The organism is Grimontia hollisae CIP 101886 (assembly GCF_000176515.1).
Taxonomy (GTDB): Bacteria; Pseudomonadota; Gammaproteobacteria; order Enterobacterales; family Vibrionaceae; genus Enterovibrio; species Enterovibrio hollisae.
Map to the genome: position 1 here is coordinate 173015 of NZ_ADAQ01000010.1, position 56606 is coordinate 229620.

The 56606-nt window shown below is 49.0% G+C and carries 61 protein-coding genes (2 of these 61 running past the window's edge); 23 read left to right on the forward strand and 38 right to left on the reverse strand.

All coding sequences use genetic code 11. The features are described from left to right. The 4 genes from folX to VHA_RS05560 form a co-directional block, all read left to right on the forward strand. A protein-coding gene (folX, locus tag VHA_RS05545) for a dihydroneopterin triphosphate 2'-epimerase (protein WP_005502611.1) crosses the window boundary here: on the forward strand, positions 1–79 show its final stretch. It extends 284 nt beyond the left edge of the window; the window shows 79 of its 363 coding nt (coding positions 285–363); the start codon falls outside the window, past its left edge; its stop codon occupies positions 77–79. Between the two features lie 128 nt (positions 80–207). Continuing rightward, a complete protein-coding gene (locus tag VHA_RS05550; protein ID WP_005502613.1) occupies positions 208–747 on the forward strand; it encodes a cytochrome b in 540 nt (179 codons plus the stop codon). Next, positions 744–1313, forward strand: coding sequence for a YceI family protein (locus tag VHA_RS05555; protein WP_005502614.1), 570 nt, complete (start codon positions 744–746; stop codon positions 1311–1313). Before VHA_RS05550 ends, VHA_RS05555 begins: the two co-directional genes overlap by 4 nt. A gap of 183 nt (positions 1314–1496) precedes the next feature. After that, entirely contained in the window at positions 1497–2630 is a 1134-nt protein-coding gene (locus tag VHA_RS05560; protein WP_005502618.1) for an amidohydrolase, read from the forward strand. Positions 2631–2689: 59 nt separating this feature from the next. On the opposite strand, the gene aroG is transcribed toward VHA_RS05560, so the two are convergent. Then, a complete protein-coding gene (gene aroG / locus VHA_RS05565) occupies positions 2690–3754 on the reverse strand; it encodes a 3-deoxy-7-phosphoheptulonate synthase AroG (protein ID WP_005502620.1) in 1065 nt (354 codons plus the stop codon). 152 nt (positions 3755–3906) lie between these two features. After that, positions 3907–5400 (reverse strand): cobyric acid synthase, encoded by a 1494-nt coding sequence (locus tag VHA_RS05570; RefSeq protein ID WP_005502623.1) that lies wholly within the window; start codon positions 5398–5400, stop codon positions 3907–3909. Between the two features lie 251 nt (positions 5401–5651). Here VHA_RS05570 and VHA_RS05575 point away from each other — a divergent pair, with 251 nt between their 5' ends. Beyond that, on the forward strand, positions 5652–6203 hold the full coding sequence (locus VHA_RS05575; protein WP_005502625.1) for a hypothetical protein: 552 nt from the start codon (positions 5652–5654) through the stop codon (positions 6201–6203). 61 nt (positions 6204–6264) lie between these two features. On the opposite strand, the gene VHA_RS05580 is transcribed toward VHA_RS05575, so the two are convergent. Continuing rightward, positions 6265–7146, reverse strand: coding sequence for an AraC family transcriptional regulator (locus VHA_RS05580; protein WP_005502626.1), 882 nt, complete (start codon positions 7144–7146; stop codon positions 6265–6267). Positions 7147–7412: 266 nt separating this feature from the next. Here VHA_RS05580 and VHA_RS05585 point away from each other — a divergent pair, with 266 nt between their 5' ends. Genes VHA_RS05585 through VHA_RS05600 form a run of 4 tightly spaced genes read left to right on the forward strand, consistent with a single transcriptional unit; the run spans position 7413 to position 11753 of the window. Next, a complete protein-coding gene (locus VHA_RS05585; RefSeq protein WP_005502627.1) occupies positions 7413–7877 on the forward strand; it encodes a (2Fe-2S)-binding protein in 465 nt (154 codons plus the stop codon). A gap of 4 nt (positions 7878–7881) precedes the next feature. Continuing rightward, positions 7882–10086, forward strand: a complete 2205-nt coding sequence (locus VHA_RS05590; protein WP_005502628.1) for a xanthine dehydrogenase family protein molybdopterin-binding subunit — start codon at positions 7882–7884, stop codon at positions 10084–10086. Positions 10087–10119: 33 nt separating this feature from the next. Beyond that, the gene (locus VHA_RS05595) at positions 10120–11142 is read left to right on the forward strand and encodes an XdhC family protein (protein WP_040528280.1); all 1023 of its coding nucleotides are present in this window, start codon (positions 10120–10122) and stop codon (positions 11140–11142) included. A 2-nt stretch (positions 11143–11144) separates the two neighbouring features. Then, positions 11145–11753 (forward strand): nucleotidyltransferase family protein, encoded by a 609-nt coding sequence (locus tag VHA_RS05600; RefSeq protein ID WP_005502632.1) that lies wholly within the window; start codon positions 11145–11147, stop codon positions 11751–11753. 27 nt (positions 11754–11780) lie between these two features. Here VHA_RS05600 and VHA_RS05605 read toward each other — a convergent pair whose 3' ends face one another. From VHA_RS05605 to VHA_RS05630, 6 genes are all read right to left on the reverse strand, one after another. Continuing rightward, positions 11781–13328 (reverse strand): BCCT family transporter, encoded by a 1548-nt coding sequence (locus VHA_RS05605; RefSeq protein ID WP_005502634.1) that lies wholly within the window; start codon positions 13326–13328, stop codon positions 11781–11783. A gap of 318 nt (positions 13329–13646) precedes the next feature. Beyond that, positions 13647–14078: a hypothetical protein gene (locus VHA_RS05610; protein ID WP_005502636.1), complete on the reverse strand. Its 432-nt coding sequence runs from the start codon at positions 14076–14078 to the stop codon at positions 13647–13649. A gap of 134 nt (positions 14079–14212) precedes the next feature. After that, entirely contained in the window at positions 14213–15319 is a 1107-nt protein-coding gene (gene modC / locus VHA_RS05615; protein WP_005502638.1) for a molybdenum ABC transporter ATP-binding protein ModC, read from the reverse strand. Next, a complete protein-coding gene (gene modB, locus VHA_RS05620; protein WP_005502640.1) occupies positions 15316–16008 on the reverse strand; it encodes a molybdate ABC transporter permease subunit in 693 nt (230 codons plus the stop codon). Before modB ends, modC begins: the two co-directional genes overlap by 4 nt. Before the next feature lie 6 nt (positions 16009–16014). After that, a complete protein-coding gene (gene modA / locus VHA_RS05625; RefSeq protein ID WP_005502642.1) occupies positions 16015–16785 on the reverse strand; it encodes a molybdate ABC transporter substrate-binding protein in 771 nt (256 codons plus the stop codon). A gap of 125 nt (positions 16786–16910) precedes the next feature. Beyond that, the gene (locus tag VHA_RS05630) at positions 16911–17210 is read right to left on the reverse strand and encodes a DUF6916 family protein (protein WP_005502643.1); all 300 of its coding nucleotides are present in this window, start codon (positions 17208–17210) and stop codon (positions 16911–16913) included. 188 nt (positions 17211–17398) lie between these two features. Between VHA_RS05630 and VHA_RS05635 the strand changes: the two genes are divergently transcribed. The 3 genes from VHA_RS05635 to VHA_RS05645 all read left to right on the forward strand — a co-directional run bounded on the left by VHA_RS05635 (position 17399) and on the right by VHA_RS05645 (position 19926). Further along, positions 17399–17608, forward strand: coding sequence for a hypothetical protein (locus VHA_RS05635; RefSeq protein ID WP_040528282.1), 210 nt, complete (start codon positions 17399–17401; stop codon positions 17606–17608). A gap of 369 nt (positions 17609–17977) precedes the next feature. Next, entirely contained in the window at positions 17978–18406 is a 429-nt protein-coding gene (locus VHA_RS05640; RefSeq protein WP_005502646.1) for an RNA-binding S4 domain-containing protein, read from the forward strand. 569 nt (positions 18407–18975) lie between these two features. Further along, the gene (locus VHA_RS05645; protein ID WP_040528284.1) at positions 18976–19926 is read left to right on the forward strand and encodes a TDT family transporter; all 951 of its coding nucleotides are present in this window, start codon (positions 18976–18978) and stop codon (positions 19924–19926) included. 28 nt (positions 19927–19954) lie between these two features. Here the strand turns inward: VHA_RS05645 and ureG are convergent, their stop codons facing one another. The 13 genes from ureG to urtA all read right to left on the reverse strand — a co-directional run bounded on the left by ureG (position 19955) and on the right by urtA (position 31050). After that, on the reverse strand, positions 19955–20575 hold the full coding sequence (gene ureG, locus VHA_RS05650; protein ID WP_005502648.1) for an urease accessory protein UreG: 621 nt from the start codon (positions 20573–20575) through the stop codon (positions 19955–19957). An 11-nt stretch (positions 20576–20586) separates the two neighbouring features. Next, on the reverse strand, positions 20587–21291 hold the full coding sequence (locus VHA_RS05655; RefSeq protein WP_005502649.1) for an urease accessory protein UreF: 705 nt from the start codon (positions 21289–21291) through the stop codon (positions 20587–20589). After that, positions 21291–21488 carry a hypothetical protein gene (locus VHA_RS05660; protein WP_005502650.1) on the reverse strand — a complete coding sequence of 66 codons (198 nt, stop codon included), beginning with the start codon at positions 21486–21488 and terminating at the stop codon, positions 21291–21293. Before VHA_RS05660 ends, VHA_RS05655 begins: the two co-directional genes overlap by 1 nt. A gap of 31 nt (positions 21489–21519) precedes the next feature. Next, entirely contained in the window at positions 21520–21987 is a 468-nt protein-coding gene (gene ureE / locus VHA_RS05665) for an urease accessory protein UreE (RefSeq protein ID WP_005502652.1), read from the reverse strand. Positions 21988–21995: 8 nt separating this feature from the next. Then, positions 21996–23702 (reverse strand): urease subunit alpha, encoded by a 1707-nt coding sequence (gene ureC / locus VHA_RS05670; RefSeq protein ID WP_005502653.1) that lies wholly within the window; start codon positions 23700–23702, stop codon positions 21996–21998. A gap of 1 nt (position 23703) precedes the next feature. After that, positions 23704–24060: an urease subunit beta gene (locus VHA_RS05675; RefSeq protein WP_005502654.1), complete on the reverse strand. Its 357-nt coding sequence runs from the start codon at positions 24058–24060 to the stop codon at positions 23704–23706. 10 nt (positions 24061–24070) lie between these two features. Continuing rightward, on the reverse strand, positions 24071–24373 hold the full coding sequence (gene ureA, locus VHA_RS05680) for an urease subunit gamma (protein ID WP_005502655.1): 303 nt from the start codon (positions 24371–24373) through the stop codon (positions 24071–24073). A gap of 65 nt (positions 24374–24438) precedes the next feature. After that, positions 24439–25314 carry an urease accessory protein UreD gene (locus VHA_RS05685; RefSeq protein WP_005502656.1) on the reverse strand — a complete coding sequence of 292 codons (876 nt, stop codon included), beginning with the start codon at positions 25312–25314 and terminating at the stop codon, positions 24439–24441. Positions 25315–25324: 10 nt separating this feature from the next. Continuing rightward, positions 25325–26020: an urea ABC transporter ATP-binding subunit UrtE gene (gene urtE / locus VHA_RS05690; RefSeq protein ID WP_005502657.1), complete on the reverse strand. Its 696-nt coding sequence runs from the start codon at positions 26018–26020 to the stop codon at positions 25325–25327. Between the two features lie 15 nt (positions 26021–26035). Continuing rightward, a complete protein-coding gene (gene urtD / locus VHA_RS05695; protein WP_005502658.1) occupies positions 26036–26929 on the reverse strand; it encodes an urea ABC transporter ATP-binding protein UrtD in 894 nt (297 codons plus the stop codon). Further along, complete coding sequence (gene urtC / locus VHA_RS05700) at positions 26926–28008, reverse strand: urea ABC transporter permease subunit UrtC (RefSeq protein WP_005502659.1); 1083 nt, start codon at positions 28006–28008, stop codon at positions 26926–26928. Before urtC ends, urtD begins: the two co-directional genes overlap by 4 nt. Beyond that, positions 28009–29658, reverse strand: coding sequence for an urea ABC transporter permease subunit UrtB (gene urtB / locus VHA_RS05705; RefSeq protein ID WP_005502661.1), 1650 nt, complete (start codon positions 29656–29658; stop codon positions 28009–28011). A 153-nt stretch (positions 29659–29811) separates the two neighbouring features. Continuing rightward, complete coding sequence (gene urtA / locus VHA_RS05710) at positions 29812–31050, reverse strand: urea ABC transporter substrate-binding protein (protein WP_394368186.1); 1239 nt, start codon at positions 31048–31050, stop codon at positions 29812–29814. A gap of 424 nt (positions 31051–31474) precedes the next feature. Here urtA and VHA_RS05715 point away from each other — a divergent pair, with 424 nt between their 5' ends. Together VHA_RS05715 and VHA_RS05720 are read left to right on the forward strand one after the other, a co-directional pair. Then, complete coding sequence (locus VHA_RS05715; protein WP_040528287.1) at positions 31475–31723, forward strand: type II toxin-antitoxin system Phd/YefM family antitoxin; 249 nt, start codon at positions 31475–31477, stop codon at positions 31721–31723. Then, positions 31713–32003: a type II toxin-antitoxin system RelE family toxin gene (locus VHA_RS05720; RefSeq protein WP_005502664.1), complete on the forward strand. Its 291-nt coding sequence runs from the start codon at positions 31713–31715 to the stop codon at positions 32001–32003. Before VHA_RS05715 ends, VHA_RS05720 begins: the two co-directional genes overlap by 11 nt. Before the next feature lie 184 nt (positions 32004–32187). On the opposite strand, the gene VHA_RS05725 is transcribed toward VHA_RS05720, so the two are convergent. Both VHA_RS05725 and phhA read right to left on the reverse strand, forming a co-directional pair. After that, positions 32188–32529: a 4a-hydroxytetrahydrobiopterin dehydratase gene (locus VHA_RS05725; RefSeq protein ID WP_005502665.1), complete on the reverse strand. Its 342-nt coding sequence runs from the start codon at positions 32527–32529 to the stop codon at positions 32188–32190. A gap of 10 nt (positions 32530–32539) precedes the next feature. Continuing rightward, entirely contained in the window at positions 32540–33331 is a 792-nt protein-coding gene (phhA, locus tag VHA_RS05730) for a phenylalanine 4-monooxygenase (protein ID WP_005502667.1), read from the reverse strand. A 459-nt stretch (positions 33332–33790) separates the two neighbouring features. Between phhA and VHA_RS05735 the strand changes: the two genes are divergently transcribed. Together VHA_RS05735 and ylqF are read left to right on the forward strand one after the other, a co-directional pair. Continuing rightward, on the forward strand, positions 33791–34624 hold the full coding sequence (locus tag VHA_RS05735; RefSeq protein WP_005502668.1) for an EAL domain-containing protein: 834 nt from the start codon (positions 33791–33793) through the stop codon (positions 34622–34624). Positions 34625–34793: 169 nt separating this feature from the next. Beyond that, positions 34794–35738, forward strand: a complete 945-nt coding sequence (gene ylqF / locus VHA_RS05740) for a ribosome biogenesis GTPase YlqF (protein ID WP_005502670.1) — start codon at positions 34794–34796, stop codon at positions 35736–35738. A 103-nt stretch (positions 35739–35841) separates the two neighbouring features. On the opposite strand, the gene VHA_RS05745 is transcribed toward ylqF, so the two are convergent. The 6 genes from VHA_RS05745 to xsc all read right to left on the reverse strand — a co-directional run bounded on the left by VHA_RS05745 (position 35842) and on the right by xsc (position 42906). Then, positions 35842–37182: a TRAP transporter large permease gene (locus tag VHA_RS05745; protein WP_005502672.1), complete on the reverse strand. Its 1341-nt coding sequence runs from the start codon at positions 37180–37182 to the stop codon at positions 35842–35844. A 58-nt stretch (positions 37183–37240) separates the two neighbouring features. Next, entirely contained in the window at positions 37241–37771 is a 531-nt protein-coding gene (locus tag VHA_RS05750; RefSeq protein ID WP_040528289.1) for a TRAP transporter small permease, read from the reverse strand. Positions 37772–37856: 85 nt separating this feature from the next. After that, positions 37857–38855, reverse strand: coding sequence for a TRAP transporter substrate-binding protein (locus VHA_RS05755; protein ID WP_040528292.1), 999 nt, complete (start codon positions 38853–38855; stop codon positions 37857–37859). Positions 38856–39067: 212 nt separating this feature from the next. Beyond that, positions 39068–40519, reverse strand: a complete 1452-nt coding sequence (locus VHA_RS05760; protein WP_005502677.1) for an NAD(P)/FAD-dependent oxidoreductase — start codon at positions 40517–40519, stop codon at positions 39068–39070. 65 nt (positions 40520–40584) lie between these two features. Beyond that, positions 40585–40986 (reverse strand): nuclear transport factor 2 family protein, encoded by a 402-nt coding sequence (locus VHA_RS05765; protein ID WP_172465042.1) that lies wholly within the window; start codon positions 40984–40986, stop codon positions 40585–40587. A 108-nt stretch (positions 40987–41094) separates the two neighbouring features. Continuing rightward, a complete protein-coding gene (xsc, locus tag VHA_RS05770) occupies positions 41095–42906 on the reverse strand; it encodes a sulfoacetaldehyde acetyltransferase (protein WP_005502681.1) in 1812 nt (603 codons plus the stop codon). A 177-nt stretch (positions 42907–43083) separates the two neighbouring features. Between xsc and VHA_RS05775 the strand changes: the two genes are divergently transcribed. The 3 genes from VHA_RS05775 to VHA_RS05785 all read left to right on the forward strand — a co-directional run bounded on the left by VHA_RS05775 (position 43084) and on the right by VHA_RS05785 (position 46760). Then, entirely contained in the window at positions 43084–44067 is a 984-nt protein-coding gene (locus tag VHA_RS05775; protein ID WP_005502683.1) for an AAA family ATPase, read from the forward strand. Further along, positions 44064–45812: a cobaltochelatase CobT-related protein gene (locus tag VHA_RS05780; protein ID WP_005502685.1), complete on the forward strand. Its 1749-nt coding sequence runs from the start codon at positions 44064–44066 to the stop codon at positions 45810–45812. The genes VHA_RS05775 and VHA_RS05780 overlap by 4 nt, the downstream gene beginning before the upstream one ends. 144 nt (positions 45813–45956) lie before the next feature. After that, entirely contained in the window at positions 45957–46760 is an 804-nt protein-coding gene (locus VHA_RS05785; protein ID WP_005502687.1) for an IclR family transcriptional regulator, read from the forward strand. 4 nt (positions 46761–46764) lie between these two features. On the opposite strand, the gene VHA_RS05790 is transcribed toward VHA_RS05785, so the two are convergent. Together VHA_RS05790 and VHA_RS05795 are read right to left on the reverse strand one after the other, a co-directional pair. Then, complete coding sequence (locus tag VHA_RS05790; RefSeq protein WP_005502689.1) at positions 46765–47205, reverse strand: hypothetical protein; 441 nt, start codon at positions 47203–47205, stop codon at positions 46765–46767. Positions 47206–47415: 210 nt separating this feature from the next. Further along, positions 47416–47778 (reverse strand): RidA family protein, encoded by a 363-nt coding sequence (locus VHA_RS05795; protein ID WP_005502690.1) that lies wholly within the window; start codon positions 47776–47778, stop codon positions 47416–47418. A 254-nt stretch (positions 47779–48032) separates the two neighbouring features. Here VHA_RS05795 and VHA_RS05800 point away from each other — a divergent pair, with 254 nt between their 5' ends. Continuing rightward, positions 48033–48614 (forward strand): YceI family protein, encoded by a 582-nt coding sequence (locus VHA_RS05800; RefSeq protein WP_040528294.1) that lies wholly within the window; start codon positions 48033–48035, stop codon positions 48612–48614. 158 nt (positions 48615–48772) lie between these two features. Here the strand turns inward: VHA_RS05800 and VHA_RS05805 are convergent, their stop codons facing one another. The 4 genes from VHA_RS05805 to nrdD form a co-directional block, all read right to left on the reverse strand. Then, positions 48773–49957: an amino acid aminotransferase gene (locus VHA_RS05805; protein WP_005502693.1), complete on the reverse strand. Its 1185-nt coding sequence runs from the start codon at positions 49955–49957 to the stop codon at positions 48773–48775. Between the two features lie 134 nt (positions 49958–50091). After that, on the reverse strand, positions 50092–50625 hold the full coding sequence (locus tag VHA_RS05810) for an ATP-dependent zinc protease family protein (protein ID WP_005502694.1): 534 nt from the start codon (positions 50623–50625) through the stop codon (positions 50092–50094). A 177-nt stretch (positions 50626–50802) separates the two neighbouring features. Further along, entirely contained in the window at positions 50803–51273 is a 471-nt protein-coding gene (gene nrdG, locus VHA_RS05815; RefSeq protein ID WP_005502695.1) for an anaerobic ribonucleoside-triphosphate reductase-activating protein, read from the reverse strand. 10 nt (positions 51274–51283) lie between these two features. Continuing rightward, the gene (nrdD, locus tag VHA_RS05820; protein WP_005502696.1) at positions 51284–53404 is read right to left on the reverse strand and encodes an anaerobic ribonucleoside-triphosphate reductase; all 2121 of its coding nucleotides are present in this window, start codon (positions 53402–53404) and stop codon (positions 51284–51286) included. 491 nt (positions 53405–53895) lie between these two features. On the opposite strand from nrdD, the gene VHA_RS05825 reads away from it, so the two are divergent. The 3 genes from VHA_RS05825 (at position 53896) to VHA_RS05835 (ending at position 56197) form a co-directional block, all read left to right on the forward strand. Beyond that, a complete protein-coding gene (locus VHA_RS05825) occupies positions 53896–54855 on the forward strand; it encodes an endonuclease/exonuclease/phosphatase family protein (RefSeq protein ID WP_226926504.1) in 960 nt (319 codons plus the stop codon). A gap of 138 nt (positions 54856–54993) precedes the next feature. Continuing rightward, entirely contained in the window at positions 54994–55299 is a 306-nt protein-coding gene (locus VHA_RS05830) for a hypothetical protein (RefSeq protein ID WP_005502699.1), read from the forward strand. 82 nt (positions 55300–55381) lie between these two features. Then, entirely contained in the window at positions 55382–56197 is an 816-nt protein-coding gene (locus VHA_RS05835) for a DUF2797 domain-containing protein (RefSeq protein ID WP_040528297.1), read from the forward strand. A gap of 174 nt (positions 56198–56371) precedes the next feature. On the opposite strand, the gene VHA_RS05840 is transcribed toward VHA_RS05835, so the two are convergent. Beyond that, entirely contained in the window at positions 56372–56602 is a 231-nt protein-coding gene (locus VHA_RS05840) for a DUF3389 family protein (RefSeq protein ID WP_005502701.1), read from the reverse strand. 2 nt (positions 56603–56604) lie between these two features. Further along, positions 56605–56606, reverse strand: partial view of a hotdog fold thioesterase gene (locus VHA_RS05845; protein WP_005502702.1) — a 2-nt sliver only. Its footprint extends 427 nt past the window's final position; just 2 of its 429 coding nucleotides fall inside the window; its start codon lies off the right edge, out of view; its stop codon straddles the right edge of the window (only 2 of its three bases are visible, at positions 56605–56606).

A 56606-nucleotide genomic window follows, 5' to 3' on the forward strand; every position in this document is an offset into this window, starting at 1 on the left:
TGTCACTATCGACAAGCCTCACGCCCTACGTTTCGCGGATTCCGTATCACTCAGCCTGAGCTGGAAACAGGAAGAGTGACGCTTATTATACAAAGAGTGGGGTTCCATCAATTTTTTAGAATAAGTTGTTCAGTTGCATCTGGTTCACCTACATTTAATGATGATTATAATTCTCATCAACAATTAATGACAGGATACGGCTGAAACATGGAACACCCGAGGCAATATAATGCTGTTCTTCGCATCATTCACTGGCTAACAACTATTGTGGTCGTCGGCTTGTTTGCCGTCGGTTTGTGGATGGTTGACCTGACTTATTACAGTAATTGGTATAAAACGGCCCCTTATTGGCATAAGTCTATCGGCATTCTCCTTGCTGCCCTCACTGTTTTCAGGCTAATTTGGCGCACACTGAAAGGCACACCAGCGATTGAAGGAAACCGGCTTGAAAAAGCAGGGGCCCATGCCGCGCACTACCTGATTTATGTTCTTCTGTTTTTAATTTTTATATCCGGCTATTTGATTTCTACGTCTGACGGCAGAGCTATTGACGTTTTCACCTGGTTTTCAGTGCCTGCACTCGGTGAATTGTTTCCAAACCAGTCTGACATTGCCGGTACCATTCACTACTATGCTGCATTTGTGCTTATCGGATTAGCCATTTTGCATGCTGCAGCGGCACTAAAGCACCACTTCATCAATAAAGACAATACATTACGGAAAATGCTTGGAGATAAATCGCTATGAAAAAGACACTTGTTGCTCTGGGACTCGCTGCGGCAACCCTGTTGCCAACCATGGCTTCAGCAGATGGCTATGTCATCGACACAAAAGGAGCACATGCATCCATCAACTTCAAAGTACCACATCTGGGCTACAGCTTTATCAAAGGCCGTTTTAATAACTTTGAGGGCGAATTCTCCTACGATCCAGCGAAAGTGACCGACTCAAGCGTGGTTGTGACTGTCGACACCACAAGCCTGGATTCAAACCATGCAGAGCGTGATAAGCACTTACGCAGTGGTGATTTTATCAACGCATCCAAGTTTTCTTCTGCGACGTTCAAGAGCACGTCGGTTGAAGAAAACAGCGATGGCACACTGACCATCAATGGAGACCTGACACTGCACGGTAAAACGCATCCAATCTCCATTGCCGCTAACTTTATCGGCGCGGGCGAAGACCCGTGGGGCGGCTACCGCGCAGGTTTTGAAGGCACAACACGTATCGAACTGAAAGACTATGATATCGCGGTTATGGGGGCATCAAGCTATGTGGACCTAGAGCTGCATATTGAAGGTGTTCGTAAGTAATCTATAGACACTTCACTGCATTAAGTGGCAAGCACTAGCTTGCCATTTTTCTTTCATCAGACGCACAAGTCCTACCATTGACCACTCTGCTCCCTGACTCCCTACAGTTTCGATCCCGATCACACAAATACCCTTAACCAGCACGTAGAGTGTGGAGCTTATTTCTGCGCGTATGGTGAAGCTATGTTCAACCCTATCCTGTTTCGTCACCAGTTGCATAAGATGCCAGAACTGTCTGGCTTAGAATGCAATACCGAAGAGGTTATTGCTAAAACACTGCGTGACTTTGGTTACATGCCATTAACAGGAATCGGTGGCCATGGCATTGTGGTTGATATTGATAGCGGTGAGCCGGGCCCGAACCTACTTTTCAGGGCAGATATTGATGCCTTACCGATACAAGAAATCTCATCACTCAGACATTGTTCTGTCAAAAACGGCATCATGCACGCTTGTGGCCACGATGGACATACTGCAAGTCTGATGGCGTTGGCACATCGCTTATCCTGTTCACCGCTTCAGCGGGGCCGGGTTACCCTGCTGTTTCAGCCCTCGGAAGAAAACGGTTTAGGCGCCAGAGCCATGCTGGACGACAACCGATGGTCACCGGGCCAAATTGACTATGCTTTCGGCTATCACAATGTGCCGGGCTTTCCTTTGGGCCAGATGCTATGTCGTGAAAACACTTTCTCCTGTGCATCTGCAGGTGTTGCGATCAAACTGGCAGGGAAAACAGCCCATGCCGCGTATTCAGAAACCGCCATCAACCCCACATCAGCCATTGCCGAATTAATACAATCTATCGAAACGTTACCCACATCTATCCCTCACAGTTTTACATTAGCGACCGTTGTTCACGTTAATCTGGGGCAACCGACATTTGGCACAACACCTGCAACAGGAATGCTGATGGCAACATTGCGAAGTGACAGAAATAAGTGCCTTAGCTTTGTTTGTAAAGAAGTGGAAAAGCAGGCCCGCCATGTTGCTGAGCGCGATGGTTTAGCATTGGCTATTGAGTGGTTCGACAGGTTCAATGCGACCATTAATCACAGCGAGGCAAACATGCTGTTAAGACAAGCGTGTAAAGATCTGGGCTTTGACCACACCGATTTAGATGTTCCTATGCGCTGGTCAGAAGATTTTGCTGAATATTCCCACACATGGCCATCTGCATTTTTCGGGTTAGGTAGTGGTGCAGCCCATCCCCCACTTCATGACCCCCAATATGATTTCCCCGATGCCTTGATTGATATATCAAGCAAAATTTTTGAACAAATCATCCGGAATATGAACGGGCTAAACATTGCCATTTAAACTAAAAAAGCCACCAACATAGCACCATGTTGGCGGCATTTTAATTAGAAACGTTTGTTTTATTTCTTCGTCGCGCGACGCTCCTGAACGGCATCAGCCAAAATGTTCAACACTTTCTCTGTATCTTCCCAGCCGATGCACGCATCAGTGATACTTTGTCCATAAGTCGTTGCTTTTCCATCCACCAAATCCTGACGGCCTTCCACCAGATTGCTTTCGATCATGACACCAAAAATAGCCTCATTACCGCCAGCGATCTGGTTCGCAACATCTTCGCCCACAACTAACTGGCGCTTGAACTGTTTGCTGCTGTTTGCGTGGCTAAAGTCAATCATCACCTTGTTGCGAAGATTTGCAGCATTCAGTTGCGCAGTCACATCAGAAACATGTTCTGCAGAATAGTTCGGCTCTTTCCCCCCGCGTAGAATAATATGGCAATCTTCATTCCCTGAGGTTTCCACAATGGCCGAATGACCAAACTTGGTCACTGACAGAAAGTGGTGTGAGGAACTCGCTGAACGAATAGCGTCTGTTGCAATTTTAATGTTGCCATCAGTGCCATTCTTAAAGCCCACAGGACAAGACAGACCCGAAGCCAACTCACGGTGAACCTGTGATTCCGTAGTACGTGCACCGATAGCCCCCCAGCTGATCAAGTCACCCATGTATTGCGGTGTGATCATGTCCAGAAACTCCCCCGCTGCAGGCAACCCCATATCAGTGATATCTAACAACAGCTTACGGCCAATACGCAAGCCATCATTCAGTTTGAAGCTGTCGTCCATATAAGGGTCGTTAATCAATCCCTTCCAACCCACAGTGGTGCGCGGTTTTTCAAAGTAAACGCGCATGACGATTTCCAGACGGTCGCTCAGCCGTTCACGGATCGCTTTGAGTTTTTTTCCATATTCCACTGCGGCTTCAGGGTCATGGATAGAGCATGGGCCAATAACCACCAGCAGTCGATCGTCTTTATCATTCAGAATATTGTGAATCGCCTGACGGGCGTTATACACTGTTTCAGACGCTCTTTCCGTTGCCGGAAATTTCTCCAATATGGCAATCGGCGGTAAAAGTTCTTTAATATTGCTAATTCGAACATCGTCTGTTTGATGGAAGCTCATTCATTCACCCTGCTACATGCTTTCCGCTACGCGTCAATGACACAGCGGCGCGTTTTCCCTACTTGTTTTGCAATTAACTTATCGCCAATTTCTATCAAGTGCAAATCTATTTTTACGCTTTCACGAAAATTAATATTCTTCACTTTTGTTGACTATTTCATATTACGTGCTACCGATGTAATATCCTTGATTAACGGCCACAATTTTTCCAAATCTAAGTGCGCTTCAAGCGTATCAGCCAACACATCCAGGCTTCTTTGTTTTTCTTTCGCTAAATCAATGTGTTTTGCATCAGATAAGCCTGCCCAATCCAAGATAAGCGCAAGGGCTTCTGGCGAATCAAACACCCCATGCCAATAGGTACCAAAGACATTATTGTCCGCATTAATGAGCCCATCACTCCCTTGATCGCACGTGATAGGTCTCACACCTTTTGCTGCCGTTACACCCATGTGAATCTCATATCCCGTGACTATGCTCACCTTGTTATTCAACGTGAGCTGCCCACATTTCTGGGTGAGCACTTTCTCTTTTTCTATGACTGTCGACGCATTCAGATATCCCAGTCCCTGGGCTTCATGCGTTCTTCCTTCGAGCCCCAGAGGATCAGCGATGCGTTTACCCAGCATTTGGTAACCGCCACATATCCCAATCACTTTTCCACCATAACGAAGATGCCTTTCTATCTGCCTGTCCCAACCATATTCGCGAAGGCTGTTGAGATCAGAAATCACGCTCTTGCTGCCGGGAATAATAATCAGGTCACAAGGCGGTATTGCCTGCCCTGGCGGAGCATACTGGAGATTCACCTGAGGATGGGCGCGCAATGCATCAAAATCCGTATGGTTGCTAATCCTTGGCAAAACAGGGACCACAACATTCAACACCTCTTTGTCTGTATCAATAGGCTGCTGACTGGTATCAACCGCATCTTCCGCATCGAGCATTAGCCCTTGCAAGTAAGGAATAACACCCAATACTGGTTTACCCGTCTTTTCCTCCAGCCACGCCAGTCCGGGTTCCAACAGCTTGATATCTCCCCTGAACCGGTTTATCACAAAGCCCACAACGCGATCTCTTTCTGACGGTGACAAGCAATCCAGCGTACCAACCAGATGCGCAAAGACACCGCCACGATCAATGTCTGCCACAATGATCACTGGCACATCCGCTTCTTCAGCAAACCCCATATTGGCGATGTCATTCTCCCGGAGATTGACTTCAGCAGGACTACCAGCCCCTTCAATCAACACACAGTCATATTCAGACGCCAGAATTGAAAAGGATTCCATAACTGGCGGCATGGCAAATGCCTTATAAGATTGGAAACCGATCGCATCCATGGCACCAACCGCTTTCCCCTGAACAATCACCTGGGCAGCACAATCTGAGCTTGGCTTCAACAAGATAGGATTCATGTGGACACTTGGTGCGATACCGCAGGCAAGTGCCTGAAAGGCCTGCGCCCTGCCGATTTCTCCCCCATCTTTTGTGACAGCACTGTTGAGTGCCATGTTTTGTGGTTTGAAAGGGGCAACCTTGACCCCCCGGCGGGCAAGTAAACGGCACAGCCCAGCGACAATAACGCTTTTACCGGCATCTGAAGTCGTACCCTGAACCATCAGCGCTTTTGAGGTAGATAACATGAAAATATTCCAAAGAAAGAATAGGAATATCCCCAGCAACCTGAAGGTATTGGTTTTCAGATTGTGTGGGGATAAACGTTGATCTGGACTGCAAAGATATCACAGCGATTACAAAAAAATGCTAAGCCAAGCATTTGAGAGTAATTAGTTTGTAATGATCGTCAAAGTTATTTGAATCGTTACTAAAGTTTTCGTGTAGCAAGCCATACACTTTCTCGTATCACATTCAAAAACTTGCTGCAGGGAACGCTGTGAAAAATTCAAGAACATCATGTGCCATCAACGTGATTGTTACCACACTGGGGTTGACGTCCGCTGCTGCTATGGCGACAAACTTTAATTACACCAACCTTGAAGTAGGTTTTACTGGCAACCCTTCTGGTCTTGGCGCAACGGGTCGGATGGCTTTCATGGATGGCGCGCATTTTATCGCCAATGCAAGCAGTCAGTTTGAAGGTGACTGGTTAGCATCTGGTGGTGTGGGGTTTCACGCACCTGTCAATGAGTTTATCGACATTCATGGTGATGCACGCGTTTATTCGGTGAAGTTTCCCGAAGACGATAAACATGATTGGGGTGATCTGGCTTATGGCGTAAATGTCGGCGCCAAAGCGTGGGTACTTCCCCAAATTGAAGCAAACCTGTTAGTCGGCCAAGTTGCATTTGATTCAGACGACACACGCTCAGTTGTCGAACTGGGTAGTCGATTCCATTCAACCGAGATCCTTTCTGTCGGGGCGACTTACCGCGCTAACGGCCTGTACAAAGAACAATTTTATTTTGATGTCCTGTTCAACTTTTAACGCCAAATACCGGACACCGTTTAACCATGCTGGAGCAGGCCTCTCACTCAGGCTGTTTTCTTTATTCTATGGTAGTGACCATGGTTCTGGCTTCACTTGGAGTCACGCCAAAATAGCGTTTAAATTCACGACTAAATTGAGACGGACTGCTGTAACCCACGCCATAACAGACTTCCGCAACCTGATACCCGACTGACAACATCGACCGTGCCTTGTGCAAGCGCAGAGACTTTACATACTGCATTGGGGAAACTGTTGTGACTTGCTTGAAATGATCATGCAAAGTGGAAGCACTCATTCCAGCGACACTTGCAATTTCTTCAATGGTAAGGTTTCGCTCAAAGTTCTGCTCAATATAGTGAACGACGGGAGCAATACGGTTCGCACCGGTATGATTGCTAACACAGTTGCGGAGCAGGCCGCCCCCAGGTCCTTTAAGCACTGCATAGTAAAGTTCACGACAAATCGACGGTGCCAGGATCTCCTTGTCCATTTCATCATTCAATAGCCCTAACAGACGGGAAGCGATATTGGATATCTCTGGCGTTATAGGCGCTGACTGTGTAAATCCGCTTTGAGGAGCAGAATACATCTCTTTTTGCCATCGCGTCATTTCCATCATCAATTGCCCAACCATCTGTTGGTCGATGTTCAGACTGAACCCCACATACGGGTGACTGTCAGTCACATCCAGTAGACTTGCTTCAACTGGCCGTGTCACCGAATTAATTAAATAGGAATCAGCGCTGTAAACATACGCTTGCTGACCCGTCGCGACACGTTTTTTGGCTTGCAGGACGAAGCATATGGACGGTTGCAATACGATGGGCATCAGAACAATCGGACTCTGGCTTGCGTACAGTTTTAAACCCGGAATATCCGTCTGCCATTTACCCGTCGCCTTTTCAAAAACGTTTCTTGCCAGTTCAGTTATAAAATCCATTGCTTATACATATGCCTCCTGGTTGCTTGAGTTTTCAACGCTCGTAGGATAATGACACTAAATAAGCATATAGATTGATACAGATTTGAAATTCCGGACTTTTAGGCAAGAACTCTGGAACATCTCGATAACATAACCCCTAAAAATACGCCCATAGTAACAATAACTGATACAAAGCAGGGGAAAAGGCCGGGTCTCATTTTTCCCTTTTTGTCGCAGTAAATTATGTCATTACGCTGCCGATTCAAGCCAGGAAGGAGACTACTATGAGCGTATCCGTCAATATTAACGGACAGGACTATGAGCTCGAAGTGCCCGCTGACACACCGCTACTTTGGGCACTTCGAGACAACCTTATGCTGACAGGAACCAAGTTTGGATGCGGCATCGCACAATGCGGAGCCTGCACGGTTCATATAGGTGGCCAACCGATTCGCTCCTGCGTAACCCCCGTCTCGGCGGTAGCAGGACAGAACATCACCACCATTGAAGGCATTGAATCAAAAGCAGCAAAAGCCATTCAGGCGGCATGGGAAGATATCCAGGTTCCCCAGTGCGGTTACTGTCAGTCAGGGCAAATCATGGCTGCCAGTGCTTTACTCACCAACAACCCAGCTCCGACTGATGCAGACATTGATGCAGCCATGAATGGCAATATCTGCCGTTGCGCGACCTATGTACGCATTCGTGAAGCGATTAAACAAGCCGCCACTGAACTGAAACAGGGATAGAACCATGCGCGATTTTCTGAACGGTTATGTGCCTGAAGAGGCTTTATTAAAAAATACTACACAGTCAGGCACCAGTCGCCGCAACTTTATCAAACTGATGTCTACCGCAGGTGCAGGGTTAACTTTGGGCGTTCACCTACCTTCTGTTGCTGCTGGTGATAAAGAAACAGCCGGCACCTCTTTCGTACCAAACGCCTTCGTGCGTGTAGGATCTGACGACACGGTCACCATCTTGATAAAGCACTTAGACATGGGGCAGGGTATCACTACCGGCTTGGCCACGATTGCGGCCGATGAACTCGATGCCGACTGGAGCAAGGTCACCACTGAAGCCGCCCCCGCAAACGCCAATCAATACAATAACCTGCTTTTTGGTCCTGTTCAGGGAACCGGCGGTAGTACGGCGATAGCCAACTCCTTTATGCAATTACGAATGGCAGGAGCAAAAGCAAAAGCCATGTTGATTAATGCTGCTGCGAAAGTATGGGAAGTGTCGCCATCTGAAATAATGACCAGTAGCAACACACTCTCACACAATGCATCTGGAAAGTCGGCCAGTTATGGCGAAATGGCCGAACTTGCTGCATTGCAAACTGTCCCCTCTGATGAGCAGGTCACCCTGAAAACCCCTGAGCAGTTCACGATCATCGGCAAAACAGGTACCTTGCGTAAAGATCAAGGGAAAAGCAACGGTACGGCCACTTTCACGCAAGACGTACAACTTGAAGGGATGCTGACCGCGGTTGTCGCCCATCCCCCAGCGTTTGGCGCACAAGTGGTGTCATTTAATGCAACGACAGCGAAACAATCTCCCGGAGTTGTCGATGTGGTTCAAATTCCAAATGGCGTCGCTGTTATCGCGAAAGACTTTTGGAGTGCGAAAACCGGCCGTGACAAGTTGACGATAGAGTGGGCTCGCTCTGCATTCAACAAAAGCACCGAGCAACTTAAAAAAGAGTACACAGCGTTAGCACAACGCCCCGGCCAGCCTGCACGCAACGAAGGTGATGCTAACAAAGTACTCGGCGCTTCCGACGATGTTATCGAGGCCACCTACTACTTCCCCTACCTTGCCCACGCGCCAATGGAACCTATGAACTGTGTGGTATTGGTTGGTGATGGTAAGGCTGAGCTTTGGTATGGCGCACAGCTTCAAACTATCGACCAGTATGCCGTCGCCAAAGTACTTGGTATCAAGCCGGAAAATGTCACTATCAATACCCTGTTTGCCGGTGGCAGTTTTGGGCGTCGTGGCAACCCCCACTCGGACTACGTCGTTGAAGCCACCATGATTGCAAAAGCAAAACCAGGGGTTCCCGTTAAGTTGGTTTGGACACGTGAAGACGACATGCAGGCAGGCTATTACCGTCCAATGTACGTTCACAAGATCCGTGGTGCGGTTGATGCTGATGGCAACCTTTCAGCATGGGAGCAACGCATTGTTGGGCAGTCAATTGCGGCAGGAACGGCCTTTGAGCAGTTTATGGTAAAAGATGGTGTGGACTCCTCCTCTGTTGAAGGCGCATCAACACTGCCCTACGCCATTCCCAACCTTGCCGTTGAACTGCATACCGTTCAACAACCTGTCCCGGTTGTTTGGTGGCGCTCTGTCGGACATACGCACAACGCGTTTTCTACTGAAACCTTCTTTGACGAACTGGCACATAAAGCAGGGAAAGATCCCGTCGAATTGCGCCGTGCGCTCCTCAAAAACCATCCCCGTCATCTCGGTGTGTTAAACCTAGCCGTAGAGAAATCCGATTGGGGTAAGCCACTTGCGAAAGGGAAAGGCAGAGGTGTGGCCGTTCATGAATCGTTCCGTACCTTTGTGGCTCAGGTAGTAGAAGTGACCGTTGAAAACGGTCAGATCACGGTTGATCGCGTGGTGTGCGCAGTGGACTGTGGTGTTGCAATCAATCCGGATATCATCAAAACACAAATGCAAGGCGGGATCGGTTTTGGACTATCACCTGCCCTTGTCAGTGAAATTACGCTGCAAAACGGTGCAACCGTCCAGTCAAACTTCCACGATTATCAGGTGCTCCGGGAGATGCAAATGCCGGAGATAGAGGTTCACATTGTGCCATCTGCGGAACCACCAACTGGCGTTGGTGAGCCAGGCACGCCCCCCATCGCACCTGCCGTTGCAAACGCTGTATTTGCGGCAACCGGTAAGCGGCTTTACGACTTACCAATGAAAATGTCGTAAACGTTCAGGCTGGGTAAGTAAAAAGGAAAGGAAATGTCAAACCATCTACTGTACTTGTTGGATCAGTGGTCTCCGGACAAAGATAACGCCGAATGGGTACTCGGAACCGTCTTTGAAACGAAGGGGCCCTGCTATCGAAAAGCCGGTGCAATGATGCTTTTCAGCAGTCTTGGGCAACAACTTGGTATGTTGAGTGGCGGATGTCTGGAGTCAGACATCCAGCGCCATGCCAAGAAAGTCATGATGACAGGAGAAGCCTGTACCCTGACCTATGACAGTCAGGATGAAGACGATCTTTCCTTTCAACTTGGTATAGGCTGCGGTGGCACCGTTCATATCATGCTGCAACCTGTTAACGCCAATAATCGCTATCTGCTGTTGGATAAAATCCATGAAGCGCTCAAACAACGTCAGTGCGGATACTACTATCAAATGATCGCCAAAAACGGGAGTAACATTGAAGCAAACTACTTACCTTCAGGGCGAATCCACCAGTACATGGCCGACAAACACACCATTGGCGAGAGCATTGAAGAAGGTGAGCAGACCTGGCTGAAAACCTATATACAGCCGCCTGTACATTTGCTTGTTTGCGGTGGCGGTTATGATGCCAGGCCGATTGTTGCGCTTGCGCACCAGCTGGGTTGGCAAGTCACCTTATGGGACCCACGGCCTGCGAATGCAAGAAGGGACTATTTTCCTCTGGCAAACGCCATCATCCGTTCTGAACCAGCGTCTTTGGGGCAGTATTGTCATGATTTTTACGTCGATGCAGCTATCGTGATGACACATAACATCTCGCTTGATGCCTCCGTGCTCAAAGCACTCAAGTCAACCCGTTTGACTTACATTGCATTACTTGGCCCATCGCACCGAAAAGAAGATGTTCTTCAAATTGCAGAGCTACACGAGTCACATTTATCGTGCAAACTTGCAGGGCCGGCAGGCTTGCAACTCGGAGCAGCATTGCCAGAAGGGATCGGACTTTCTATTCTGTCTGAATGCATGGCAGCACTTAACGATGCCGATGCCAACTCATTTAGTGGAATAATATAAGAATGATAAAACTTGCCGCAGTAATACTCGCTGCAGGCCGCGCTTCCCGATTCAAGCAATGCAAAGCACTAGCAGAAATTAATGGCGCACCGCTTATCAGCTTCCCCATCAATGCGGCTGCTGCGATCACCAAAGACATCTTTATCACCACGGGTTTTTGGCACAAAGAATTGGAGAGTGCCTGTCAGAAACACAACTGGCCTGCAAGAATACTCTATATCGACACATGGGAAGAAGGCATTGGCAGCGTGATCTCTTCCGTTACCGGGAAGCTTGAAAAAGAGTATGACGCGATTCTTTTTATGCTGGCGGATCAACCCGCGGTGAGCAGCGACAATGTAGCGCTGCTTTGGAAAGTGTTTATCGAACACATCAACGATGCGGTTTGTTGCCAATATCACGACACTATCGGTGTTCCTGCTATTGCGTCTAACACCCTGTTTGAAGAATTAAAAATGCTGGAAGGCGAGTCGGGAGCCAAGTATTTACTCAATAATGGAAAACATGTGGTTAACGTGGTCGCGATTGATCAATGTCATATTGATATCGACACTCAGGAAGATCTCGATAATTACGTGCATTATCTCAATCACATGGCGTCACTTTGGTAGCGACGCCATGTGTTAACGAAAAAATGGTTAGCCGAACACCTTTTCACCATTGGCTTCCATTTCTTCACTGACAGGTTGCATTTTCACCAGAGTAATGGGGGCAGAGATCAGCGTCGTGGCTATCAGCAAGGAAACCGGAACAGCGGTGATCACAATAAAAGATTGCAACGCAGCAAGTCCACCATTCCCGGCCATCAACAAGACAGCAGCAACAATGCCCAGCAGCAACGCCCAAAACAACCTGTTGTATTTCGACGGAGTCGAATCCTCAGATGTCACGACAGCAATAGAGTAAGCCATGGAATCACCGGTCGTCGCAACGAAGGTCGTCGTCAGGATCAAAAATGCCGGCACCAAAATCAGCTGAAGTGGCAACTGTTGCAAGGTAGCAATCAAGATACCGGGAAGCCCCGCTCCTGACATCGCATCGGAAATCGAGCCCGGATCTGTCAGTTCAAAGAAAATGCCTGTACCACCAAGGGCCGTAAACCAAAAATTCGTCACAATGGGAGAACCGACAGCCACTGCCACCACGAGCATACGGATACTGCGACCACGTGAGATCTTGGCAATAAAGATCGCCATCATCGGTGCGAAGCCAATAAACCAACCCCAGAAAAACCAGGTCCAGCTCGTCATCCAATCTGCACTGTTTGCTTCAATACTCATTGCAGAGAAGTTGCCAATGTAGCTGCCAAAAGCGTGGAAGAAAGAATCAAAGATGAACGATGTCGGTCCCAACACCAGCACAACCACTAGCAGGGCAAGCGCCCCCAATACATTAAGTTTTGACAGCCACTGAAGGCCTTTGTCCATGCCTGTGAATGCGGAAAGGGAATAAATCGCAACCACACCCATCAGGATAAATATCTGGGTGCCGAGTTCATTCTCTACACCAAACAAGACTTCAACACTGTAACCGAGCTGGCTGGCCAAAAAGCCAATAGGTCCGATTGTACCTGCCGCTACACCTACGATGGAACAGGCATCAACCACAGCGCCAAACCAGTGCTTTTCAAAGCGTTCACCGAACAACGGATAAAGCAGCGCCCTTGGTCGAAGCTTCAGACCTTTTTCATAATGGGCATGCATCAACACTATTGTCGCCAGCGTACCCAACACGGCCCAAGCTAAAAACCCCCAGTGGAGGAAACTCTGGCTCAGCGCAGCTGTTACTGCTGCCAGACTGTTTTCATCAACACCATCATATGCAGGAGACGGTGACATAAAGTGATAAACAGGCTCGGCAGCCGACCAAAATACACCGCCCCCCGCGAGAAGCGTACACATAATCATCGCAATCCAGCGGAATGCACTGATATCTGGCTTGGATTGCTTACCCAACTTCATCCCACCATATGGAGAGACAGCAACAAGGAGCGCTAACGCCAGGTTTGCCACCATTAGCCATTGCCAGAATGTGCCAAATCCGTCTGCTGCATAACCAAACAGGGTGTTAATTGATTGGGAGAAAAGCGACATATCATACATAGCCGCAAAGAGGAACAGGGCAAAAAAGCCGATAGTCAGGGTTGAAACCAGTTTTTCGCTTTTAAATAGAGATGTAAAAATCATTGTGCTCTCACATTGTGTGTGAGGGGCAGCACCTTAGCAGATCATATACGTGACATCCATCACTTTTCATTGAAATCTAATCTTTACCTTGTCATTTTCATACTTGCCCGACACACAGAAAATAACCATAAGCCTTTGTATTTACATAAAATAAAAGGCGTTCGGTAAAACATCATTCCGCTTAGAGCACAGAAAATACTTTGCACAATAAACAACCCAGTAAACAGTAGCCTGCCTCAAGCCCAGAATGCATTCCCCCGCCTGTCAAAAATACCAATCCCCCAGGTATTGATAGAAATCCGGTCGTGCATTTCGGTTTCAGGCTTGTTCTGCGCGCTGTTTTTTGGACTTGGAATAGGTATCTACAATCTGTTTGTGGAGTGAGGTAGCCGCACGGACCAGACGAGGATGAAGTTGCACTTCACGATTCTCAATCAGAGTCTTATTGTAGCTGATCACCGATGCAGTCAAACATGCCGCCACCTTAATCTGACCTAATTTATGTGCATACATCGCCGTTTTGATTGCCATATATGCGTGCTGGTCATTTTTCTTATAACTTTGAACTGCAAAACGCTCAAACCGCAAAAAGTCCTTGAGGTAAGACAGGTGAATACGGGTAACATGTTTGTCATAGTATTCTTGAAATTTGCTGTAGCTGCCTGAGCGGTTGGCTTGCATGAGCTTTTTAACCCACTCCGTCGACTTGAGTGTTTCTTTCTTAAACAAGCCGCTTAGCCATGCAAACATTTCTCTCTCCTACTCTTCCTTACGGGCCTCTACTCAAAAGGTGTTGATGTCATCGACACCAACTAAAAACATGTCATGCGGTAAAAGGCCCAAAGATTCTACTTTAGTTTGCAATGGGATATGCAAATAATTTATTAAAAATTCTTGTGTTCCTGCGCCAGATCCCCTTTGGTAATGCTCACGCCCTTCAGTTGGGCATAAACACCATCTCCTCTGGATAAACGCAAGTCGTCTGCGGCCCACTGTGTGATATTGGCCAATAACCGTTGGTTCCCCACCCTCAATGCAACCTGGCAGTAACCACTCTGTGAGTCATCACTGGGTAAATCGCACACTTCATCAACAACGGCGGGCAATATGTTTCGGATACTGGTGTCATTCGGTCTGGATTTGACGATGGAAATGTCGTTGGCAAACACACGAAGCCGAAGCGTAGCCCCGATAGGCTTACCAGTATCCGGTACCCAAAGAATTTCACCATCCAAATCAAGTTGTGCCATGGCGTAGTCAGGGTGCTTCCCGACACAACGCGCCATTACAAGCGCACTTTGCTCTTTGGCTGAAAGCCAGGGACGCATCGGTGCCGAACCCCAAACATCATGCAATGGACCATTGGCAATCACCTTCCCGTCATTCAGGATTACCATGCTGTCGGCAATATGTAAGATCTCATCCAGACTATGACTTACGTACAAGACGGGGATGTTGAGCTTTTCTGCAAGACGCAGCAGATACTGGATAAGTTCTTGTCTGCGTGGCCCATCCAAAGATGCCGTCGGCTCATCCATGATCAATAATTCAGGTTCTGACAGCAACGCACGGCCAATTGCTACACGCTGCTTCTCACCACCGGAAAGATCTGCCGGATGACGTTTCAGGAGCCCTTCAATGCCTAGCAGGGCAATGATTTCGCTAAACTGGGCGTTGTCTTCACGCTGTTGCCCATATTTAAGGTTTTTTTCTACAGTCATGTGAGGAAACAGACGCGCTTCCTGAAACACATACCCGATCCGGCGGTGTTCAGGGGGCAGATTAATGCCAGCGACACTGTCGAAAAGCACTTTGTCGCCCACCGAAATCCTGCCTGATTCAGGCGTGACCAACCCACTGATGGCATTGATAAGAGAGGTTTTCCCCGCGCCGGAACGGCCAAATACCGCAGTAATGCCTGATGAAGGAATTACCTCTTCCAAAGACAAAACAAAGGGCGTGTGATTGAGAGTAAAAGAAAGCGTAATCATTTCAGCCCCATTTTCTTTTTCATCCGGCGGCTCAGCCATTCAGAGCCAAACAGAGACAGCAATGCAATTACGATGGAGATAATACAAAGGCGTGCCACCCCCTGCTCTGCCCCCGGCGTTTCAAGAAAAGCAAACATTGCGAGCGGGATGGTCTGAGTTTGACCGGGAATATTCGACACAAAAGTGATAGTGGCACCGAATTCGCCAAGGCTTCTTGCAAACGCCAATACCAAACCGGAAAGGATGCCGGGCGCAATCAAAGGTAGGGTAATGGTAAAGAAAACACGCCAGGGAGAGGCGCCAAGTGTTCGTGCCGCTTGCTCGAGTTTTTGGTCAACAAGCTCGATAGAAAGCCTTACGGCCCGAACCAACAATGGAAACGCTACCACGGCAGAAGCCAGTGCCGCCCCTTTCCAACTGAACGAAAACGACAAGCCAAACGTATCGTACAGCCAACTGCCCACCATGCCGCGCCGCCCCATCAACACCAGCAATAGGTAACCAATCACCACTGGGGGCAACACCAGAGGGAGATGGACAATCCCATCAAGGAGCGATTTCCCCACAAACTGCTTTCTTGCTAACAACCATGCCACCGCAATACCTAGTGGCAGACTCACTGCCACCGCAACTATCGAGATCTTCAGGCTGAGCGCCAGCGCTGCCCATTCAACAGGTGTAAGTAACATCAGTGTTTATTGCTCTTGTTTTGACGTAAGCACAACAAAGCCATTGGCGGATAACACTTGCTTTGCTGACTCGGAATCTAAAAAGCGGAAAAACGCTTTCGCTGATTCAGAAGCCTCTTTTGTCAGGGCTTTGGGGAACACAATCGGCGCGTGCGAATTATCAGGGATTGGCGCAACAACATGAACAGCGCCGGAAGCCTTCGCATCGGAATAGTAAACCACGCCAAGCAACGCTTCTCCCCGCTCCACCAACGCCAATGTTGCCCTTACGCTGTTTGACAGCGCAAGTTTCTCTTCAACGGTTGACCATAAACCGAGTGACTCCAGGGCTTCTTTGGCATATATCCCGGCAGGCACATGGTTTGGGTCTGCCACGGCAATCCGACTGTTACCGATTGCTTGCAATAAACCTTTAGGCTCAAGTGACAATGTGTTCACCCCATTGGCCGGCGCAACAAACACCAACTGGTTTGCAACCCAGGGAGAAACAGACTCAGACTCGATGACCCCTTGATCCACGGCATAATCCATCCATTTTTCATTCGCCGAAATATAAATATCAGCAGGTGCACCATACGCCAATTGGCGCGCTAACGCAGAAGAAGAGGCATAAGAAACCACCACGTTTTCACCTGTCTGCTTTTCATAATCACGGACAATCTGGCTTAATGCCGTCGTCATCGAAGAGGCGGCAAACACCAACACGTCCTCACGTGCAAATGCGCCAGACGAAAGCAGATAAAAAACAGGCAAGAAAGTGAGAAGAATGCGTTTCATACGACCTCTGACTAGAAGAACGCGACAGAATGGGATTATCATAACAACGAATTGGGAATGGGGGTATTTAAAGCGCCTAGCGTGTGATTATCTGATGACAAAAAACACAAAAGAGGCGCGAGTTGTTACGCCTCGGTGTTAATCGTAATGGTGTAGCGGTTATCACCAGCCTGCATCACATAGAGAATTTGCTGTCCCATAGAATGGTGGGAAATCAGATAATTCCCCTGTGGAAACTCCATCTCCTCTGGACCAACCAGCACGATAGTATAGTGTTCAACAAGACAATCGTTTTTTGTGGTGCCGTTTCCTTCGCCTTCAATAACCGACTCCACCAACACGTCATATTCGTTTTCTGCACCATCAATCAATTGAACGGTTTGTCCGGCCAGCTTAGAGATGTTCTCCCAAGACAATACATTCATTTTATTTCTCCCGACAGGCGCGTGTTGAAAGCCTCAACTACACGCAATTTTCCATTGGCTAAAGTGTAGCCATCATGCAGTCAGGAAACCGATTTTGAGTATAAATTTCTGACAGTTGCCCCAATTTTTCTGCAATACCATTAACAATGGGGAAGTTGCGGGTGGGAATGTAGATCTGAAAAGAAAACATGGAACCAGAAACGCCATCTGGCGCTTCTGGTCTCTTTGCGGTTAACGCAGTTTTAATGGACGCGTTTTTTGCGTTTTACTCTGGTGGTAAAACCACAGGCGTCTTGATTTATTACTCATGTACAACACCTCTTTTTTTATTCAGGTTAAAATACGCTGGCTTTATAAGACCCAAAGCGCGCACGCATTACATTCCTGATGATTTTTAACAATACATCACCTGTATCTGCCAATGTGTTGGCTGTCCCCCGTTCTTTAATTGCCTCGAGGAGCACACTTTTTCCTGAATGAAAAACGCATTCCGTGATACAAGGTGAGTGGGTTATATGACAGTGAAAACAGGAAAAAATTCCGAATATCGTCACAACAACAATATGTTTATTACATCCCTTTGCAAGTTTCAAGAGACTCCGCGCACTTCCATGTTGCCCATGTCACAGTTCTGCGGTAACAACAACCAGCCTGTATACGTTTTCACCACACCGACCTATCCCCTGCTACATAGGCGTTTCCGAGTGTATTGCCACCCATTCTTGCGCTACACTCCGGCTAGTCATCCCTAAGTAAGAGTAACCTGTATGTCTCATGAAGAGATCGAAGTCGAAGCGATGGGTATTGAGGTTTCATCCCAACCGATTGAGCTCTACAAAGTGCTCAAAATGGCCAATGCTGTCAGTGGTGGTGGTGAAGCAAAGATGGCGATCGCAGAAGGCTACGTGATCGTGAATGGTGAAGTGGAAACACGTAAGCGCTGCAAAATTTATGATGGCGATGTCATCGCATTCAATGAAGAATTCTATGTCGTACTTTGCGACACGCCACCGACACCTGTTGAACCCAACGTTAAAAAAGCCAACGTCGCCGCCCAACAGACAATGCACAATAAACATCACCAAGGGAAAGAGAGCACGAAAAAAAATCAGGGTAAGCATTCAAAAACAGCCAGAAACAAAAGCCCACAGCCTGAAGAACGTGCCGCAAACGGCAGAAGAAAGATTTCATTCTGATTGTCACTTTCCAGCATCGATAAAAAAGCCACCGAAGCGGTGGCTTTTGCTTAACTCTAATGGTTGAAATCGAATACTGTGGTGTTGCTGTAAATTTCTGGTGCCTTACTTGCTCACTATGTTGAGCTTCCTGGTCTCGTGTGTTTGTAACACATGGACCCCGTGGTGCGTAAGGGCTTATCACGTTTTCAGTGTATTCCTACACAAGGTGTAACAATCCAAATTGTTTGCAACCCAACGTCATCGCCAGTGCACTTTTGCCCAGCGAACCCGAGCTCAAAACTCTTCCTCATTCGTCAAAACTTCTGGGTGCAATTTGAGTATAGATAAGGCTGATACGCGGTCTAGATTCCGGTTCGATGAATGTGACCGGGTTTCCGCTTTCGACAATATCACCCTTTTAGGATGAATTTCCGGCAGGAAATATGCTTTAAAACCAGACATAGCAAGGCTTCAAGCGATGAAGAAAAACTGGCATGCTTCTACTTACTGAATGTATTAAAGAATATCCGGTCTGCTTATCACATCGTCAACCTGCGCGCGTATAATACACGGATTACAATATAATCATGGATGTTAGATTGACTGCTTTTCACTCCCCTTTTCGTTTCGTGCCGACAGCGCAGGCCTCCCTTGCGATGGCGTTTTTTGGCCTTGGTGTTGCCTGGTCACTGTATCACCCCATGACAGGTCTGCTGACCCGCCCGGTTTTGTCAGCGTTGGGCATTATGCTGATTGTTCCGGTTTGGCTGAAATACGTTTTCGAGCCAAAGCGATTTTTCCAGGATTTACGGGACCCGCTTTACGGTAGCCTGATGGCTCCCATGACGATGTCACTCCTGTTGATGGCTGACTTTCTTGCCGAAGTGAATGTGAACATGGCTGCCATCATTTGGTATCCCGCCATGGTTATGCACGTGTTCATGATGTGCTATTTCTTCTTTCATCAGCTTCAAGCTTTTGATAAATGCCACATCTACCCCAGTTGGTTTCTCTACCCAGTTGGGCTGATCAGCAGCACCCTGGCGGGTCCTAAACTTGGATTTAATGAAGAGTCGGTGCTGCTTGCGCACATTTGTATTGGGACATACTTTTTTATGCTGCCGTTTGTGCTTTACCGTCTTTGCTTTCTGGACAGGTTACCGAGAAACTCCCGGCCAGTACTCGCTATCATGGCAGCGCCTGTCAACCTGGCTCTAACAGCCTATCTGGTGAATCTCCCCACCCCAGACCCTGTGTTAGCAGGTGCATTGGCCGGGGTCGGCATTATGATGACGTTGTTTGTGTACCTTTGCTATATCGATCTGCTCAAAGAGCCGTTCCAGCCGACGCTCGCCGCCCTGACCTTCCCGTCCGTGATCAGCGCAGTGGCAATGGAAAGGTTGATGATCTGGCTGGGGAAAGATTTCCCCCATTGGAGATGGCTGGAAACACTGGGGCTGGTTGAACTCACCGTGGCAAGCTTATTGGTGACGTGGGTCAGCGTTGGCTACATCCGGCACTATGGTTTTGGAAAGTAGCAGCGATGATATATAGCAAGCGGGCTGACTAACCCGCTTTTTTGAGCATGCCTTCTGTTTCCAGAAAATGGATTACCTCAGTTAACCCGACACCTTCCTTCAGATTTGAAAACACATACGGCTTCACCGGGCGCATCCGTTTGGTGTCTGAATCCATCACCGCAAGATCGGCACCAACATAAGGTGCCAGATCAATTTTGTTGATCACCAGAAGATCAGAGCGGGTGATCCCCGGTCCGCCTTTACGCGGAATTTTCTCCCCTTCCGCCACATCTATCACGTAAATAGTCAGATCGGCCAGCTCAGGGCTGAACGTCGCACTCAGGTTGTCACCGCCACTTTCGATAAAGACCAAATCCAAATCTTTATGACGCTTGGCAAGCCCCTCAACTGCTTCAAGGTTCATCGACGCATCTTCACGAATCGCAGTGTGTGGGCAACCACCCGTTTCGACCCCAACAATGCGATCAGCAGGCAAGGCTTCTGCTTCGGTCAGAATGCGCTGATCTTCGCGGGTATAGATATCATTGGTCACCACCGCCACCGAGTAGGTATCCCGCATCGCCTTACACAGCACTTCCAGTAAAGCTGTTTTCCCTGACCCAACAGGGCCGCCAACGCCGACCCGTAAAGGTTGTTTGTAATCCATTAACTGTCTCCTTATGAACGGAATAACCGTGAATACTGTGTTTCGTGGCAACTGGAAGCTATCGCCTGCGCAGGGGCAAACGAACCCACCTGTTCATCAGCAACAAAGCGTGACGCCTCCACCACGTCCTGCAGAATGTCAGACACCGCCATCAATACCCGCTGACCCGTGGTTTGCCCAAGTGGCACCATCTTCACTCCCGCCATCACGCAGTTTTCTAGCCAGCTCCAGGCATAACCGTGGCACAGGGTTTCTTCTTCTATCTCCCATGTCACCCCGGCAAGGGCAAAACCCGCCACCTGGCTTGTTGCTAACACACTATCCAGTTCCGCATTTTCCCCAGCAACATTTTTTATCCCAATAACAGTGTCAGCCCCGACAGCGGTAAGCTGCTGGATCAGCTTCAGCATGGTTCGGCCACGCTGGTGTTCCTCCCTCCGTAATTCCTTGGTTTCACGGCTGGCATAGAGCCAGTCACACCAGTGCCGGGCATCGGCGATATCGCCTGCTTTGAGCGCGGCATACACACGACGCAATACCGGCAATTCCAGTTGCTGTAAACTGTCGGTCGCCAGACTCACCAGCCAGGCTTTCAGGGTGCTTTCACTGTCTACCCACCCGGTTTCAATTGCCCATTCCAACCCCTGCGAATAGCTGAAGGCGCCCACCGGTAAGGAAGGACTGATAAGTTGGAACAGTCGATATTCAGCAGCCATCAGGCGCGACCATTGAAAAAGTGGTAAAGCGCGATACCCACACAAACGACAGCCACCAGCATCAGCACGGACTCAAAGGGATGTGCCTGCGCTGTTGCCAGAATGTGGGATAACGTTTCGGGGTGCGGTTCTGCGGTGACGTGTGCGTAAGACATCATTGGTAGCCACGCGATGGCGGCTAAAAACCGTTTTTTCATTGTGCTGTCTCCTTGACTGAATAGTGAAAACTCAATGAGAGTAGTGATGCCCGGATGAATGCCCGCCATAGGCACCCGCCTCTGGCTCAAAAGGCGCCATTTCGACCACCACTTTACCGCCTAGCATCCCGGCCATTTCATCTAAAACATGGTCATGCTGATAACGCACCCAGCCGTCCCCCACTTGCAGTGGCACATGCCGGTTTCCCAGGTGGTAGGCTATCCTTGTCAACAAGTGCCCGTTATCGGCATGTACAGTCGACACGTTCTCTTTCGCCGCAACCACACGTACCTTCTCACCATTTGGTGACACCAACACATCACCACCACGAAGCGTTAACCCGCGGGGAAGAAACAGGCCGGCGTCACTGCCGTTATCCAGCGTTACGCGAAGACGGCTTTTTATTCGTGAATCAATACCAAGGTGCACCGTCGACAGCTCAGTCATATCACTGTCGCGTGCATCTTCCACCTTGATCACTTGTGTAAACTCAAGCATTGTTCACCTCAGAACAGGAAATAGCGCTGTGCCATTGGCAACACATCTGCAGGTTGGCAAACCAGCAGTTGACCATCTGCACGCACTTCATAGGTTTGCGGATCAACCTCAATGTTTGGCTGCCAATCATTGAGCTTCATGTCTTTTTTGCGGATATTGCGGCAGTTCTTCACAGCAACCGTCCCGCTTTTCAAACTAAGCCTCTCCGGCACACCGTTATCTATTGCCATCTGGGACATAAACAACAACGAGCTGTTTGCAGGACCAGCACCGAAGGAGCCAAACATAGGGCGATAGTGAACCGGCTGGGGCGTCGGGATAGAACCGTTAGGATCTCCCATTGGTGCGGTGACGATTAACCCGCCTTTGATTACCAGCGAGGGCTTCACACCAAAAAACGCCGGTCTCCACAGTACCAGATCCGCCAGCTTGCCTTTTTCAATCGATCCCACCTCATGCGCCACACCGTGGGTAATGGCCGGGTTGATGGTGTACTTCGCCACATACCGCTTAATCCGTGCGTTATCGCTGTACCGACTGTCTCCCTCTAATGGCCCGAACTGCACTTTCATCTTGTGCGCGGTTTGCCAGGTGCGCAGCACCACTTCACCCACGCGGCCCATGGCCTGTGAATCAGACGAAATCATCGAAAATGCTCCCATGTCATGCAGCATGTCTTCGGCGGCAATGGTTTCCCGGCGAATACGGGATTCTGCAAAGGCGATATCTTCTGCGATTGACGGGGAAAGGTGGTGGCAAACCATCAGCATATCGAGGTGTTCATCTATCGTGTTCACAGTGTAAGGACGTGTTGGGTTGGTGGACGATGGCAATACATTCGCCAGTCCCGCCGCCTTCATAATGTCCGGAGCGTGTCCGCCGCCTGCCCCTTCGGTGTGATAGGTGTGAATGACCCGATCGCCAATAGCATTCAGTGTCGCTTCAACAAAACCACACTCGTTCAGGGTATCGGTATGAATGGCGACCTGGGTATCCGTCTGTTCTGCAACGCCCAGACAACAATCGATCGCCGCCGGGGTCGACCCCCAGTCTTCATGCAGTTTCAGCCCGCAGGCCCCGGCGGCAATTTGTTCCTCCAGCGCCCCCGGCAAGCTGGCATTCCCTTTGCCCAGCAAGCCAACGTTCATCGGGAAAGCATCCAGTGATTGCAGCATGCGATGAATATTCCATGGCCCCGGCGTACAGGTGGTGGCGTTGGTGCCTGTAGCTGGCCCAGTTCCGCCACCAATCATGGTGGTGACGCCAGAAGTCAGCGCCTCTTCAATTTGTTGCGGACAAATGTAGTGAATGTGGGTATCTATACCACCAGCAGTCAGGATCTGCCCTTCCCCCGCCACCACTTCGGTGCCCGGGCCAATCACGATATCAACGTTATCCTGAACATCCGGATTGCCGGCTTTACCAATATGCGCAATACGGCCCCCTTTAATGGCCACATCGGCTTTGACAATGCCCCAGTAATCCAGCAGCACCACATTGGTGATCACCATATCCGGGGTTTCACTGCTGGGCCGCTGGCTTTGTCCCATGCCATCACGAATGGTTTTACCGCCACCAAATTTCACTTCGTCGCCGTATACGGTAAAGTCTTTTTCCACTTCCAGCCAAAGCTCGGTGTCAGCAAGGCGTACGCAATCCCCGGTTGTCGGGCCGAACATTTCAGCGTAAGCGTTTCGGGAAATTTTCTTACTCATCTCAACGGTCCTTATCGCCGGTTGACCCGCCACTTAATGGCCCCATGCAACGTCCCTGAAAGCCGTAAATGGTGCACGTACCCGCGTAGGCCACCAGCTCTACGGTCCGGCTTTGTCCCGGCTCAAAGCGCACTGCCGTACCGGAAGGGATATTGAGACGGAAACCTCTTGTTTTGGCGCGCTCGAACACCAAAGCATCGTTAACTTCAAAAAAATGATAATGAGACCCCACCTGAACCGGCCTGTCTCCGGTGTTTGCCACATCCACAGAGACCGTCTGGCGGCCTGCATTAAGCGCGATTTCACCGTCCGCAACGCGGATTTCACCGGGCGTAAATGACCCTGTTTTCTGCTTCATCATCGCCTCCTTACACAATCGGATCGTGAACAGTGACAAGCTTGGTGCCATCGGGAAATGTCACTTCCACCTGTACGTCGTGGATCATTTCCGGCACCCCGTCCATCACATCGTCGACGGTTAAAATAGTGCGCCCGAAATCCATCAGTTCCGCCACAGTGCGGCCATCGCGGGCACCTTCCATAATCACGGCGCTAATCAGGGCAACCGACTCGGGATAATTCAGTTTCAGGCCACGTGCTTTGCGCCGCTCCGCCAATAAAGCAGCAGTAAACAGCATCAGCTTGTCCTTTTCTCTCGGGGTTAACTCCATGTGTTCGCTCCTCGCTTTTTTGCAGTCAGATTGCTTTTTGCAGTCAAATTGCTGCTTGCGTTAAATCAGGTTCGCCAGATCCTCGGCACGTCCGGGGTTTTTCCTGTCCAGTGCCTGCGTATTTGAAGCCAGCATTCACTCATGATCTGGAACATCACTTCTGTATCCTGCGCCAATGCGCGTACCGCCAGTAATCCATCAATGTCGGTAATACCAAGCGCCAGCGACTGGGGTTTCTCCCGCTCTGCCCACCAGTTTTTGAGCAGCGCCGACAACCTTTCGGCATCGCCATAGGCAAACAAACAGCCGATAACAGGAAAGCCCCGAAGTGCCGCCTCGGCGTGCGTTAACGTGGAAGGATTAACCCGAAGGCGTTCACAGAGGATCAACTGGCTGTCAACCGAAACAGTGGTCAAGCCGTCGATCACGCCGTTATCGAAGCCTTGGTGGGAAGCAGGTTGCCCCAGTGTCCAGATCTCCCAGCCCACAAACTGTGAACGGGATGAAAGCTGGATATCCGTCCGGGTTTTCAGATGGGCATTGGGAAAAGCGATGTTTTCCAGTGGTAACCATTCAAGGCGGCTGTTCTCGCCCACGGTCAGAGATTGGTTGAGGGTCGCCACGCGGCCACCGGAACGGTAGAAACGGGCCGCGCCCGGCGTGGTCACCAGCGTTTGTGCTTCTTCTTTGACATCGATGGCAACCGTCAGGCAGTCTCCACCCACCACACCGCCCGGCGGATGCAATAAATGGCTGTGACACACGTCCCCCTCCGGATACAGCGCCCGCTGCACCGCTAAAGGTCCACGGTGGTGGCACTCGCTGAGTACGGTTTTATACCCGTTGTGACGATAGCCAAGGCGAAGTTCCGCTTCCCACCGGCCATGGCTCTGAGCGGGTTCGACGGGCTCGTCGGTGAATGCTGCCAGGGTTTGCGCCATTCAATCACTCCTAAACCGTGAGGTATTGGCGGATAAGATCTTCGGAAAGTTCATCCATCCCACCACTGGCAACATTCCGGCCCCGGTCAAGCAGACAGAAACGGTCGCCAATTTTTCGTGCAAATGGCAATTTCTGCTCCACCAGAATCACGGTTAAACCCAGTTCCTGATTGAGCTTGCAAATGATGTCGCCAATCTCTTGCACAATGTTGGGCTGTATGCCTTCGGTCGGCTCATCGAGCAGCAGAAGTTTCGGGTCGATGACTAAAGCCCGGGCAATCGCCAACTGTTGCTGTTGGCCGCCTGACAAATCGCCACCAAACCGGCGTTTCATTTCTGCCAGCACCGGAAACAACTCATAGATATAATCCGGGATTTTCCTGTCATTTTTTCGCCGGATGGGAAGGCCAATCTCCAGGTTTTCTTCCACGGTTAAACGGGGAAAAATCTGTCTGCCCTGTGGCACATACCCCACACCAACACGCGGGCGCTCTTCCGCCCGGCGCGGCGCAAGATCATTTCCTTCCATCAGGATCTCGCCGTTATCAATGTTCAGCAGCCCCATAATGCTTTGCAGCAAGGTGGTTTTACCGACGCCGTTGCGCCCCATCACCACGGTGCATTGCCCTTTTGGTGCATTGATGGAGAGATCCCACAGCGTCTGGCTCTCTCCGTATCTTTGATTCAGTCCGTTGACTGTCAGCATGTTTCTCCCTCCCTGCTATTGTCCCAAGTAGACTTCCCGTACCCGCGCATCATTCTGAATCGACGCCATTGCGCCTTCCGCCAGAACGTGTCCCTGATGGAGCACGGTAACGGTCGATGCAATACTGCGGACAAAATCCATGTCGTGTTCCACCACCATGATGGAGTGCTCCCCAGCAAGGGAAAGCAGCAGTTCCGACGTGCGATCCATTTCCTGGTGGGTCATTCCCGCTACCGGTTCATCCACCAGCAGTAACTTGGGCTTTTGCATCAGCAACATGCCAATTTCCAGCCATTGCTTCTGTCCATGAGAGAGTTTGCCTGCCAACATTCTGGACTGTGCTTCTAAGCCTATAAGCTCCAACACTTTCTCAATGTCGCATTTTTGCTCCCCGGACAAAACCGCACGAAAAAGGAACCAGGTCGACTTTTCACCTGCCATCGCCAGTTCCAGGTTTTCCCATACCGTCAGCGCCTCAAACACTGTCGGTTTCTGGAATTTGCGCCCGATACCGGCGTTGGCAATCTCTGCTTCATCCATCTTGAGCAGATTCAATTGCTGTCCCAGCCAGACTTCACCCTGATCGGGACGCGTCTTACCGGTGATGATGTCCATCATGGTGGTTTTGCCTGCGCCATTCGGACCGATAATGCAGCGAAGCTCCCCTTCTTTGATGTAAAGGTTGAGATCGTTGATGGCCTTGAAGCCATCGAATGAAACAGACACCCCTTCGACATAAAGCAACATGCCATTTTTGACATCGACTTTTGGGTTGTAAGGCGGCTTCAAGAAACTGAACACCTGATCGCGGCGGGTAATTTCAGTCAGTAAATCTGATGCACCGACGGGCTCAGACAACTGGTGTTTTTGCTCGTTAACGCTTGCTACCCTGAGTGTTCCCGGCATCATGCACTGGCCCCCTTCCTTGCAAACAAACCACTGACTCCTTTCGGTAAATACAAGGTCGCCAAGACAAACAATGCGCCAAGGGCAAACAGCCAGACTTCCGGGAATTCCACGGTAAACCAGCTCTTGGCGTAGTTAACCAGCACAGCGCCAATCACCGCACCATAAAGGGTTGCCCGGCCGCCCAGTGCTACCCAGACTACGATTTCAATGGAGTTCAATGGCGCAAATTCACCGGGGTTGATGATGCCGACCTGAGGTACATAGAGTGCGCCCGCCACACCGGCAATCGCGGCTGAAAGCACAAACAACCAGAGCTTGCTGTTCTCAACGCGGTAACCGACAAAACGCGCGCGGGATTCTGCATCGCGAATTGCGATGGTGAGCGCGCCAAGACGGCTTACCACCACCGCACGACAAAGCAGGTAAGCCAGCAAAAGCGCAAACACCGTGGCAACAAACAGGCCAATTCGCGTGGCGTCGCTTTGCAGGCTGAAACTCAGGATATCTTTAAAATCCGTCAGTCCGTTGTTCCCACCAAAGCCCATTTCGTTGCGAAAGAAAGCCAGCATCAGCGCAAAGGTCATTGCCTGCGTCATGATAGAAAGATAAACACCGGATACCCGGGAGCGGAACGCCAGCCAGCCGAACACAAACGCCAGCAGGCCCGGCACTGCTACCGCCATCAAACAGGCAAACCAGAACTGGTCAAAACCGAACCAGAACCATGGCAATTCCTGCCAGTTCAGGAACACCATAAAATCGGGAAGCTCGGGGTTACCGTAAACGCCGCGATCACCAATCTGGCGCATCAAATACATCCCCATGGCGTAGCCACCAAGCGCAAAGAACGCGCCGTGTCCCAGACTCAAAATACCCAGGTAGCCCCAAACTAAATCCACCGACAGCGCGAGGATCGCAAAGCAGAGGTATTTACCCAATAAAGAGACGGTATAGGTTTCGAGATGAAAAACACTGCCTGCTGGCACAATCAGGTTCAGGATAGGTACCACAAAACCGATGCCGAGCAGCACAGTAATCATGGTGACCGTTGAACGGTCAAAAAGCGGTTTCGTGACCATTTAGTTGTCCTCCGCCATGCGTCCACGTTGCGGGAACAACCCTTTTGGACGTTTTTGAATAAACAGAATGATGAATACAAGCACCAGAATCTTCGCCAGTACTGCACCGGCCCAGGGTTCCAGCACTTTGTTGAAAACACCCAGACTCAGCCCTGCCGCGAGCGTTCCCCAAAGGTTTCCAACACCGCCAAACACCACCACCATGAAGGAATCAATGATGTAAGCCTGCCCCATATTCGGGCCGACATTAGTCAGTTGCGACAACGCCACCCCTGCCACACCGGCGATCCCGGAGCCCAGACCAAAGGTCGCCATGTCGACCCATTCAGAGCGCACGCCCATGGCGCGGGCCATTGCACGGTTTTGCGACACCGCGCGAACCTGCAAACCCAGTGGGGTACGTTTAAGAATGAACAGCAGCGAAAAGAACACCACCAGACAGAACACAATGATGTACATGCGGCTGGCGGTCAGCGCCAACATTGGCGTGACTTCAATCATGCCGCTCATAAAATCCGGTGTGCTGACAGAGCGGTTAAGGGGGGAGAAAATGCTGCGTACCGCCTGTTGCAGGATGAGGCTGATACCAAATGTCGCCAGCAGGGTTTCCAACGGACGGCCGTAAAGGTGGCGGATCACCGAACGCTCAATCGCCATTCCGACCAAACCGGAAACCATGAACGCACAAGGTATAGAGAGCAGAAGTGCCATGCCGGTCTGTGCCGGAAAGAGTTGTTGAAGCACATACGTGGTGTAGGCACCCAACATGATCAGTTCGCCGTGCGCCATGTTGATCACGCCCATTACACCAAAGGTGATAGCAAGACCAATCCCCGCAAGCACCAGCACAGAACCAAGGCTTAGCCCAAAATACAGGGTCTGGGCGGCGTTAACCACGCGTTGGTTTTCCCGGTAATCCGTTATCGCCGCATCCAGCGCCGCGGTGATTTCAGCTTCATCATCACCGACTTTTGCCCTCGCAGATTGCAGTGCATCAAACGCCTCGGGCATGCCAACATCAACAAGAAAAGCGATAGCTCCCGATTTGTCGCCCTGCCCAGTATGACCTTCCAAAGTAAATACCGAGATTGCCGTCATTAGGTATTTTTTAGTGACAACGTCACTTTCTGAATCATGGATGTTGGCAACAACCGGGAGTAGTGCGGCATCGATTTCGCCAATCATCCGTCTTGCTGCGATTCTGCGTGTTTCTGCATCGCGGCTGGAAAGTGCGGTTGTCGCCAGGGCTGTTTTAATCTGGCTGCGGATTTTATTGTTGATCGTCACCGCACGGTATTGCCGCTTCTTTTCAACGGTGATGGTTTCATCAGTCAGGATATTTTGTAACTCACTGCCCTTTTTAAGCGGAGGTGAAGCCAAATACCAAACCGACTGGGTGTTCTTGTCATAGCGAACCTGCTTGTTCAGCAAGCCTTCGAGAATGTCCGTTTTTCTGGGGAGGTCTGACGCTGCGATAAACGCAATCGCCACTTCTTTGTCGTGAAATGATTTGCCCGCAAGCAAGGTTGCTGCCTGCTGCATATCCATCACCTGTGCATTGGCCTGACCAACCATGATCAGACTGCAAATGATGACAAACACACGACATCCGCTTAAAAAGCCATGAGGCTTTACTGTCAAACGTTGCATGGAATCAATCCTTTGAAAAAGTCCTGCCAATGCGGCTTGGTAACAAGGAGATGACACCGCAATAGCAGGCAAGCTGGAAGTCAGCTTCCGAGCAGGAATCTCTTCGTTTCCCTGCTCCCTGTCTTTCCTTACCCAAACTTTTGGGTAGTAGGGTTATTCAGCCGCTACGCCGGAGCATTGGCCGGTGGTGACATTAAAAGCACCACAGGACATGGGCTTCAGCCAGCTTGCGAAGAGATATTTGGAGCCTGAGAGATAATCAGACCAGGCATCCCCCGCCACCACATCCGGCGTTTCCCAGACGGTTACGAACTGTCCATCGTCCTGAATTTCACCAATCAGCACGGGTTTGGTGATGTGGTGGTTTGGCATCATGGTGGCGTAACCGCCTGTCAGGTTGGGGACCGTCACACCAATAATCGATTCCTGTACCGCGTCAGAATCGGTAGTACCTGCCTTCTCTACTGCTTTGGCCCACATGTTGAACCCCAGATAAGTGGCTTCCATGGGATCATTGGTGACGCGCTTGTCGTCTTTGATATAGGCATGCCATTTCTCGACAAACTCATCATTTCCATCAGTTTCAACGCTCATAAAGTAGTTCCACGCCGCAAGGTGCCCCACCAGATCTGAGGTATCCATGCCGGAAAGTTCTTCTTCACCTACAGAGAATGCAACCACCGGAATGTCTTCCGCTTCAACACCCTGCGCAGCGAGCTCTTTGTAGAAAGGCACATTGGCATCACCGTTGATGGTAGAAACCACAGCAGTTTTCTTACCGGCAGCGCCAAACTTCTTAATGTCCGCCACGATCGACTGCCAGTCAGAGTGACCAAACGGGGTGTAATTGATCATGATGTCTTCTTTCGCGACACCACTGTCGATGAGATAGGCTTCGAGGATTTTGTTGGTGGTACGTGGGTAGACATAATCAGTGCCCGCCAATACCCAACGTTTCACGCCCAATTCGTCTTTCAGGTAATCAACGGCTGGTATCGCCTGCTGGTTCGGTGCTGCGCCGGTATAGAACACGTTTTTCGACGATTCCTCACCCTCATACTGAACCGGGTAAAACAGCAGGCTGTTCAGCTCTTCAAATACCGGCAAAACCGATTTGCGGGAAACAGATGTCCAGCAACCAAACACCACATCCACATCTTCTTTTTCAATCAATTCGCGGGCTTTTTCCGCGAACAGTGGCCAGTTTGACGCTGGGTCAACCACCACGGCTTCCAGTTTTTTGCCGAGCAAGCCGCCTTTTTTGTTTTGTTCTTCCACCATCATCAGAACCGTGTCTTTCAGTGTGGTTTCACTGATCGCCATTGTCCCTGACAGCGAGTGCAGCACGCCGACTTTGATGGTGTTTTCTTCAGCAGCCGCCTGAAACGACATTCCAGCGCCAGCCAGTGCAACAGCACTTACCCAATATAATGCAAACCTCTTCCCATTCATTGCAAAGCTCCTTTTGAGTACCTCCCATACCCAGAGCAAGAGGCCTGCCAAAAAAGAGATTTGCCTCGCAAATAGATTGTAAAAACTGAATTTATAAAGGTTTTATACAGAACAGTAGATGCTAAAAAAGAGAGTGTCCGAGAGTCGCCTGCCTTGAACTGGTGCATGAAAGCCAAACAAGCGCACCATTTTAGTCACTGCTTTATCAATGCACTACTACGAGGCATCGTGCAGCCAGATAGGAGGAAGTAAACCAACACAGAGTAAACATGCCACGCGTTGAGAATTACTCTTAAGCAACTTGTTATACCGCTTGGCTGAGGATAAAATGACCAGTATAGAGACCATTTAAGAGACCCATTATATGACCGCTAGAATTTTAGCCGATGTGGCTGCAAGCATTACAGAATTGAAAGCTAACCCTATGAAAGTTGCAACCAGTGCTTATGGCGAACCTGTTGCTGTACTAAACCGAAATGAACCAGCATTTTATTGCGTACCTGCCGAAGCGTACGAAATGATGATGGACAAACTCGAAGATCTTGAGCTGCTTGCAATTGCTAAAGAGCGTGAATCTGAAGAGAGTATTTCGGTAAATATTGATGACCTATAAACTCAGCTTTAAAAAGAGCGCGCTCAAAGAGTGGAAAAAGCTTGGTTCAACGCTGCAACAACAGTTTAAGAAGAAGCTAATTGAACGCCTGGAAAATCCGCATGTTCCAGCTTCAAAGCTTTCTGGCGTTGACAACATGTATAAAATTAAGTTGCGTCAATCGGGTTACCGCCTCGTCTACAAAGTTGAAGACGATGTCATCGTTGTCACCGTCTTAGCAGTCGGAAAACGCGAACGTAGCGATGTTTACCATAAGGCTATGAAAAGGCAAGATGACTGATTGCGGTATAACGAATGACATTGCCCATTTCGGTGTCATCGCAATTTAAACCAGCAATCGAAATACAGACAACGTCACAACCAACCGCCTCGAATATCAAACTATCAATGGTGGGAATCAGCAGGTAAAGCGGGCGTAATTGGAATACCCCCTTTTGGTCAGGGGGAATTTATAGGGGTGTTAATCAGTCTTCAAACAGCACATCCGTTTTCGCGGCACAGATAAAATCGTTCTTGTGCAGACCTTTAATTTTGTGCGTCCACCAGGTGACGGTGCAACTGCCCCACTCTAGAAGAATGGCCGGATGGTGCCCTTCTGCTTCTGCCAGTTCAGCTACTTTGTCCGCAAATGCCCACGCCAGTTTAAAGTTGCGGAATTTGTACACCCGCTGAAGTTGATCAATGCCATCGACTTCCATCAATTGCCAATCCGGCAAGGTGGTTAACAGGCCAGCCGCTTCATCCCCATCAACACGCGGTGCACCTTCACGGCACGCTTCACATTGCAGTTCAGTCAGTTGTTTCATTTGAGTCTCCCTATTGCGCCAGTTTTTGCGGATAAAGCGGCGCGTGTAACCCAAGCATTTTGGCTCTGTTCACGCAAGCCAGTAAATCCAGCTTTTCCAGTTCATACAATTCATCTAGTGCACTTAAATAAAAGTAGATGGGCTGGAGGATATCAATGCGATATGGGGTGCGCATAACATCCACCACCTCGAGTTTTTTACGGATGGGTTCGTCGCTGCTGAAAGCATATTCCGTTTCTGCCGGAGAAGATAAAATGCCTCCGCCATAAATCGACAATCCTGCATCATTTTGAATCAGGCCGAATTCGACCGTAAACCAATACAACCTTGCCAAATATACGCGATCGGCTTTCAATGCGTTCACACCAAGCTTGCCGTAGTGTTGTGTAAAAGACGCGAAGGCCGGATGCGTCAACATGGCGCAGTGACCAAAGATTTCATGAAAGAAATCTGGCTCCTGCAAATAGTCAACGTCTTCCGCAGTGCGCAAGAATGTGGCGACAGGAAAACGCTTCGACGCCAGCAGCGAAAAGAAATGGTCGAAATCAATCAAGGCTGGAACCGGTTCCAGTTGCCAGCCCGTTGTTTCACCCAACACGCGGTTAATATCCGGAATTTGTGGTGCATGGTCTGTTGGCAACCCAAGTAGCTTCAGGCCATCGAAATATTCGCGGCACGCCTTCCCTTCAATGCAACCCAGTTGGCGGGAAACCAGCCGGCTCCACACCTCATGTTCTTCATCTGTCCAGTTGATCTGCCCATCTTTATCCAGCGGTTTCGATTCGTATTGATGCGTTTTCATCGCTACGGCTCCCTGTTTCGTCCCTATTTGACGATAGCCTTTTGCCAGACGGGCGAAAACTCCCGATGCCGCATAACAGAGCTCATGGTTGTAACAATTATTTTACATCAACATTTTTATCTCAAACATGAGACAATGCAACCCAGCTAATTACTCATAGAATAGGTAGCAAAAGGGAATAAAGTGACTTAGAGATCAGAAAGTTGCGTTTTCTCATTTGTTGCAGGTTGCTGTCTCGTCATTTACGCATACACTGTATATTGAGGCATGTACTACCGTGGTGAGACATCAATACCAGCGTTTTCCAACGTTATGATGTGAAGTGATTACCAACCGTTTGCCCAGTCATTACAGGCCCTCGGACAAGATCACAATAATCTACTCTTTGGAGGATAGTTTGGTTGTCCCAAACAACCATTCGCGTAACATGGTTTTTAGTGATTAAGAGGTAAGGTCGTCGTGGTTAAGCACTTAAAAACACAATCAGAATTCGAAGCATGCCTACAGTTTGACACCAATGGTGATGTAATGGGGGTCTTCAATGGATTGGAGTTTCGCAGTGTTTATCAACCCATTTACCGGGCGAATGGTACAGTATTAGGTTTCGAAGCGTTGGTGCGGGTGAAAACACTCGACGGCGTGCCTGTCAACCCCGACTACATTTTCCGGTATCTTGAACAAAACGATCCTGGTTATGTCGACCAGGTCAGCATTGATAAACTCGCCCGCGTCATTCATCTGCGCAACTTCTGTACATATGCTGGCAACCACTCCATTTTCCTTAATATGTTACCTTCTTCCGCGGTGGCCTCTATTGAAACCTTTTCAAATCAGAATCTGATGCTAAGACGCCTCGCCGAGCTGGGGATTCAACGCCATCATGTGGTGCTGGAAGTGGTGGAGCACTTACATTCTGATGCTGTTTCGCTGTCTGCTGCGACGACGCAATCCATCAACAATGGATTCCAGATTGCCATTGATGATTATGGCGTTGCCGGATCTGTAGAAATGCGTGTCCGAATGATACGACCTAGCCTGATAAAAATCGATCGCTCTCTGATGCAGCAATACATGCAAGGTGACGAAAAGGCCATGCTTAGAGCTATTGCCCTTGCCGAAGAAGTGAATGCAGAAGTTTTGGTTGAAGGGATTGAAAATCAGGAAGAATATAACGCCATGCGTACCCTGCATATCAACTATTTCCAGGGTTTCCACCTCGGTATGCCGCAACGTCTTGAAGACTTCTTTGCCGAAAACCCATCAAAGCGTGGCCCGCTCTTGAAAGTTGAGTGACAATTGGCCTTTTTCACCTTAACTGGACAACCACTGAACGCTTTGTCTGCCTTCCTCGAGTTAATTTTTCGTTCACCCCGGTTAAGTGCTAAAATCCCCGACCACTTTTCGTCGGGGCTCATTGGCCTAAAAACGGCGTATATACCGAATTACAAAGGCAATCATTCACATGATTAACAACTCCATCCAGTGGTTCCCGGGCCACATGCACAAAGCGCGTAAAGAAATTGAAGAAGTGATACCCAAGATTGACGTGATCATTGAGGTATTGGATGCGCGCATTCCTTTCAGTAGCGAAAACCCGATGATTCGCCGCATCCGTAAAGACAAACCCGTTATTAAAGTACTGAATAAGCGCGATTTGGCCGATCCGGAAATGACGGTTCTTTGGCTGGAACATCTTGAAAAAGAACAAGGTGTTAAAGCCATGGCCATTACTACAGAGCACGCCAGCGAAGTGAACAAAATCATGGATCTTTGCCGCAAGCTTGCCCCGCACCGCGAGGAGATAGGTAAAAATATTCGCACCATGATCATGGGCATCCCAAACGTGGGGAAATCCACCATTATCAATACATTAGCTGGCCGTGTTGTGGCAAAAACCGGTAACCAGCCGGCGGTGACACGCCAACAGCAGCGCATTAACCTGCAAAACGGCGTTGTACTGTCAGATACCCCAGGGATCCTGTGGCCGAAAGTGGAAAACCCCCACAGTGGGTTCCGCCTTGCCGCAACCGGTGCGGTAAAAGACACCGCCATGGAATACGATGAAGTCGCGTTTTACACCGTGGAATACCTGGCAAAAGCGTATCCAGAGCTGCTGAAAAAGCGCTACAACATTGAAGAGCTGCCAGAAACCGAAGTGGAACTGATGGAAGCCATTGGCGAGAAGCGCGGCTGTTTGCGTTCAGGCGGCCGTATTGATCTGCATAAAGCATCCGAAATCCTCATTAATGACCTTCGAAACGGCGCATTGGGTCTTATCACCCTTGAGCACCCAGCGATGATCAGCCAGGAACTGATAGAAGTGGAAGAAGCTGCGGCGCGTAAGGCGGAAGAAAAAGCCAGACACAAAGAAGAGCGCCGTAAGCGATATTTAAAGAATAAACGCTGAGTGAGACCCGGGCATGGAGGCTCTGAGATTACGATTGCAAAGCCCCGCGAATGCGGGGTTTGACATATTTGTTGGCGCAGAGGAGCCATCCGTCAAAGCTGCCTTATGAACCTACCAATGAGGGAAGCCACAGAGTCAGCGGCGGGAAGAAAGCAATCACAAAAACACCGAGCACAGATGCAACAACGAAGGGATGAATGCGTGACGTGATCTGCTCAACACTCGACCCACCTATCCCGGAAGCGACAAAAATATTTTCCCCTAAAGGGGGCGTGGCAAAGCCAATGGATAACGTACACACCACAACGATGCCAACATGCGTGGGATCGGCTCCCAACATATACATAATCGGCAGTAAAACGGGAACGATGATCATGATGGCTGCCAGTGTCTCCATAAACATCCCGATAAAAAGCAGTAGCATGATGGTCAGCGCCCAAACCAGATACATATTGTCTGTCACGCCCAACAGGGCATCAGCGACATGAACCGGTATTCGCTGCTCAATGAGAAGACGGCCAAATACCGTGGCCGCAAAAAGAATGAGCAGAACCCGTCCGGTAATCCATGTCGTCGTTGTCAGGGACTTTAAGACATTTTTAACCTTCAGTTCTCTATGCAGAAAAAAACCAACAAACAGCGAATAGAAAATAGCCACCACAGCGGACTCTGTGGGTGTGAAAATGCCGCTGTAAATACCGCCCAATATTAAAAAAGGTGCAAGAATAGACCATACCCCTCGGCGCAAAGAATGGTGAATGTCGGGCAATGACCAGGTTTCCACCAGCCCTTTATAGCCTCGACGTTTCGAGATGCAGTAATTGGTAAAAATGAGGGTAGATGCCATGATCAATCCGGGGATCACACCTGCGATAAACAGCTTGGGAATGGAGACAGAATCAAATTCGCCATGCAAGGAGATGGCCTCTGGCGGTGCCCTCAATCCCATCGCGGAAATACCGAAAATCACAATAGGAATAGAGGGTGGAATAATGATCCCAAGCCCCCCGCTCGCCGCGGTCACGGCTGAGGCGTAACTGGGTTCATATTCACGTCTTACCATGGCGGGTATCATCAACATCCCCACAGCAGCAGTGGTTGCCGGACCCGAGCCCGATATCGCGCCAAAGAAAAGACAAGCAAACACCGTCGCCGCTCCCAGCCCTCCGGTCACCGGGCCCGCCATGTTTTCAGCAATATCCACCAGGCGGCGTGATATACCAGATGCTTCCATTAACGCACCCGCCAGCACAAATGACGGCAACGCCATCAACGGAAAATTTCCCACAGAAGTAAACGCTATCTGCACCAGCGCAATGGGATTTTTGTCTAATATAAGGTATGCCGCCATCGAGGCGCCAGCTAACGAGACAGTGATGGGCGCACCGAGCACCAGAAGAATGAAAAAACCACCGAATAAAATAAGCGTTAAATAGGCTTCCATAACTTCGCGTCCTTTCTCTCAATGATATCCCTGTGAACCTTATGGCAGCTTAGGATCGTCACTTGTTTTTGCTGAGCTTCCGTAACTCTTCAACCTCAGGATCATCGTGCTCAATCCCTTTTATGCGATCGACAACGTTCCATAGAATTCTTATCGACATAAGCAAAAATGCGATGGGTAGGATCAAGTAGATATACTTCATTGGAATTCCAGTCGTTTGGGATTTCCAAAACAGGTTCATTTTGTTGAAAACAAAGTCGTAGCTGAGATAAACAAAGTACATGTTGAATGCGATCCAGAGCAGATCGGCGAGGGTTTCACAAACCGTTTTCACCATAGGGGGAAAATAGTTGAAGTGAAAACTGACCCGGTTATGGGCAGACATCTTCGCCGCAACCACAGCGCCAAAGTAAGTAAACCAAACAAACAGGTACGTCGCGACTTCATCTCCCCAGGGAATGGAGTATTGGAAAAACTGCCTGACAATAATTTGTGTAAACAACAGCGTCACAAATATCGCCAAAAATAAGCAGCAGATGTATTCTTCACTTCTGTTAAGGTGACTGCGTATTTTGGACATGATGGGCATGCTCTTACTCTCAACGTTCAGGGTCTAAAAGTCAGATGATCGCTATGTCAACCGGGCGCTCCTATACACCCGATTGACAGGTCAGTTACCGGCCCAGTTGTTTTAGTGCGTTATCCAGTTTCTCTTTGCCCCCAATGCTGCTGTAAAATTTGGGCCAAACGACCTTGGTTACACTGTCAATCCACGCTTTCTCATTATCCGCCGGCTCAACGATTTCCATTCCCTTGGCGACCAGCTCTTTCTTAATCCGTGCTTCCGTGTTGTGGAGAAACGCAAAGCTATGTGCCGTCGCGTCATGACCGGCTTCCAGAATGGCCTTTTGCATGTCAGGTGACTGAGCCTGGAACACCGACTCGCTGATGATCAGAGGCTCCATCGAGAAGATGTAACGGAGATTCGTCACGTACTTTTGCACTTCATTGAACTTCATAGCAGAAATAGTGATGTAGGGATTGTCCTGTCCATCAACCACGCCTTGTTGTAGGCCAGTAAATGTCTCTGACCACGCCATGGGCGTTGGGTTGATCCCGAGCGCCTGATAAGACGCAATCATGATTTCATTGCGGGGCACCCGGATAACCAGCCCCTTGAGATCGTCAGGGGTTTTGACTGGACGTTTGGAATTGGTCAGGACGCGAAACCCTGAATAGGCCCATCCGATAATTCTGACCCCCGCATCCCGGATGGTGTTCTCGACCAGCTCTTTTCCGATATCCCCCTGTGTCAGCAGTTTTGCCTCTTCCGCCGACTGAATCACATAAGGAAGCGTCAGCAAACCGACAGTTGGAGAAAACGGCGTCACGTTGTTAATCGCCAACACAGAAAAGTCGAGCAAGCCAATCGCCGCATTGTTCACCGTATCTTGTTCAGTACCCAACTGCCCATTGGGAAAAAGGTCAACCTTGGCTTTTCCCCCCGTTTTTTCACTGAGCTTTTCAGCAAACGTTTTACCCAGTTCCCACTGCGTGCCACCGGCAGCATCACCCAGTGCTATTTTAAATGTCTGTGCCGATAAACCCGGAGCCATAAGCACCATGCAAAAAGCCGTGACAATTGCGAGGACATTGTTTCGAATACATTTCATGATGTTAACCTCTTAACTTAATGTGTTAATTCTCACTTTCCTCGGGTGTCAGCCACCTAACAAAGGGGCAAAAACGTTACGTTGAATGTCAATATATTGCGTCCTGGCCACTTCAAACGGAGGCTCTGTATACCCAAACTACCTGAAATTACGGATCGTTTAAGTTGGGAACGCAGTGTTCAATTTGGCACTTGAACGCCGGTTGTTGACAGCTAAAGCACCTCATCTTTCAGGTGATACCACCGGTACAGAAAACGCTGTCCAAGGCGTCGAAATGGCGCAAAATACGCCGATTCAATCACTTCTCTGACATTGGGATACGGTAATCTTGACTGGAAAATAGGCAGGTTCAGATCCCGGGTGTCACCCGCTATCCATTGTGCCAGCCGCTTTCCTGCCTGTGCGGAATACATCACCCCGTTACCGCCATACCCCAATGCGTAATAGAGGCTTTCTGAGGTATCCGGCTGGAAAATTCTGGGCATCATGTCGTGGCTGACATCCACCCATCCCCACCAGGAATAATCAATACCGATACCTGTTAGGGCGGGAAACTTGCGGACCATATCCGCATACAACTTATCCTCATACTTTTGTTTGGGTGCATCGATGCCGGTAATGGCGCTGCGCGAGCCAATCTGCAACCGGTTATCAGGAAGCAGCCGGTAATAGTGCCGCAATACCCGGGTATCAGTGATGATTTGTGTGGTCTTAAAATTACACGCTTCCAACTCTGTGGGTGTCAGGGGCCGTGTCACCATGGAATTTGACAGGATGGGCAACAGACGGTTTTTCAGTTGCGCATGGAGTGTCTGGGACGTATATCCGCCCGTCGCAAGTCCAACAGCCTGGGCTTTTACTGTACCGTGTGGCGTTTGTAGGTAATGGACGCCCTTTCGTGTTTCCCATCCGGTGACGGGTGTGGCGGGATGCACCTTCACCCCTAAAGCCCGTGCTTTTTTCAGATAGCCAAAGGCCAACTTACCTGCATGTATGCCAATCCCTTCTGGCTCATGCAAGGCACCCGCCGCTTCCCTATCATTGACATACTTTTCTTTGACTGTCTGCGCGTCAAAGATCTGGGCGTCATAACTGAAGGTTTCACGAAGTAGGCGGGCTTCCTTCTCCAATCCGGGCATCATCTTCGCACGGTGGGCAATATAAAGGTGTCCGCCGGGCTGGGGTTCACAATCGATGTCTTTGATCAGCGACTTAAAATTTTCCATGCCTTCAACACATTCTTGGTGCATGCGAAGTGCCGTGTCCAATCCCCACCGTTCTATCCATTGCGATCGTTTTAGACGACCTGACGCACACTGGGCCTGACCGCCATTGCGGGTGCTACACCCCCAGCTGGTGCGGTTTGCTTCTAAAACCGTTGCGCGAATGCCGTAGTTCTGCGCCAGAAAAATGGCTGCGGAGAGCCCGGTAAATCCCGACCCTACAATGACAACATCGGCATCCGTATCACCGGGCAAAGGCCCATCGTCTTGCGGAGGAGGACCTGCTGTCCCAATCCAGTAAGAAGGCGCGTAATCCCGGCCTTTTCCCGGCGTGGAATGCACTAATGGATCGTAGGTGGGATCATAGGCATCAGACGCGGCTGTCGCGGTACGGGAAAATCCTTGTTCGGCTCCGGATATCTTTTGAGTGACAGATCCCATTTGATTGCTCCCTGAATACGTATTACGACCCTATTTCAACGATGGCGAAAAGCATGCCAATAACATCAAACCACCAGCGCGGGCCTGTCTTTGCGGAACGCATTTTTCACCGCTATCTTACCGTCACGGACAGTGAACACATCCACCATGCGGGCCTCAATCCTGCTACCATCTGGTTTTGTTGCACAAAATGTTGATTCCGTGATCGCTTTGTCCCCGGATAACACCGTGTGCTCAGGATCTTTCCAACACACATCCGGGAAGTTTTTCCACACCTGCTCAAACGCATCACGGACGGCATCAAACCCCGATATCGTGGTCCCCTGAAGCTCGTTACCTGCCGCAGTATGAAAAACACAGTCTTCCGTCATAAATGTCATCAGTGCATCAACATCGTGGTCATTCCACGCGTTAGAAAATGCATCTAAAGCGTCTTTGGTGATAGCACCTGAATTTGCTTGAGTCATCGGGTTATTCACGTTGAAGCTCCTTTTCTTGACTGACGGGCTAAACACCCGCCCTTTACTGGTTTCATGAATGGAATCCGTCAGCACTGTCGCCAATACGACGTCCGGTTAAACGTAGTCTTTGTATTTATCAAGGAAGCGGACCGGCGTTGAAAGTGCGTCACGACGGAAAGGGTCTCCCAATTCCTGTGTACACATAATTTCAATCACGGTTGTTATTCCTTCGTTCATTTGCCTGTCGATTGCCGTTTTCAGCGCCGGACCAACGTCCTCCAGCCGATCAACCGTTACACCCTCTGCACCCATGGCGCGGGCAATACCGGCAAAGCTCTGGTTGTCCAGCTCACCTGCTACAAACCGGCGGTTATAAAAATCAACCTGATTCTTTTTCTCTGCGCCCCACTGACGGTTATGGAACACCACCGCGGTCACCGGAATGTTATGGCGGACACAGGTCATGGTTTCGACCATACTCATTCCCCAGGCGCCATCACCGGCGTAGGAAATGGCCGGTCTGTGAGGAGCCGCCTTCTTGGCTCCAATAATGGTCGGGAACGCATACCCGCAATTACCGAAACTCATCGCCGCAAAGAAGCTGCGCGGTTTTTCAAATCTCAGGTAGCTGTTGGCGATGGAATTGATGTTGCCAATGTCGGTAGAGACCATGACATCTTCAGGCATGGCTTTTTCAAGCTCACGGAGCACCTGACGGGGATGAAGGTATTCACCACCGGAAAAAGGCGTTTCCGTAGCATTGTGTTCAATCACATCCAGACTGAAAGCATCCCTTTCGTGGGTCCAGTCGTTCAGCTCTTGCTCCCACGCGTCTTTTTCCCGCTTCATGATCTCAAGACGCGCTTCTTTGTTAGCGTCACAAGCGAGTTCTCGATGGTTTAAACGTTCGGTCAGTGCAACGGCAGCTGCTTTTGCATCACCGCAGATACCGACGGATATTTTCTTCACCAAACCCAGCATTTTGTTGTCGGCGTCAATCTGGATGATTTTGGCGTTTGTTGGCCAGTAATCGAGGCCGTGCTGTGGCAAGGTACCAAACGGTCCAAGACGGGAACCCAGGGCAACCACGACATCTGCTTGCGATATCAGTTTCATCGCGGCTTTTGAGCCTTGATAACCCAATGGGCCACACCATTGCGGATGAGAAGCGGGAAAGGAATCATTGTGCAGATAGCTGTTAACGACTGGCGCGCCCAAGCGTTCTGCCAGCGCTTTACATTCTTCAACTGCATCGGCCATCACGACACCACCGCCGGAAATGATCACGGGAAACCTGGCGTCAGCAAGGATATCAGCAGCCTGATTCAGGCTGTTTTCACCACCGGGCCCCCTGTCCAGACGGGCAGGTTTTGGAATTTCACAGGTAATTTCGCCATAGAAGTAATCGCGCGGGATATTAAGTTGTGTCGGGCCCATTTCACTCATCGCCCGATCAAAGCAACGCCCAGTGTATTCGGCCATTCTTGCTGGATGGGTAACGTGCCCTTGGTATTTGGTGAACTCCTGAAACATCGGCAGCTGGTTACATTCCTGAAACCCTCCCAGCCCCATTGTCATGGTGCCGGTTTCCGGTGTGATCATCACCACAGGGCTGTGAGCCCAATATGCCGCGGCAATGGCAGTAACACAGTTGCTGATCCCCGGGCCATTCTGGCCAATCACCACACCATGGTTGCCTGACACACGCGAGTAACCATCTGCCATGTGCGCCGCCCCCTGTTCATGAACCACAGGGATCATTTCAATTCCGGCCGGGGCAAAGATGTCCATAGCATCCATAAACGCCGACCCCATGATGCCGAACATCGTTGTGACATTGTTTGCGACCAGTGTTTCCACAAATGCTTCTGATGGCGTCATCTTGGTTGGACCTTCAACAACGGTGCGCATCGTTGATTCGCTCATAAAGCCTCCTTGCTATATTTCATATAATGGAATTAAATATTTCATATTTTAGAATGTAAAATTAAGCTAGTACTGTATGAATGATTAATCAATAAAAATTTCAAATAGCGAAACAAACGATATTAAAAATCTCACTATCGAGAACCCATCGCTGAAAGGCGAACTCAAGGAGGAAAGATGCAGACAACATCACAACAAGGACCAGATATACTGGTGTCGGCCAGGGAAGTATTTGGTATCGATACCCGCTTACGAGTTCCAGCATTCTCAGCAGGTAATGAGCTGGTGCCTAAAATCGATCCTGAATACGTATTCAACCCCGACGTCACCATGGCTATCCTTGCTGGTTTCACATACAACCGGCGGACTCTGGTTCAAGGGCTTCACGGCACGGGCAAATCCACCCACATAGAGCAGGTTGCAGCCCGGCTAAACTGGCCTTGTATGAGAGTTAACCTGGATGGGCACATCAGCAGGCTGGACCTGGTAGGCAAAGACACCCTTGTCGTCCGTGACAACAAACAGTTGACAGAATTTCAAGATGGCATTTTGCCTTGGTCAGCCACCCGTCCTATTGCTCTGATCCTCGATGAGTACGATGCGGGCAGGCCTGATGTCATGTTTGTTATTCAGCGTTTGCTTGAGAAAGAAGGAAAGCTTGTCTTGACGGATAAAAACCGGGTAATCGAACCGCACCCGTCATTCCGACTCTTTGCAACAGCCAACACGGTGGGTTTGGGGAATTTGCAGGGCTTGTACCATGGCACTCAGGTGTTAAACCAAGCCCAGATTGACCGATGGAACCTTGTTGTCACGCTTAATTACCTGGCACCGGAAACCGAAGCCGATATTGTCCTTGCGCGTGTTCCCTCTAAAAACACAGAACGGGGGCGACAACTCGTTGCCCAAATGGTCGAAATCGCCAACCTGACACGCAGCTCCTTTTCAACCGGCGATATCTCTACGCTGATGTCTCCACGAACGGTGATCACCTGGGCAGAGAATTGTGAAATATTCACCGATCCCAAGGTTGCGTTTCGCCTCACTTTTCTCAACAAATGTGACGAAGCCGAGTGGCCATTAATTAACGAGCTCTATCAACGCTGCTTCAACGAAGAGGCGCTGGATGACGCTGTTTCACTGACTGGCACGGAAAAATGAAAAAAAGCATCCTCAGCGAACCACCACTTTTCACCCGCGCTGAGCAGCACAGGCGCGAGCTGACACTGGCAACCATTCGCTCCGAGACCGGCAATCCTGATCTCAGGTTCCGGGGAGAACATCTTTACCAAGGGCATATTTTTATACCGATAGCAGCCTCCCACCTTCAGCCCCATGACTTTTGCGATGATATTCAGGCGCTTCGTGGGCGTGCCGATGCCATTTCTGCACGCCTTCTGCTGAGTGATGTAAACGTCCATCAATCAGCAATGCCAGTCGATCCTATCGCACGCATGCTCTTTGATTTGCTGGAACAATACCGCACCGAAGCCCTGTATGGCCAAAGCCATCAACTGGGTGTACGGGAAAATCTTCGCTACCGGTTTGACACCTGGAGTCAACAGGTACTGCATGAAAACCTTACTGAATCCAGACTCGGCATTCTGTTGTTTACGGTGATCCAAACCGTCCGATCACGCCTTTTTTCAACACCGATCGACTCAGAGATTGAAAATATCATCGAAGCCACACGCGCCGGGATCGTATCCGATATTGGCGCTGAACTTTCTGGTCTTCGCCGTCATACCGCATCTCAAAAAAACTATGCTTCCTTTGCTTTAATGCTGTCCGAGAAAATATCAAAAATGATCAAGGAGAGTGAGTGGAATGATGGGAAAGACGAAAAAACACAACAACGATTCAACGCCTTTCCCCTGTTACTCAGCACCGATATCGAGACTGACAACTCTGGCGCATCAACCCATGGTGAAAACAATTCGTCATTTGAGACGAATTCCCGCTCTTACCAGGTATTTAATCGTGAATTTGATACTGAGATCGATGCGTGTACCTTGATCAGAAAAGCGCAGCTGGAAGCATTCCGTGCATATCTTGATAAACGCTTTAACCATCTGGGGCTTAATGTGCGGGAAATGGCCCGGCGGCTGTTACTCTGTTTAAGTCAACCAACACGGGATGGGTGGCAATTCGATGAAGAAGAAGGACATATCGACGGAAGCCGTCTTACCCAGGTCGTCTCGTCTCCTATGGAGAGGCGTGTTTTCGTCAAAGAACGTTTCATTAACAAACCCGATTGCGCAGTGTCGATATTGATTGACTGTTCCGGCTCCATGAGGCAACACATTGAAAACATCATCCATCTTGTCGATGGATTGATCAGGGTACTCGGCCTCGGAGGTGTGAGTACAGAAGTGCTGGGATATACCACCAATACATGGCATGGTGGCCGTCCTTATAAACAATGGCTTACGACAGCCCAAACGCCGATGCCCGGCAGAATGAATGAGATTTGCCATCTCATTTTTAAAGATACCGCGATAGATTGGCGGCAAGGCTCCAGACATATCGCAGCGCTGATGAAAGGAGACATTTTCCGTGAAGGTATCGATGGCGAAGCCATCGAATGGGCATGTTCAAGGTTACAGCAATCAGACACATCAAAACGTATCTTGCTGGTCCTATCTGATGGCAGTCCAATGGATACAGCAACCCATCTAGCCAACGGTGACGCCTATCTGGACAATCACCTCAAACAGGTGATCGCCAGCAGGGAAAAACGGGGAGACAGCATTGCAGCAATCGGTGTCGGCGTGGATCTCAGCCGCTTCTACCCGCTTAGCTTAACCCTGGATAACGATTTTCACCCCGATAGCACAACGTTCAACGACATCATTGCACTTATCAGTGCATCGGTAAGGAAGAGACCGGAAACAAAACACCATTGAAAGAAATGTTGCAACAACAACTGCCCGATTTACAGACACCGGGTTATCTGCAAATACAGAGCGCTAAATTTCATTTTCCAAGATGATTTGTTGTCATTTTCAAGAATTCTGATATACATGCAGGTATATAAGGAAGGTATAGCCATGAAAAACCAGAATAAATCTAACACTACGGTTGTGGACGGCGACACGCCGACTCTGCGCTTATTTTCTTTGTTGGAACTCATTGCCCAAAAAGATGCGTTTTTTTCACTTCAAGATCTTACCGAAGAAACCAGTATCCCAAAACCTTCATTGCACCGAATGCTCCAACAGTTGGAAAGCGCAGGCATCATCCAGCGTGATGGTGATGAACGCCATTATGGCAAAGGGGCAAGATTGCGTCATTTGGCAGAGAATGTGCTGTTAAATTCAACAACCCATAGCGCCAGACATCAAGTGCTAAGCCAGTTGCGGGATGAAGTTGGGGAAAGCTGTAATCTCACTTCCCTGTCTGGCGGGGAGGTGATTTATGTTGACCGCGTTGAAACAGAAGCACCGCTGCGTTTCCATTTACACCCAGGCTCGCGGGTACCGGTACATTGCTCAGCAACGGGCAAGCTATTTTTGGCAAACATGACACCGTCACAACGCCGCAGGCTTCTAGGCAATTCAGACATGACAGCCTTCACCGAGAAAACCATTACTGATATTCCGTCTTTGGAAAAAGAATTGGAAAACGTCAGAATGTGTGGTTATGCCATCGACAATGAAGAATTCCTGCCCGGCTTGCTATGTGTTGCAGTCTTGGTTCCTTCAAAACGTGGAAGATCGAACCTGGCTGTCGCTATCCAAGCACCAATCATGCGCCTGAAAGCAGAACAGGCTTTGCATTTCTTACCCGCATTGCAAAGGGCTTCGCTGGCATTTGCCAAAATTGAAGAAGAAAGCTGGGGGGGAGTAAAGTGAAGGCCTACCCAAACTCACCTAACACCCAAGCACAGACTTCCGTTGTGGTCAGCTTTTCCAATTTTACCACGGAGAGATTGTAGCCTCTGATATGCGTCAACAGTGCGGGTAAGTGGGTAACAATATTTTCATTGCAGGACATATAGAGACGTTTACTGGTTTCAACAGCAACATCGACCAGTTTTAACAGATCACTGGTCTTCAGCAGGTGGGCATCATCAACTGCGATAAACGGGCAGTCACGCTCATAGATAGCCTTCCATTCTACTTCTGTAATCGTGGTGTCACCGCCGCAATACGCAAGCTTGGCCTTGGCAATATCAACAGTAAACGGTGTGTCGCCGTACTGTTCAACGAGAAATTTGGTTTTACCTGACCGGTTTGGACCTACGATAAGACTGATGTCATGAAGCTTGAGTTGGTTTTCGACTTTGTGCCAGAGCATGTTTTCCCTATATGCAACTGAATACGTTTGAATAAAGTGTATCTTATTCGTACTTCATGTATACCCATCTCATCAAACAACATGAAGTTGAGTTATGCACGTCTAATTTAACAACCCTTTCCATTACCAAAACGAGACACAGATAGCCATCTTTGTCTCGTTTTGAAGCTCAAATGCCTCACAACAGACGAGGTCTTTTACAGGAAATATTTACTGAAATTCTTCTCCGGCAGCAGCAACAAAAGCCATCTCAACCAGATAATCCGGATCAGCCAACTCCGCTTTCACACACGCGCGACTTGGTGCTGTGCCAGGCTCAAACCAGTTATCCCACACTGCATTCAGCGCTGGCAGGTTATCAAAATCCGTGATGTAGATTGTCACAGACAGGATACGGGTTTTATCTGATCCAACACTCGCCAGCATTTCTTCTGCCTGTGCCAGAACCTGCTCAGTCTGACCTTTGATATCTGCATTCAGATCACTTTCAGGTACTTCAACGAAGTGTGCAATGCCATTGAATACGGTGACATCTGACCAGCGGTTTGTCGGATTAATTCGATGTATTTTCATTGAGCTACTACCAGATTAAGTTCAATATCACATAGTAACAGAATCCATTTCTTTGCGTCATCACTATTATCATGTCTATTTATTGGGACAAACTCAAATAAACACGTTATCCCTTTTGTTTTAATTATGACCCATGTAAAACATATTTACTCTCAATCAAAATCTCAACACACCATAATCAAAATAAAGCATTGTACATGTGTTAAGTGCTCAGGTACGATATTTAAAAACAGTACAAAACAAGGAAAAGTAAAATGAAGCTTTCTACATCTTCGGTTATTTTAGCATTCACTTTAATACCTTCACTTTCTTTTGCTGCAAATAAATATATCGTAGATTCTGATGCGTCTTCGATCAGTTTCGCTACCATCAAAAAATCGTATATTGTAGAACCAGCAACACTCAGTAGTATTAAAGGAAATGTTGATGAAACGGGGCATTTTAGCATTACTGTCCCATTCTCTTCATTATCCACAGGTATTCCTATCCGCGACGAACGTCTAAACGACCTTTTCTTTGAAACGAAAAATTTCCCAATGTTAAGCGTGGAAGGCACCGTTTCTATGGCCGATTTGGACAAAGCCAATGCACTGTTACAGCAAGCCATTCCAGCCAAAGTAACCTTGTTTGGGAACACCCAAGATGTGACGTTGAATATGAATATTATTAAATCAGAGGATGATATATTCGCATTCACTTATAAACCTGTCATTATTAATGGTGCTACATTCGGCATCCCCGCGGAAAATCTTAAGAAAGTTGCTGAAACCGTTGGAAATATCGCTATTTCTGATACAGTGCCTGTGAATGTCAACTTAGTATTTAGAGAAAAATAAATCGAAATTAAATATTCCAAGCTATTTAAATATACTTAGGAATAAAATACATTTCTGTATAGAATAAAAGAAGCCAGCAACTGCTGGCTTCTTTCTTTATTTCAGGCTATTGACCCAAGCAACCAACCTCTAAATTCAATCATCTTCAGGTCATTTGTCTATCTGGTGACGGCCATTAATGCATCTGCCAAATAGTTAATACGTGACTCAGTCAGGCCTGCCACATTAATGCGGCTGTCACCCACAACGTAGATGCCAAACGTTTCACGTAATTTGCAAACTTGTTCTTGGGTCAGCCCCAACATAGAGAACATGCCTTTGTGTTGTTTGATAAAATCAAAACGGTTGTCGCCAGTGCGTGCTGCCAGTGCCGCACTTAACCCTTCACGCAAGGTCACGATACGACCACGCATGGCATCAAGTTCCTCTTTCCATTGTTTGGTGAGATCGTCACTGGTCAGGATCGTTTCCACAATGGCGGCACCATGATCAGGTGGCATGGTGTAGGTCGCACGGGCTAACTGGAGGATACGACCTTTGGCATTGTCTGCTTCCTGGGTGTTTTTTCCGATCACAATCGCGGCACCTGTACGTTCACGGTACAAACCAAAGTTTTTCGAGCAAGACGTTGCAATTAACATTTCTTCCACCGAGTCTGCCAGCAGGCGAAGGCCATAGGCATCCTCTTCCAACCCATCCCCAAAGCCCTGATAGGCAATATCGACAAACGGAGTGAACCCCTTTTTCTGCGCCAGTTGATTGATAGCCTGCCAATGTTCAGGACGGATATCCGCACCGGTTGGGTTATGGCAGCAACCGTGTAACAAGACCACATCATCCGGGCCTGCACCAGCAAGAGCATCCAGCATGGCGTCAGCATCAACCTGTTTGGTTTCAGTATTGAAGTACGGATAAAACTTGACGGTCAGCCCTGCGGCTTCCATAACAGGCTTATGATTGACATAGCTTGGGTTGCTTATCCATACCGTGGAAATGGGCTTGGCCAGATACATCAGATCTGCCAGCATTCGTAATGCACCGCTTGCCCCCGGCGTTTGAACCGCTGCACTGCGTGAGTATCCATCCGTGCCTTTCAGCAGCAGGTCGACCATCGCGCTGTTGAAGGCCTCACTGCCCGCAAGGCCAACATAGCTTTTAGTGGTTTGGGTGTCAGCCAGTTGGCGTTGCGCGGCTTTTACTGCCTGCATAATCGGCGTTTGGCCCTTGCTGTCTTTGTACACACCGATACCAAGATCCATTTTGTCGGCGCGCGGGTCTTCGCGAAAAGCAATAGAAAGGGACAAGATAGGATCCTGTTGTGCAGGAGAGAGCAAATCTAACATGCGATAACTTCCTTATTAAACGGCGATATCTGTTTTCTAGTTAGGTTACATTACTAAAAGTTCAGCGCCACGCAACTAAAAAAGCGCAACAGAAATGCTGTTGCGCTTTTTGCTGTAAAGCCGTCAAGTGAGGTTTACTTTCTGAGTTTTTCTGGCTTTGACTGCACATATTTTCGGCTGACATCGACTACTGCGACTCCATCCAGATACGTGCGACCGAGAAGCACCGGGAAATCCAGGTGAAGCCTGTCGCGCAGAGTAAACTCGGTTTTCTGGGTATAGTCGCCAATAGTGATAGGCATCTCAACCACATAACGGCGATCGTACCCTTGTACACTGGATTGGATGATACGCACGGTCCGGACAACAGGAAGCCTGATTATGTCACTCTTTTTATTGTCATGCGCCAAACGGAAACGCACCCAATCTTCGCCATCTCGTTCAAACTTCTTGATGTCGATGGCACTGATTGAAGACGTTGTTGCGCCAGTATCGACACGAGCCTTGGCAACCACATCAATGATGTCTACCCTCACCCACTCTTTTTCACCCATGACCAATTTGCCATCAGAGAGGCGATCATAGTCTTGGTCGACCTCGTTGGAGGCGGCTAAGGAGAATGGACTGAGAACAATACATAAGAAGAAGGCTGCAATACGCTGTTTCATTGCGGTGTCCTTGTAGTTAAAGCAAATTCAAAGGCGTTGACAATGTAGGTTTACAATCGTTCTTAACTACCCTGCTTAGGTTTGTCGAATGTTAACTCACCCAAGGATGATAATGATAGAACAACGCCGCAATTAAGCGGCGTTGGTGAAGCATATTAAATGATCGGAAGGCGTTTGTTAATGTGACGTCAAACGGTGGATAACCTGATTGGTGCTTCCTCGCCAGGGAAGCGAGGGATCGGCCAATGCCTGCTCAAACTTTCCATCTACCAGCACATCGATGTATGACACCACTTCCTGTTGTGCCTCGCTCAGGTTCGCCAGCGTATAACCCGTCCACATCCAGATATCTTTGCCTTGGCATTCTGCTTTTACACGCTGGACCAGTTTCAACACACTGGGCAAGTTCGCAGGAAATAAAGGATCGCCGCCACTGAGCGACAATCCACGCCGTTTGATACGGGTGTCTTTCAGATCGGCAATAATGCGATCTTCCATCTGCTGATCAAACGGCTCACCAGATGAAGGCGACCAAGTGCTTTGGTTATAACACCCCCGGCACTGGTGCTCACACCCTGAGACAAACAGGGTGCAGCGTGTCCCTTCACCATTAACCACATCGACAGGATAATATTGGTGGTAGTTCATTTTTATTCACTTACATATGCTTAACGCGGCGTTTCACCTCTTCTTGCTTCCCGTCGTTGAACGGGCGCGCGTCTGGGCTGCCCAGATATCCGCATACGCGACGGGTAACAGAGACTTTGGTCGAGTCGTGGTTGCCACAGCGTGGACACACAAAGCCTTTACTTGAGCAGTCAAATTCGCCGGTGAAACCGCATTCATAGCATTCGTCAATCGGCGTGTTAGTCCCGTAGTAAGGCACACGCTCGTAGCTGTAATCCCACACGTTTTCGAGCGCTTCAATGTTGTGTTGGATATTCGGGTATTCGCCGTAACAGATAAATCCGCCGTTTGCGATCGCAGGATACGCCATCTCAAAATCAATCTTGTCGTACGGATTCACTTTCTTTTCTACATCAAGGTGGAAACTGTTGGTGTAGTACCCTTTATCAGTTACCCCATCAATCACACCAAACTCTTTTGCATCAATTTTGCAAAAACGGCTACACAGGTTTTCACTTGGCGTGCTGTACAGGCTGAAGCCGTAGCCAGTTTCTTCTTTCCAGCTGTCTGTTGCGGCTTTCAGGTGTTTAACGATATTCAACGCTTTCTCGCGAAGAACTTCTGAGTCGTAAACATGTTCTTCGGTGCCATAAAGCGCATTGATGGTTTCATGAATACCGATGTAACCAAGGGAAATCGACGCGCGGCCGTTTTTAAAGATTTCGCTAATATCATCGTCCGGGTTCAGGCGAACGCCGCATGCCCCTTCCATATACAGGATTGGTGCAACACGCGCTTTCACACCCTGCAGACGGGCAATGCGGGTATCCAGGCCCTCACGTGCTACAGCCAGCACGTCGTCCAGCAGTTTGTAGAAGGTTTTTTCACACCCATTGGCACGAATGGCAATGCGCGGCAGGTTGATTGACACCACACCAAGGTTGTTGCGGCCTTCATGGATAAGCTTACCGTTTTCTTCGTATGCAGACAGGAAGCTACGGCAGCCCATTGGCGTTTTGAACGAGCCTGTCACTTCAACCACACGATCAAAGTTCAGGATGTCCGGATACATGCGCTTGGACGCACATTCCAGCGCAAGCTGTTTGATGTCGTAGTTTGGCTCACCTTCTTTCAGGTTCAGGCCCGATTTCAGGCTAAACACCAGTTTCGGGAAGACGGCGGTTTTGCGGTTTTTGCCAAGGCCAGCAATACGGTTGCGTAAAATGGATTCTTGAATAAGGCGCGCAGACCAGGATTCACCCAGACCAAAACCGAACGTCACAAATGGGGTTTGTCCGTTTGCGGTGTGCAGGGTGTTGACTTCATATTCCAGCGACTGGAATGCGTCATAACACTCTTTTTCCGTGCGAGCACGGGCATAGGCTTCGGCATTGGGAATATCCCATTCGCGTGCGACCATCAGGTGCTTTTCGTAGCTGATTTCGACATACGGCGCCAGAACTTCATCAATACGGTTGATGGTGGTGCCACCGTAAATATGGCTCGCTACCTGCGCGATGATTTGTGCAGTAACGGCGGTGGCAGTCTGGATTGATTTCGGGGTATCGATTTCCGCATTCCCCATCTTGAAACCGTGGGTCAGCATATTTTCAAGATCAACCAACATGCAGTTGAACATCGGGAAAAACGGTGCGTAATCCAGATCGTGATAGTGAATGTCACCCTGCTCATGGGCACGCACGACATTTTTCGGCAGCATATACTGCTTGGCGTAATGTTTCGCGACGATACCGGCCAGCAAATCACGCTGGGTTGGGATCACCTTACTGTCTTTGTTTGCGTTCTCATTGAGGATGTCTGAATTGGTTTGTTCAACCAAACCCCGGATCTCGTTGCTCAAACGGCTTTTTTTCTCGCGAATACTGTCACGGTCGTGGCGATATTCAATGTATGCACGCGCCACAGCTTTGTAAGGGCCGGCCATCAGATGGTTTTCTACGGCATCCTGAATCTGGTGGATATCCACCTCTTCATCGCGCATGAATTGCGCCAGGACGCCATCTGCAACGGCTGCTGCGTAAGCTTCATCCATGTCTTCTACTGCAAACGCCGCACTCATAACTGCATCTTTAATACGTTGGCGCTCGAAAGGTACGCGGCCTCCATCACGTTTGATGACAACAGGTTTCACAAGTAGCTCCTCAAAAAACGGCCCTATTCAGTGCAAGGGAGAGAAAGACGAAACAACCACAGTTTCATGGTCTGGGTAAGTATGGAAACGTAGCCAGCGATACCCCGAAAAAACGCACCATTTCACGTTAGTTGACCGATATCAAATAGGGATCGCGCAAGATCCTCACGGCCTGCATACAAATGTGAATGGCGTCAAGAAATACCAAATATGGGTGAATTTAAAGCTGAAACTACAATATGTGGTGCATTAGACCGCTGAGATGCTTTTGATACTTTGATTTAGATCATGGCTAGGGGGCATGCGATTTTTATCTATTCGATTAGTGTGGACGACCTTCAATAAATGAAAAAATAGCGCTCCAAATTGCTACTGATAACGCAAAATCTTCACCTTGCAAAAACAGCGAGAAACCATATGCACTACTATGCTTTCGATAGTCCTGAGTTTTCTTGCTTCCAACATAAGAACAATCGCTTATCTGTCATTTCATGAATTCAGCATACGTGCTACGTCGCCAAACCATGTTCAACCGATCGTCCAGGATCTGGTTAGGTATTGTTGTCTTTGTGCTCTTTCTTTTTCACGCAATAGCCGCACACGCTTCGCTTTCCATTGCGACGTGGAATATGGAATGGCTGAGTGACAAAAATGACATGATACAAGGCAAACGAACGACGGATGACTACTTGATGATGCAGACGGTTTCATCGATCATTGACGCAGATCTGGTGGCATTTCAGGAAGTTGACAGTGAAGCATCACTGTCCAAGGTACTCAATCCCACGGCGTACGATTTTTACTTTTCGGATCGCACTAAACATTTCAACCACAGCCGCCGCAGTCACCAGTTTACGGGCTGGGCAGTAAAGAAAGGGATCAAGGTGGTTGACCACGAGGACTACCAACCGCTGGGCTTACCGACATTTCTCTCCCGAGGTAATTTGAGATATGGCGCGTATATCGAGGTGAAAAGGGAAAACCAACCGCCCTTGCACTTGCTGTCAATCCACCTGAAATCCGGCTGCTTCGAGACCCCAATCCGCCGGAATAACAGCTGTAAAAAACTGGATCACCAGATTGAAGCACTTTCTGTCTGGATAAACGCCCGACTCAAACTCGGTCAGGACTTCATTATTGCCGGTGATTTCAACCACTACCTTAATGATAAAAACGAGTGGGTCTGGAAGCAATTACTCCTAGACGTGGGTGAAGACAACCTGGTAAAGCTGACCAAAGGCACACCGGCTAAATGTAAAGCCCGAAAATACAATTACCGCACTAAGCGCTGGGAGCACGTGGTATACCAAAAACTGATCGATCACATCATCGCGAGCAAAGGTGCGGTGTCAGCGTTGAATCCGCCACAAGCCAGACAATATCAGTATTCCTACCACGCTGTTGCCACTTACCGACTATCAGATCACTGCCCGATAGTGGTTGATTTATGATTTAATGAATCCATATCACGTTCTGTAAAACAAAACGCCCCTTTTAACACCGCGATCATTTTGTGCTGACTTTCTACTGACACAATAGGTACAAGCCCTGTCTATAATGGCGGTAAACGACAAAGACGGAATACCATCATGATGGAATACTTCAAAGCCCCTTTGCTTGCAGCTTCCCTTCTTTTCGCCCTGCCTACCTATGCTGCGCCAGAGCTTGTCCCCGCAACTATGTTGGCATATGGCCATTATGAAAAAGTTGAAGAAGTCACCATTTCGGGTGATATCAATGAAAACATCGTCAATTTGGCAGAAAACAGGCTGACTGATAATGAGGCCGATCTGTATGTTATTGACGAAATCAGTGAAGACATTGAGCGCAATATGCTGGTATTGAATGTGTCACTGTACAACGATCTCAATCAGGGTATCGTGACAATCAAATAAGTATTACTGCCAGCAAACACGGTTTTAGTGACTGTCCTTTCGTTGTAGAATCCCGGCACGTGAAGGACAACAATAAAACATAATGACTACTGGCACTTTGAGCAAAATGAAAAGCACGCTGGATAATGGCGTGAAATACTTTCTTCCCGTTGGTGACGCTGAGATCGACCTCAATGCACTGATTGGAAAACGCCTTACCTTGACCTATACCGGCAACATATACTGCGATGCCTGCGGTACCAAAACCAACAAGAGCTTCAGCCAGGGACACTGTTTCCCCTGTACGAAACGCCTTGCACGTTGCGATATGTGTATCCTGAAGCCGGAGACCTGCCATTTTACCGAAGGGACGTGCCGTGAGCCTGAATGGGCTGAGCAGTTTTGTATGACTGACCACGTGGTATATCTTTCCAACACCTCTGGCCTGAAAGTCGGTATTACCCGCGCCAATCAGATCCCAACCCGTTGGGTCGATCAGGGCGCGACTCAGGCTCTGCCAATCCTGAAAGTTAAAAGTCGCCACTTATCTGGCTTGGTTGAAACTGCGATTGCGGAGTTTCTGGCAGACAAGACCAACTGGCGCGCAATGCTGAAAGGTGACAACGTTGAACTGGATTTGCATGAGAAAGCTCGTCGCCTGTTGCCACAAATTGATGCCCGGATTTACAGCCTGCGCCTCCAATACGGCTATGATGCTGTTGAACCAATAAAACATGACATTGTTGATATCAGTTATCCAGTTGAGGCATTCCCAACCAAAATCACGTCCCTGAATTTTGACAAAAACCCTGTGGTATCAGGGGTTTTGCAAGGCATTAAAGGCCAGTACCTGATATTTGATACTGGCGTGATTAATATCCGCAAATTCACCAGCTACGAAGTGACTGCAGAATACTAGGTTCTGTTGACCTTAGATAAAAAGCCCCCGCCATTGCAGCGGGGGCTTTCCTTTTGTTCTGGCTATTTTAACGACACGTTAAACCGATTGCCGCCCCATCGGCTTTCCCTGCCTACGCATTGCCGGCAAGCACCATCAATAACAGCGTAATAAGTCCCTTCATCTTAAGTCCTTCTATCGTTTGATAGCGATTCCCGTTGCATCAGAAACCGCTTTAAGGTTTTCTTCTGACCCCAACCCCAGGCTCCAGTTTACTGTCCCGCCGTTGGCCACCAGCATACACGGTGCGCCAAGCAGAGTAATGTCGTCAGTTTGCGCCTGAAGTGTCATACGGTTTTCCAGAAGCTTCACCATCACCTCATGTGCGGTGGCAATCACTTTACCGCCGGGAATACTGATCACCATGGTT

Bases quoted from the DNA above. Each gene is read 5' to 3' on its own strand.
- VHA_RS05550 (WP_005502613.1), top strand. From the start codon at position 208: ATGGAACACCCGAGGCAATATAATGCTGTTCTTCGCATCATTCACTGG.
- VHA_RS05555 (WP_005502614.1), top strand. From the start codon at position 744: ATGAAAAAGACACTTGTTGCTCTGGGACTCGCTGCGGCAACCCTGTTG.
- VHA_RS05560 (WP_005502618.1), top strand. From the start codon at position 1,497: ATGTTCAACCCTATCCTGTTTCGTCACCAGTTGCATAAGATGCCAGAA.
- aroG (WP_005502620.1), bottom strand. From the start codon at position 3,754: ATGAGCTTCCATCAAACAGACGATGTTCGAATTAGCAATATTAAAGAA.
- VHA_RS05570 (WP_005502623.1), bottom strand. From the start codon at position 5,400: ATGTTATCTACCTCAAAAGCGCTGATGGTTCAGGGTACGACTTCAGAT.
- VHA_RS05580 (WP_005502626.1), bottom strand. From the start codon at position 7,146: ATGGATTTTATAACTGAACTGGCAAGAAACGTTTTTGAAAAGGCGACG.
- VHA_RS05585 (WP_005502627.1), top strand. From the start codon at position 7,413: ATGAGCGTATCCGTCAATATTAACGGACAGGACTATGAGCTCGAAGTG.
- VHA_RS05590 (WP_005502628.1), top strand. From the start codon at position 7,882: ATGCGCGATTTTCTGAACGGTTATGTGCCTGAAGAGGCTTTATTAAAA.
- VHA_RS05595 (WP_040528280.1), top strand. From the start codon at position 10,120: ATGTCAAACCATCTACTGTACTTGTTGGATCAGTGGTCTCCGGACAAA.
- VHA_RS05600 (WP_005502632.1), top strand. From the start codon at position 11,145: ATGATAAAACTTGCCGCAGTAATACTCGCTGCAGGCCGCGCTTCCCGA.
- VHA_RS05605 (WP_005502634.1), bottom strand. From the start codon at position 13,328: ATGATTTTTACATCTCTATTTAAAAGCGAAAAACTGGTTTCAACCCTG.
- VHA_RS05610 (WP_005502636.1), bottom strand. From the start codon at position 14,078: ATGTTTGCATGGCTAAGCGGCTTGTTTAAGAAAGAAACACTCAAGTCG.
- modC (WP_005502638.1), bottom strand. From the start codon at position 15,319: ATGATTACGCTTTCTTTTACTCTCAATCACACGCCCTTTGTTTTGTCT.
- modB (WP_005502640.1), bottom strand. From the start codon at position 16,008: ATGTTACTTACACCTGTTGAATGGGCAGCGCTGGCGCTCAGCCTGAAG.
- modA (WP_005502642.1), bottom strand. From the start codon at position 16,785: ATGAAACGCATTCTTCTCACTTTCTTGCCTGTTTTTTATCTGCTTTCG.
- VHA_RS05630 (WP_005502643.1), bottom strand. From the start codon at position 17,210: ATGAATGTATTGTCTTGGGAGAACATCTCTAAGCTGGCCGGACAAACC.
- VHA_RS05635 (WP_040528282.1), top strand. From the start codon at position 17,399: ATGGAACCAGAAACGCCATCTGGCGCTTCTGGTCTCTTTGCGGTTAAC.
- VHA_RS05640 (WP_005502646.1), top strand. From the start codon at position 17,978: ATGTCTCATGAAGAGATCGAAGTCGAAGCGATGGGTATTGAGGTTTCA.
- VHA_RS05645 (WP_040528284.1), top strand. From the start codon at position 18,976: ATGGATGTTAGATTGACTGCTTTTCACTCCCCTTTTCGTTTCGTGCCG.
- ureG (WP_005502648.1), bottom strand. From the start codon at position 20,575: ATGGATTACAAACAACCTTTACGGGTCGGCGTTGGCGGCCCTGTTGGG.
- VHA_RS05655 (WP_005502649.1), bottom strand. From the start codon at position 21,291: ATGGCTGCTGAATATCGACTGTTCCAACTTATCAGTCCTTCCTTACCG.
- VHA_RS05660 (WP_005502650.1), bottom strand. From the start codon at position 21,488: ATGAAAAAACGGTTTTTAGCCGCCATCGCGTGGCTACCAATGATGTCT.
- ureE (WP_005502652.1), bottom strand. From the start codon at position 21,987: ATGCTTGAGTTTACACAAGTGATCAAGGTGGAAGATGCACGCGACAGT.
- ureC (WP_005502653.1), bottom strand. From the start codon at position 23,702: ATGAGTAAGAAAATTTCCCGAAACGCTTACGCTGAAATGTTCGGCCCG.
- VHA_RS05675 (WP_005502654.1), bottom strand. From the start codon at position 24,060: ATGAAGCAGAAAACAGGGTCATTTACGCCCGGTGAAATCCGCGTTGCG.
- ureA (WP_005502655.1), bottom strand. From the start codon at position 24,373: ATGGAGTTAACCCCGAGAGAAAAGGACAAGCTGATGCTGTTTACTGCT.
- VHA_RS05685 (WP_005502656.1), bottom strand. From the start codon at position 25,314: ATGGCGCAAACCCTGGCAGCATTCACCGACGAGCCCGTCGAACCCGCT.
- urtE (WP_005502657.1), bottom strand. From the start codon at position 26,020: ATGCTGACAGTCAACGGACTGAATCAAAGATACGGAGAGAGCCAGACG.
- urtD (WP_005502658.1), bottom strand. From the start codon at position 26,929: ATGATGCCGGGAACACTCAGGGTAGCAAGCGTTAACGAGCAAAAACAC.
- urtC (WP_005502659.1), bottom strand. From the start codon at position 28,008: ATGGTCACGAAACCGCTTTTTGACCGTTCAACGGTCACCATGATTACT.
- urtB (WP_005502661.1), bottom strand. From the start codon at position 29,658: ATGCAACGTTTGACAGTAAAGCCTCATGGCTTTTTAAGCGGATGTCGT.
- urtA (WP_394368186.1), bottom strand. From the start codon at position 31,050: ATGTCGTTTCAGGCGGCTGCTGAAGAAAACACCATCAAAGTCGGCGTG.
- VHA_RS05715 (WP_040528287.1), top strand. From the start codon at position 31,475: ATGACCGCTAGAATTTTAGCCGATGTGGCTGCAAGCATTACAGAATTG.
- VHA_RS05720 (WP_005502664.1), top strand. From the start codon at position 31,713: ATGACCTATAAACTCAGCTTTAAAAAGAGCGCGCTCAAAGAGTGGAAA.
- VHA_RS05725 (WP_005502665.1), bottom strand. From the start codon at position 32,529: ATGAAACAACTGACTGAACTGCAATGTGAAGCGTGCCGTGAAGGTGCA.
- phhA (WP_005502667.1), bottom strand. From the start codon at position 33,331: ATGAAAACGCATCAATACGAATCGAAACCGCTGGATAAAGATGGGCAG.
- ylqF (WP_005502670.1), top strand. From the start codon at position 34,794: ATGATTAACAACTCCATCCAGTGGTTCCCGGGCCACATGCACAAAGCG.
- VHA_RS05745 (WP_005502672.1), bottom strand. From the start codon at position 37,182: ATGGAAGCCTATTTAACGCTTATTTTATTCGGTGGTTTTTTCATTCTT.
- VHA_RS05750 (WP_040528289.1), bottom strand. From the start codon at position 37,771: ATGCCCATCATGTCCAAAATACGCAGTCACCTTAACAGAAGTGAAGAA.
- VHA_RS05755 (WP_040528292.1), bottom strand. From the start codon at position 38,855: ATGAAATGTATTCGAAACAATGTCCTCGCAATTGTCACGGCTTTTTGC.
- VHA_RS05760 (WP_005502677.1), bottom strand. From the start codon at position 40,519: ATGGGATCTGTCACTCAAAAGATATCCGGAGCCGAACAAGGATTTTCC.
- VHA_RS05765 (WP_172465042.1), bottom strand. From the start codon at position 40,986: ATGACTCAAGCAAATTCAGGTGCTATCACCAAAGACGCTTTAGATGCA.
- xsc (WP_005502681.1), bottom strand. From the start codon at position 42,906: ATGAGCGAATCAACGATGCGCACCGTTGTTGAAGGTCCAACCAAGATG.
- VHA_RS05775 (WP_005502683.1), top strand. From the start codon at position 43,084: ATGCAGACAACATCACAACAAGGACCAGATATACTGGTGTCGGCCAGG.
- VHA_RS05780 (WP_005502685.1), top strand. From the start codon at position 44,064: ATGAAAAAAAGCATCCTCAGCGAACCACCACTTTTCACCCGCGCTGAG.
- VHA_RS05785 (WP_005502687.1), top strand. From the start codon at position 45,957: ATGAAAAACCAGAATAAATCTAACACTACGGTTGTGGACGGCGACACG.
- VHA_RS05790 (WP_005502689.1), bottom strand. From the start codon at position 47,205: ATGCTCTGGCACAAAGTCGAAAACCAACTCAAGCTTCATGACATCAGT.
- VHA_RS05795 (WP_005502690.1), bottom strand. From the start codon at position 47,778: ATGAAAATACATCGAATTAATCCGACAAACCGCTGGTCAGATGTCACC.
- VHA_RS05800 (WP_040528294.1), top strand. From the start codon at position 48,033: ATGAAGCTTTCTACATCTTCGGTTATTTTAGCATTCACTTTAATACCT.
- VHA_RS05805 (WP_005502693.1), bottom strand. From the start codon at position 49,957: ATGTTAGATTTGCTCTCTCCTGCACAACAGGATCCTATCTTGTCCCTT.
- VHA_RS05810 (WP_005502694.1), bottom strand. From the start codon at position 50,625: ATGAAACAGCGTATTGCAGCCTTCTTCTTATGTATTGTTCTCAGTCCA.
- nrdG (WP_005502695.1), bottom strand. From the start codon at position 51,273: ATGAACTACCACCAATATTATCCTGTCGATGTGGTTAATGGTGAAGGG.
- VHA_RS05825 (WP_226926504.1), top strand. From the start codon at position 53,896: ATGAATTCAGCATACGTGCTACGTCGCCAAACCATGTTCAACCGATCG.
- VHA_RS05830 (WP_005502699.1), top strand. From the start codon at position 54,994: ATGATGGAATACTTCAAAGCCCCTTTGCTTGCAGCTTCCCTTCTTTTC.
- VHA_RS05835 (WP_040528297.1), top strand. From the start codon at position 55,382: ATGACTACTGGCACTTTGAGCAAAATGAAAAGCACGCTGGATAATGGC.
- VHA_RS05840 (WP_005502701.1), bottom strand. From the start codon at position 56,602: ATGGTGATCAGTATTCCCGGCGGTAAAGTGATTGCCACCGCACATGAG.